Genomic DNA, 57,015 nt, shown 5'->3' on the forward strand with positions numbered 1-57,015 from the left:
CTGTTTCAGCTCAAATCCATTCCATGGCACCACCATCGACCAGGCTTCCACGCAGCGGAACCGGTAGATGCGTTCTTCGATGCTCACCTTGGCGAGAATGTCAGCAAGGTCGTAGTTGCCTGGCCGATCCACCATCCCGTCAATCTGCACGGACCAAGGATCCGTTGTCAGACGCTGTGCGTTGGCGACAGGATCACCTTTTCCGGTGCCGAATTCATAAAAGTTATTGTAGGTCGAGATTTCCTCGAACGTATTGGGCGTTGCATCGGTCGAGTATTTCCCCGCAGCCTCCGCCCATTTCGGAAGAACGCCTGCAGCAGACCCGATCGCCAATGCCCCGGCCCCTCCCATCAACTGGCGGCGATTCAGAAAATCTGCCTTGGGGGTGACATCTGAGTATTTCAGTTTGGATCTATAAGCCATCGGCGCACCTTTTGAATTCTCTTGCTACAGAGGTAATACATCATTGGATCAGCACCAAAGCACATCGCCTCACATCCGCGTTGGGGATTTGTAACAATCTGGACGCAGACATTGGGCGATACTTAGGAAAGCGAACCTCACACGCCAGCTAGGTCTGCGCATGTGCCTCGGTTTGGATCAGTAGCAAGTCTGCATATGACTTCACGGATTGCGCAGCGTGACCACTGGTCAGCACATTCCCGCCCGTGACCGGTTTCCGCTCTATTTGCGCGGGGGTTTGCCAAAACCATCGCTGCTCTTCGGTCAGGTTCCGCCACTTCCGATCCGAGCGATTTGCATCTGCGGTTTCTCGCCTGATGGTGGAGTGCTTTTTCGCAAAGCCATGCTCAAATTCGGCAATCCACAACAGAGAGGATGCAGCGCGGTTAACCGTTGGTCCAAATGTTCCCGTGTCCAGCACGGGCACACCAACTCACGGAATATCAAACGGAGAAATCCAATGAAGACCTTTACTCTTGCCACCTTAACCCTTGCCCTCGGCGCGAGCGTTGCTTTTGCCACGACCACGAATATCGATGCCAACGAAGACGGAGAAATCACCATGGACGAACTGGTTGTCGTTTATGACGACATCAGCACCGATACATTCTCGCAGGCAGACACGGACGACAATGGCACTTTGAGCGTGGAGGAATTTGCCGCCGCGCAAGAGGCGGGCCTGATCCCCTCCGAGATGTAAGCCACCTCGTCCCCAAACCTACCACTCGCCTGCCCCCGCCCTCGCCGGTCCCTGATCGGTGGGGGCATTTTCTTGCTTCCAATGCTGAAAAGCGAAAAGAGCCCGCCAGAAAGGCAGGCTCATATGTTATGTAGTGTTGATCAGTGGACCACTGCATCTTCTGGCGGTTGCCGATTGGTATTCCCCACCCGGTCGCCAATGATCAGCCCTTCAGTCCCAGCCGTGACTTCAATTGTATCACCATCCATCACGTCGCCAGCCAAGAGCATCTCGGCCAGTTGGTCCTGAAGCGCGCGCTGGATCACGCGTTTCAAAGGCCGCGCCCCAAAGACCGGATCATAGCCCTCATCGGCCAGCCATTTCATCGCGCCTTCATCCAGATCAAGCGAGATATTGCGCCGCGCCAGACGTTTACCGAGGCGATCCAGCTGGATCTCGACAATGCCATCCATGTCGGCCCGACCCAGGCGGTCGAAGATGATCGTCTCATCCAGACGGTTCAGGAATTCGGGGCGGAAATGGGCCCGCACCGCATCCATCACGTCACGCCGCGCGTCCGAGGCATCGGCTCCATCCGGCAGTTGGCTTAGAGCCTGAGCGCCGAGGTTCGACGTAAGAATGATCAGCGTCTGCTTGAAATCGACCGTGCGGCCCTGACCATCGGTCAGCACCCCATCATCCAAAACCTGCAACAGCACGTTGAACACATCCGGGTGGGCTTTCTCGACCTCGTCAAACAGCACCACTTGATAGGGGCGCCGACGTACAGCTTCGGTCAGCACGCCACCTTCGTCATAGCCGACATAGCCTGGAGGGGCACCGATCAGACGGGCAACCGAGTGTTTCTCCATAAACTCCGACATGTCGACGCGCACCATGGCGCTGTCGTCATCAAACAGGAACTCAGCCACAGCTTTGGTTAGCTCGGTTTTCCCGACACCGGTTGGCCCAAGGAATAGGAAACTGCCCAACGGGCGGTTTTCATCGTTCAGCCCAGCACGCGCACGACGTACGGCGTTGGACACAGCTTTCACCGCTGAATTTTGACCAATCACCCGCTTGTGCAGTTGATCTTCCATGCGCAGCAGCTTGTCGCGCTCGCCTTCCAGCATTTTCGAAGTCGGGATCCCGGTCCAGCGTTCGACCACGGAAGCGATTTGCTCCGGCCGCACTGCCTCTTCGACCATCATGTCGCTGTCGGCGTCTTCAGCGGTTTCAAGCTTTTTCTCGAGTTCCGGAATGATCCCATAAGACAGCTCACCAGCTTTAGCGAGGTTGCCATCACGCTTGGCAATATCCAGTTCAGCCCGCGCCCGATCAAGATGTTCTTTGATCTCACGCGCGCCTTCCAGCTTGTCACGTTCCGCCTGCCATTTTGCTGTCAGCGACGCGGATTTCTCCTGCAACTCGCTGAGTTCGCCTTCCAGCTTTTCAAGCCGATCTTTCGACGCCTTGTCATCTTCCAACTTCAACGCTTCCGCCTCGATCTGCATCTGCATGATCTGACGATCCAGAGCGTCGAGTTCTTCGGGCTTCGAGTCCACCTCCATGCGCAAACGCGAAGCGGCTTCATCCACAAGGTCAATTGCCTTGTCGGGCAGGAAACGGTCGGTGATGTAGCGATGGCTCAGGGTTGAGGCTGCCACCAGCGCCGAATCCGAGATCCGCACCCCGTGGTGCAGCTCGTATTTCTCCTTGATGCCCCGCAGGATCGAGATCGTGTCCTCGACTGTCGGCTCTTCAACCATCACTGGCTGAAAGCGCCGCGCAAGGGCTGCGTCTTTTTCCACGTATTTGCGGTATTCATCCAGCGTGGTGGCGCCCACACAATGCAATTCACCCCGCGCAAGCGCTGGCTTGATCAGGTTGGCCGCATCCATTGCGCCATCAGATTTCCCGGCGCCCACCAACGTGTGCATTTCGTCAATAAAGAGGAGAATTTCGCCAGCCGCCGAAGTCACCTCATTCAGCACAGCTTTCAGACGTTCCTCGAATTCACCGCGATATTTCGCACCGGCAATCAACGCACCCATATCCAGCGCGAGCAGGCGTTTGTTGCGCAGGCTTTCCGGCACATCGCCGTTAACGATGCGCAGCGCCAAACCTTCGGCAATAGCCGTTTTCCCCACGCCCGGCTCACCAATCAGAACTGGGTTGTTTTTAGTGCGGCGCGACAGAACCTGCATCGAGCGACGAATTTCCTCGTCGCGACCAATAATCGGGTCAATCTTGCCCTCACGGGCCGCTTCGGTCAGATCACGGGCATATTTGTTCAACGCCTCATAGCTGTCTTCGGCGCTGGCACTGTCTGCGGTACGCCCCTGACGCAGGTCGTTGATCGCGGCGTTGAGTTTCTTGGCATCCACACCCCCGGCTTCCAGAGCGTCCCGCGCTTTGGATTTCACAACAGCCAATGCGGTCAGCAAACGTTCGACCGGCACAAAGCTGTCGCCTGCCTGTTTGGCCAGCTTTCCAGCCTCATCCACCAGAACGGCAATCGAGTTGTCCATATAGACCTGCGCGCCTTCACCGGACACTTTCGGCAGCTTCTCCATCCGCTCATCCAGTACGGCCTGCACACGTTCGGGCGCCCCACCTGCCTTACGGATCAGGTTGGCGCTCATCCCCTCCTCATCATCCAGAAGGGCCTTTAAAACATGCTCAGGAACAAGACGCTGATGGTTTTCGCGCATGGCAATCGTCTGAGCGGCTTGAATGAACCCACGCGACCGCTCGGTGAATTTTGATACGTCCATATCAATCTCCTCTTCAAAGCGCCCGATATAATTTGGTGCCCACCATTGCAGCACACCTTTGTTCGGGCCTCCTAGGACATTTGGGCATCCTGCTGGTTGAATGCAAGGGTTTGGTTTTCGGGGGGAATAGCTGCGCGACTTTACCCTTATTTCCAGCGCCAAATTGGTCGAGCTTTCCCTCGTGAGAGGGACCAAAATGATTAAAACTGTAACCATTTCAAATGTGACTCACAGTGACCCCGACTTGCTGCACGCATCTGTTGTTATGCTCATGGAAGACGCGGAAAGAGGAAATCTCAAACGGGCCCAGTTTCTGTGTCGCATCAGGCAATCCTCTGATGCTCCAAACGATGACCTCATGCTCTTGCTGGCACGCGAAGCACTTCGTCAGGCCCGCCGCCTGCCAGATTGCGCAGGGCTGGTCGAAAATGAGGCCTTTCTGATCAAAAACATCAAGGTCGCAGCCTGAAGCAGCTTGTGTATTTGCCTTTGCCAGACAGTCGCATTAGGAGAGGCTGGAACAAAGGAGCCTGCCATGACCGCCAAACCCCTCGCCGATGACCGCCTGATCGTAGCTCTCGATGTGCCCAATGCACTTGATGGTTTGAAACTGGCCGGAGAACTTGGGGATGCGGTGAATTTCTACAAGATCGGTCTAGGCATGTTGACCGGGGGCGGGCTGGCCCTTGCCAATGAGCTCAAGGATGAGTTCGGTAAAAAGATCTTCCTCGACATGAAGCTTTTTGACATCGGCAACACGGTCGAAGCCGCCGTTCGCGGACTGGCACAGTTTGATCTCGACTTTCTGACGGTGCATGGGGACCCGCATGTGGTGCGTGCCGCACAAGAAGGCAAAGGCGCGAAGGATATGAAGATCCTCGCCGTGACCATCCTGACCTCGCTGGATCGCGCCGATCTGGATGCCTCGTGCTATAAAGCAGGTGATGTGCAGGATCTGGTGCTGGAACGCGCGGCCCGCGCGATGGAGGCAGGCGCAGATGGTGTCATCGCCTCCCCGCAAGAGGCCGCCCTGATCCGCGCCCTGCCCCAAGCCGAAGGCAAATTGATTGTCACTCCGGGTGTCCGCCCCGCAGGTGCCGCCCTTGGCGACCAGAAACGGATTGCAACCCCGGCACAGGCCATCGCTGACGGAGCAGATCACATTGTGGTCGGTCGCCCGATCCGCAACGCAGAGAATCCTCGCGCCGCGGCCGAAGCGATCCTTGCGGAACTTAGATCGTAACAAACCCGGCAAAACAATCTGCGCTGAGGAATAGTCGAAGCTGACTTCTTCCTCTTGCCAAAAACATCCTGGGGTGAATGACCACGACAAAGTCGGGGGCAGAGGGGCAAAGCCCCTTCCCTCTGGTTGATCGTGACCTTGTGATCATGGGGCTCTTGCCCTGTGATCTCCCTTTCAGGATCATGTCATTATCACACGCGCAATTAAGAAGGTTGCAACGTTCACCCGGCATGAATGCAGCCAGTTTCCCGGAGGTCCCATGCCCAGCCGACATCACCCAGACCTGGCTACCATGATACGACTACGCCGTGCCATCGGATCCATTGGCCTTGGTCTGCCAGTTGCCTTGCTGATCGGCACAATGCTTGTGGACATGCCAATGGAAAACTCGATCTCGGAGTTTTTCTTTTCGCCATTACGAGATGTGTTCATTGCGGCAGCTGCCGGTGTCGGGCTGTTTCTGCTTGCCTACGAAGGATATCCGGCGCGTGATCGTGAATGGCTCACCGACCGACGTGTGTCCGGCATTGCCGGTGCAAGCGTGCTGGTCATGGCCGCCATCCCCGCGCATTGCACGCGGGACACATGCTATCAGCCGCTAGCGATGTTCGACCAACTCATCACCAGTGCTGTACTGCAGTCTGCACTACACATGGGCGCTGCGGGGATCTTCCTGATAAGCCTTGGTGTCATGTCGCAAAACCTGTTCACTCGCTGCACAATGCCGCAAAAGACGCGACACAAGCAACGGCGCAACACCTGCTATCGTATGTTTGGCTGGATGATCTACGCAATGGTTGCCTTGATCGGCGTCATGAAGCTGGGGTTTTCCGAGATTGGCCGGGAATGGGACAACGCTTGGCATTTCACCTTCTGGGCTGAAAGCCTCGCCCTTTGGGCTTTTGGTCTTTCATGGCTGATGAAAGGTGAGGTGCTTCACGACACATTGCCGTATTTCTATGAGGCCGAAACGGAGTAATCCGCTCCGGCCAAAACGAGACTTCAAAGCTCGTTGATATCAGAGTCGAATTTCTTCGATTGTCCGGCACGCACCCCGAATACACGGCGCATGATCAGCCAGGCGGTCAGAGACACTGCGCCAAATATCACCAAGAGTACCGGCAGTCCGATAGAGGGTCCGATAAGGACCAATAGGGCTACCACAGCAGCACCGACGGCAAATCCCAGAAAGACGAATCCCGGGATAAAGGTTTCAAGGATCACAAGGGCGATGGCTCCAGCAGCCCAGACCCACCATTCATGCCATAACATTACGACCTTCCTTTCAGCAATTTGAAGGCATCCCCAAAGGCATCAAGCGCATGCGCGGGCAGAAGCACGGTCTGTTTGCCCTCTCCGCTGCCAACTGCGGTCAGTGCTTCAACCTGCTTCAGAGCAACCTGATATTGCGCCGCCTCAATGCCGTTTTCCTTGATCGCCTTCGCGACGACCCCAGTTGCATAGGCTTCGGCATCGGCGGTAATGCGACGCGCTTCCGCTTCTTTTTGGGCCGCGTAGAGTTGAGCATCTGCGGCCAGTTCAACGGCGCGGCGTTTACCTTCAGCTTCTGTTACCTGTGCCCGACGCGCACGTTCAGCATTCAACTGCTGCAGCATGGCTTCGCGGGTGGCAACATCAAGATTAACATCAAGGATTTCAGCGCGTGTCACCTCAATACCCCAGTCGTCAACCGCCTCTGCCACCTGCACCTTGATCTTCGCAATCAGCTGCTGGCGGTTCGATTGCACTTCATCAAGTTCCATCTCACCGATGCCTGCCCGCACGATGCCCGCAACGGTGGTGGCAATTGCCGCGTCGACGTCGCGAATCCGGTAAACGGTCTTTTCTGGTTCAAGGATCCGATAAAACACTGACGTATCCACCTGCACCAACACGTTATCCGAGGTGATGGCGTCTTGTGAATTCGTCGGCAGTTGGCGCTCAAGGATTGACACCTTATGGCGCACCACATCAAGGAACGGGACAATGAAGTTGATGCCCGGCCCAAGTACATTTTGCAGACGCCCAAAGCGTTCAACTACATATTTCTGACTTTGTGGAACAATTTTGACGCCTTTGAAGACCGTCAGAATTAGAAATGCGGCAAGTACAAGCAGCACAATGTTGCCGCCGCCAAGCCCGTTTATAAGATCGTTCATATTATCCCTCGCGCTTAAACCAATTGTGATTTTCCACAATATATGGGGTGAAAAGGGGGGGAATTCAACATGGGGTTGCAGCGAGCGCCGCAAGGCCTAAGCGGATTCGCGGCTTGAAATGGGGTATGGACCTGGCGTCTGCCAACCATGTTTCGGGCAAGACAAGATCCCACCCCTGCCCTTCATTTCCGAACCTCACATCATGCACTGCTTCACGAGGCAGTTGGGCAGCAAACCACCAAGATGGCAAACCTTGCCCCGTGTGAGATGGAAATTGTGACTTCCAGCACAAATCCTCTCGCGCCAAATGCAATCCAATCTCTTCATACGTCTCGCGCAGCACGCATTCTTCCGCACTTTCCCCATTCTCGCGCGCACCACCGGGGAGATCCCAGAAGCCGGGCCAAGGGATATCTTCGCGATCATCCCTGAGAAGGGTCACCAACCGATCCCCGATCAGCAAAACCAATTTGGCTCCGGTGAAATCGCCATTCTCTGGCTCCATCTTTAATGTTCTCCTTTCAGCCAAACTTGCACCACGGTAGAATTCCACCATGCCCAGCTTGTGCCGCTCTTGTCTGACCAGTTTTGAAACCGGCCTCCCCGACCGGGCCCGGTGCCCGTCCTGTCACGGTCCGCGCATTACCACGCATCCGGAACTGTTTGATCTTACCATCGCCCATATGGATTGCGACGCATTCTACGCGTCAGTGGAAAAACGAGACAATCCGGAACTGGCAGACAAGCCGGTCATTATTGGTGGTGGCAAACGTGGGGTGGTGTCCACTGCTTGCTATGTGGCGCGCATTCGCGGCGTGAAATCAGCGATGCCCATGTTTCAGGCCCTGAAGCTCTGCCCGGACGCCGTGGTCATCAAGCCCCGCGGCAGCCATTACGCCGCTGTTTCAAAACAGATCCGAGCAATGATGGATGAGCTAACGCCATCAATCGAACCCTTGTCCTTGGATGAAGCTTTTCTCGATATGACCGGCACGGCCAACCTGCACGGCGAACCTCCTGCGGTGATGCTCGCGGGATTGGTCAAGCGGATGAAGGACGAGCTCGGGTTAACCGGTTCCATTGGCCTGTCACACAATAAGTTCCTCGCCAAGGTGGCTTCAGATCTCGACAAACCGCGCGGTTTTTCAGTGATCGGAAAAGCCGAAACGATGGAGTTCCTTCATGACAAGCCCGTGCGAATGATCTGGGGGGTGGGGCCTGCAGGTCAGGCTCAGCTGGAGCGTGCCGGTATCCGTGGTTTCTCGGATCTTCTTCGCTGGGAGCAGGATGACCTCGTGTCCCGCTTTGGTTCCATGGGGCTGCGCCTCTACCATCTGGCGCGGGGCGAAGACCGGCGCCGCGTATCTGCGCATGCACCCATGAAATCCATCTCAAAAGAGACGACATTCTTTGAGGATACAGCCTCACTCGAACTTTTGGATGGCCATCTTTGGCGTTTGTCAGAACAGGTGTCCGACCGGGCGAAGGCTAAAGACAAGGCCGGGCGCGTGGTGACGCTAAAGCTGAAGCGCGCCAACCACGCAGCCTTGACCCGGCGCGTCAGCCTTGGGGACAGCACGCAGTCAGCCGACCGAATTTACCGCACTGCCCGACCTCTTCTGGACAAGGCGCTGAACGAAGGGCCGTTTCGTCTGATTGGTGTGGGTATCAGCGATCTTGTCAGCGCCGAGGGTGCCGATCTGACCGATGATCTGCTGGATCCAAATGCCGCCAAAAGGCGTGCTGCCGAGCGGGCCACCGACGAAATTCGTGCCCGGTTCGGCAAGGACCTGATTATGAAAGGGCGGGCTTTGCGCAAATAATTCCTACTCAGCCGCCAGACGATCACGCCCCTGATCGATCTGGCAAATCTGCTGCACCACCTGCGAAATCCGATCCCTGACGTCATGAAACTGATTGTTGGGGCGGATCTGCGCTTCGTTCATGTAGATCGAGCGGTCGATTTCGACCTGCACCACATGCTGATTCCGGATCGGGCGACCGTAGTGCTGCGTGATATACGCCCCGGCAAAAGGCGCATTGCGGGCCACGACAAAGCCCGCCTTCTCGAACACCTCTGCGATATGTTCAACAATTTCCTGCGAAGCCGAAGCCCCATGTCGGTCTCCCAAGACGATCTCGGGCCGCAACCCGTTACGTGTTACCCCACGCACCGCTTCGTGTGGCATCGAATGACAATCCACCAACACCGCACGACCAAACGTCTCACGGCTCTGGTTCAGAAGCGCTTGAAGCTGTTTGTGATAGGGAAACCAAATATTCGTCAAACGCTGTTCTGCTTCGGACAGGCTGATCTTGCCATTGTAGATGGCGCGCGCGCCCGCGACGACACGCGGGATGACCCCAAGCCCGGACGAGACACGCGCATTCAATGCTCCGCCACGTACTCCGTTGATCAGCGCTGGGTCCAGTTCTTCTGCACCGCGGTTGAGGTCCACATAGGCACGGGGCATCTGAGCAGCCAACAATGGGGCACCATGTAACGGTGCAGCATTAAAAAGTTGATCCACGAACGCATCTTCCGATGATCGGATCAGATGGGCATCCAGAATGCTCTTTTGCAAGAACGCTGGCTCATAACACCGGCCTGAATGTGGTGAAGCAAAGACGACGCTGGTCTGTCTTTCCTCTGGCATGTAAAGCATATATGGATCGTTTTGCATCGGCTCTCGCATACGGTGGTCTTGTCTTTCATATAAAGGCAAAAAAACTCTCGCCAAAAGCCCTTGCGTCCCGCGCCGACTCCTTTTATAGGGACGGGACCGACGCGGGGTTTCCCGCGTTGTGTTGTTTGAGATGGGGTGAAAACCTTGTTTCGGATAGGATTTCAGGGCGATTAGCTCAGCGGTAGAGCACTTCGTTGACATCGAAGGGGTCACTGGTTCGATCCCAGTATCGCCCACCATGAACCGCCGGAGAAGGGCTTTGGGGATGACCCCGCAGTCAGATCTGGTAAATTGAAGCTTAGGCGCAGTCCGCAGCGCCGCGTTGAAGGAGATAGGACATGAAAGTTCGTAACTCACTCCGCTCGCTGAAGAACCGCCACCGCGATTGCCGCGTGGTGCGTCGCAAAGGCCGCGTTTATGTGATCAATAAAACGCAGCGCCGCTTCAAGGCACGTCAGGGTTAATCCTGACGTTCTGGCATCAGCCAAGCGAATTTTGAAAGGCCGTCCTTTGGGGCGGCTTTTTCTTTTTGGTGTTGAGATGAACTGAGGGCGCGATAGCTACATCGTTGCCTGCTGTTGGTTGCTCACTTCGTGAGCCTGTAAAGGGGCTCTGCCCCTCGGGCTTCGCCCTCACCCCGGGATATTTCTGGCAAGAGGAATTCAACAACATTGGGTGCAAAAAAAGGGCCGAGGAACTCCTCGGCCCAGTTCATCAGGCGGAAGAAGCTACCTGACGGGGAAAGTCATGTGTCCTCAGTCGTAAACACGCTGATCGTCGATCACGAGGCCATCATTGGGGAGGCTGCCTTTTGCAACAATTTCAATCCTGCCCTTCAGTTTAAGCGTTTCGACCACGGATTTCACAAATGGCGCCGGGTCAGTTGCATCGGTTTCTACCTGCACGGTCATCGCATCCATCTCGCCTTCGCGGGTGGCGATCACACGAGCTTTAGCAACTTCGGAATGCTTGGCGACAAAGTCAGCAACCTGTTCGGGACGCACGAACATGCCTTTGATTTTCGCAGTTTGATCGGCCCGGCCCATCCAGCCCTTGATTCGCATATTGGTCCGGCCACAGGGGCTTTCGCCATTCATCACAGCGGACAGGTCGCCGGTCGCAAAGCGAATGAGCGGGTAGTCCGGGTTCAGGGAGGTGACAACAACTTCACCCACCTCACCCGGCGCCACAGGATCACCAGTGCCCGGACGTACGATTTCCACGATCACACCTTCATCGACGATCATGCCTTCCATCGCATCGGATTCGTAGGCCACATTGCCAAGGTCGGCAGTGGCATAGCTTTGCAGGCAGGTGATGCCGCGATCCGTATATTCCTGACGCAAGCTGGGGAAAAGCGCCCCGCCACCGACAGCCGCCTTGGTGATCTTCAGCTTGATCCCGTCCGCGTCAGCACGATCGAGGATGATCTTCAGATAATCCGGAGTGCCCGCGTAGGCGGTTGTGCCAATATCGGCCGCAGCTCGGACCTGTAGCTCGGTCTGACCGACGCCAGCCGGGACCACGGTGGCACCAACGGCACGCGCACCGTTCTCAAAAATCATACCAGCGGGTGTCAGGTGATACCCAAAGCAGTTCTGTACGATGTCGCCTTCGCCGATGCCGCAGGCATTGAGGAAGCGCCCCATACGCCACCAGTCGTGTCCCACTCCACCAGGTTCATAAATCGGACCCGGCGACTGAAAAATGTGGGCAAACTTGTGGGTCGCCAGGGCTGCATAACCGCCCAGCGGGCCATTGGCAGCTTGCGCCTTGCCAATCTCGGATTTGCGCAACACCGGCAAGGCGGCCAGATCGGCAACCGATGTGATGATCGCAGCATCCACCCCTTTGAGGCTGTCCCCATACCCCGCAAGGGTCTGAGCACGGGCGATTTGTTCCGGCAGTGCTACCGACAAGGCGGTGGCGCGTTCATCTGCGGAACGGGTCTCCAGAGCGTCAAAATACTTGGACATGAGTGAAACCTCTTGTCTGAGCCGACATCTGCCGGCAATTCGGAATAGTTCAGGTGGCGTCGGTGGCGGTTAGGCCAGCCAACGCTTACGGCGACGATAGGAACGCACATCGCGGAAGCTCTTGCGGCCTTCATCGGACATGCCGAGATAGAATTCCTTCACGTCCGGGTTCTCACGCAACTCGGCAGCGGGGCCGTCCATCACGATACGACCGTTTTCGAGGATGTATCCGTAATGGGCATATTTCAGCGCCACATTGGTGTTCTGTTCCGCCAGAAGGAACGTCACGCCCTGCTCTTCATTCAGGCGCTTCACGATCTCAAAGATCTGTTCCACAAGTTGCGGAGCCAAGCCCATCGAAGGTTCGTCAAGAAGGATCATCTCGGGGTTGGACATCAGAGCGCGACCCATGGCGACCATCTGCTGTTCCCCGCCCGAGGTATAACCCGCCTGCGACTTGCGGCGTTCGGCAAGGCGCGGGAAATACTCATAGACCATCTCAAGATCTTTCTGAACCGAAGCCCGACCATCGGTGCGGGTATAGGCGCCGGTCATCAGGTTTTCTTCAACGGTGAGGTGCTCAAAACAATGGCGGCCTTCCATCACCTGGATGACACCCCGCTTCACGAGCGCTGCCGGGTTCAGCTCGGCAATGTTTTCACCCATATGGTCAATCGTGCCCTTGGTCACCTCGCCACGTTCCGCCTGAAGCAGGTTGGAAATGGCCTTGAGCGTTGTGGTCTTGCCAGCCCCGTTACCGCCCAGAAGCGCGGTGATACCGCCCTTCGGAACCGAGAGGCTCACACCTTTCAGAACGAGGATCACGTGATTGTAGATCACCTCGATATTGTTGACCTCAAGCAGGTTCTCTTGGGTTTCTGCGGCGTCCAGCATGGTTGGTCGTCCTTAACCTAGTCGTTCGTTTGATGGTCCGGGCCACGAGGGCCCGAACCTGTCTCGTGCAGAGGCTTAGTTGCAGCGCTCGGCGATGTTGTTTTCGGCGGCGTAGGCCATCGAGTCAGCATCGATCAGCGGTTGGATCACTTCCATGTCCGACGGACCGAAGTCCGAGATCAGCGACCAAGTGCCTTTGCCAGCATCCCACTGCGAGATTGCAGCGGTGCCGGGGCCACCGTGGTTTTCGCACGACACTTTAAAGGCCGGGCCAAACCCTTCCATACCCAGCTCTGTCATGCGGGCATCGGTGATTTCGAGCTGCTCCAGACCGTCACGCATCTGACCAGAAGTGATGTCTGCAACGCCGTGGATTTCCTGGGCCTTCTTGGCGGCTTCAGCCAGCATCATCGCCGCGTACACACCGCGGTTGTAGATAACCGTACCAACGTTGTCGCCGTTACCGGCAGCTTTGCCAGCATCCACAACGTATTTCTGGATGTCGCCAAATACCGGATAGTCCGAACCAACACCGTGGAACGCCACAGCCTTATAGCCGGTTGCTGCGTCGCCAGCTGGCTTCACGTCATGTTCGGCACCCGACCACCAGACACCAATCATGTTTTCCAGCGGAAAACGGATGTTGCCGGCTTCCTGAATGGCAACCTGGTTCATCACGCCCCAGCCCCAGAACAGGACATAGTCCGGACGCTCGCGGCGAATTTGCAGCCACTGCGATTTCTGTTCCTGACCGGGATAGTCAACCGGGATGGCTGAGAAATCAAAGCCGTGCTTTTCACCCAGGGCGGTCAGGGTCGGAATCGGTTCTTTACCGTAAGCACCGTTGAAGTGCAGCAGGATAACTTTCTTACCGCTCAGGTCAGCACCGTTGATGTCCAGCAGGTGGTTCACAGCAGCCGAAGCACCATTCCAGTAGTTGGCCGGGAAGTTGAACACGTGACTGAACACTTTGCCGTTGGCAGCCGAGGTACGACCATAACCGGGGGTGTAAAGCGGGATGTCATCTGCGGTCGCTTTGGGTATCAGCTGATAGGTGATACCGGTCGACAGCGGGTTGTAGACCAGAGCGCCTTCGCCTTTGGTGGCTTCGTAGCATTCCACACCTTTTTCGGTGTTATAGGCGGTTTCACATTCCGGAACGGAGATCTTGACGCCACCCACACCACCGTCACGCTCGTTGAGCAGGGTCATGTAGTCGGCAAAACCGTCAGCGTAAGGAATGCCTCCAGCAGCAAAGGGGCCGGTCCGATAGCTCAGCGATGGAAAAACCAGTTCGGCCATCGCCGGTGCGCCTACCATCAGTGCGGCAACAGACGCCGCAGCAACTCTTGAGAATTTCATTTGCTTCCTCCCTAGATTAGCAAATTGTCGTGCCCTCTACGGGTCACTTTGGTGAGAGCCTCCCGATCCGCTCCTCATGAACCGGAAGACCAAATTTTGTTTCCCGTCTGGGCATTTCCGCTTCGTGCGGCCCCCTTAGTGGGGGAATGGCCACAGACGCAGTTTCTCTTTCGTCAGGCGCCACAGTTGCGCCAGACCATGCGGTTCCACGATCAAGAAGAATACGATCAGCCCGCCCACGATCATGAATTCGAAATGGGCGGCCAAATCGGTCGGCCATCCCATGCCGCCTACCAGCACGTTTTTCAGAAACACCGGCATCAACACCATGAAGGCTGCCCCGGCAAACGATCCGAAAATCGAGCCCAGACCACCGATGATGATCATGAAGAGGATCAGGAACGATTTGGAGATCCCGAAGCTTTCGCCTGCTTCTGCAGCACCGAGGTAGACTGCAAAGAACAATGCGCCTGCAACACCGACAAAGAACGAACTCACGGCGAAGGCAGTCATCTTGGCCATCAACGGGTTCACCCCGATGATTTCAGCCGCAATATCCATGTCCCGGATGCCCATCCATTTGCGGCCAGTCATGCCGCGGGTCAGGTTACGCGCCATCCAGGCCACCCCCACCAGAAACACCAGACAGATCAGGTATTTCGCCCAAGCTTCCGTATTGGGGCCGGTCACGATGATCCCGAATACGGAACGTTCCGGCGCGTTGATCTGACCCGAGGCTGAGTAGTTGTAGAACCACGGCACCTTGTTAAAGAGCCAAATCAGGAAGAACTGCGAGGCAAGCGTGGCCACCGCAAGATAGAACCCCTTGATGCGCAGCGACGGCAGGCCGAACAGAACCCCAACCACAGCGGTGATGCCACCGGCCATCAGCACGTGGAAGATGATGTTGATCTCGGGAAAGGCCACCATCAGCTTGTAGACGGCATATGCCCCCACCGCCATGAACCCCCCGGTGCCGAGCGACACCTGACCAGCATAACCGGTCAGAATATTCAGCCCCAGAGCTGCAATCGCGTAGATAAAGAACGGGGCAAAGATCGCGTTGACCCAATAATCGTTCACAAAGAAGGGAACGATCCCGAAGGCGACCGCAATTGCGACCCAGTAGCCAGCCCGATCCAGACGGATCGGAAAGGTCTGGTTGTCGTCACGGTAGGACGTTTTGAAATCACCAGCTTCGCGGTAAAACATTGATCAGACCCTTTCGATGATTTTTTCGCCGAACAGGCCTTGCGGCCGGAAGATGAGGAAGACGAGCGCAAGAACGTAGGCGAACCAGTTCTGCGTCGCGCCACCGATCAGCGGACCAATGGCAAATTCGAAAAGCTGCTCACCCACACCGATGATCAGACCACCGATGATGGCGCCCGGGATCGAGGTAAAGCCGCCCAGCATCAGAACCGGCAGGGCTTTCAGTGCGATCAGCGACAGTGAGAACTGCACACCCGATTTGGCACCCCACATGATACCCGCGACCAAGGCCACGAAGCCCGCGATCGACCAGACCAGAACCCAGATGAAGCGCAGCGAGATACCGACAGACAGAGCTGCCGAGTGGTCATCCGCCACGGCGCGTAGCGCCCGGCCCTGTTTCGAGTATTGCGAGAAGATGGTCAGCGCAGCCACCAACAGGGCGGCGATCACAGCGGCAACGATATCAAGATTATCGATGAAGAAACCGTAGCCGAACCAGTTGTAGGTCACTGTGTCGATGGTCTCGTTCAGACCCGAGGGCAGACCCACGTCCAGCGTCTTGATCTCGGACCCCCACATGATGTCCCCGAAACCTTCCATGAAATAGGCCAGACCGATGGTCGCCATAAAGAGGATGATGTCAGGTTGACCAACAAGGTGCTTCAGGATGTAACGCTCGACCAGCCAGGCAAAGCCAACCATCACACCTGCAGCGAGAATGATCGCGATGATCGACGGCACTTGCCACGGGAAGTGGTGAATGTTGGTCCCGAAAATCGCATTGATCAGATGGCTGAAAGGCACCTGACCTTGTTGAATACCCACAAGTGTCAGCGCGGCGAACAGCGCCATCACACCCTGGGCGTAGTTAAAGATACCGGACGCCTTGAAGATCAAGACGAAACCCAGCGCGACGAGAGCGTAAAGAACCCCGGCCATCAGGCCGTTGAGGGTGACTTCCGCTGCAAAGAGCAATTGTTCAGACATGTCTCCCCCCTTAATCGTGTGACACGCCGAGATAGGCGTCGATCACATCCTGGTTGTTGCGCACTTCGTCCGGTGTGCCGTCCCCAATTTTCTTGCCGTAATCCATCACGACCACGCGGTCGGACAGGTCCATCACAACGCCCATGTCGTGCTCGATGAGGGCGATGGTGGTGCCAAATTCGTCATTCATGTCGAGAATGAAGCGAGACATGTCTTCCTTCTCCTCAACGTTCATGCCGGCCATCGGCTCGTCGAGCAGCAGAAGCGAAGGTTCGGCGGCCAGCGCACGGGCCAACTCAACCCGCTTTTTCAGGCCGTAAGGCAGGCGCCCAACCGGCGTCTTCCGGATGTGCTGGATCTCCAGAAAGTCGATAACCTTTTCACAGACTTCACGGTTGGCCAGCTCTTCCTTTTCGGCTTTGCCCCACCACATGGCCTGCTGAAGCAGATTGGTTTTCATGTGGTTCAGACGGCCGGTCATGATGTTGTCCAGCACGGTCATGCCGTCAAACAAAGCGATGTTCTGGAAGGTCCGGGCCAGCCCCTGTTGGGCCACCTGATAAGGTCTCATGGGCGGGCGCTTTGCGCCGCGGAACCAAACCTCACCTTCCTGCGGTTTGTAGAAACCCGAGATCACATTCAGCATCGAGGATTTACCAGCACCGTTCGGACCGATGATCGCGCGGATCTCGCCTTCGCGGATGTTAAAGCTGATATCCTTGATCGCAACCACACCACCAAATCGCAGCGTGATGTTTTTCAGGTCCATTACCACCGGGCCAATTGTGCGCCCGTCTTCGGTGACGTAGCTGTTGGCGTTCATATCTAAGCTCATTCTGCCGCCATCCCCTGTGTGTTGCCATTGCCCACAACAGCCGCATCGCGGATTTCGAGGGTGGCGTTGATCGAACCCTTGCGGCCGTCCTCATAGGTGACCTCGGTTTCGATATATTGCTCGGATTTGCCGCTATAGAATGCGTCGATCAGCGGAGCGTATTTCTCCTCGACGACCTTGCGGCGCACCTTTCGGGTGCGGGTCATCTCGCCGTCATCCGCATCAAGTTCCTTGTGAAGGATCAGGAAACGATGGATCTGACAGCCCGAAAGCATCTCGTCTTCAGCGACCGATTTGTTGACCGTTTCAACATGTTCCTGGATGGTTGACACAACGTCTGGGTGGCCGGCCAGTTCCTGATAGGAAGCGTAAGCCACGTTGTTGCGCTCGGCCCAGTTGCCCACGGCGGTCAGGTCGATATTGATGAAGGCCGTGCACATGTCGCGGTCATTGCCGAAGACAACAGCCTCCAGAATGTCCGGATAGAACTTGAGTTTGTTCTCGACATATTTTGGGGCAAACATCTTGCCATCGGCCATTTTACCAACGTCTTTGGCGCGGTCGATTATCCGCAGGTGACCGTTCTTCTTGTCGAAGAAACCAGCGTCACCCGTCGCTACCCAACCTTCCGGATCTTTGGTATCGGCGGTGCTTTCCGGGTTGTTGTAGTATTCCACAAAGGTCCCCGGCGAGCGGTAGAAGATCTCGCCGTTATCAGCCAGTTTGATCTCAACACCCGGAGCAGGCACACCCACGGTGTCATTACGCACTTCACCATCAGGCTGCACGGTGATGAACACGGTGGCTTCGGTCTGACCGTAAAGCTGTTTGAGATTGATCCCCATCGAACGATAAAACTCGAAAATTTCCGGACCAATTGCTTCACCGGCGGTGTAACCCACACGGATGCGACCAAAACCAAGGGTATCTTTCAGAGGCCCGTAAACCAGCACATCGCCACAGCGATACTTGAAATATTCCTGCAAACTGCCGTTATAAAGCTTCAGACCCATCGGGTCTTTGGCCTTGAAGTGCTTGCGGACATCTTTGCCATAACGAAGTTTGGCAACGCCTAGGCGAATGGCATTTTCCACCAGAGCTTCCGCAGCAAAACCAACGCCCATCGCATAACGGAACCCGTGGCGCATTTTTTGCTCAAAGGTACGTTTTTGCGTGGTGACCTTGCGCTTTGGCATGCCGTATTTTTCACCGGCGCCGGCTTTGGCAAAATCCATGAAATGGTGGAACAGGGCGTATTTCAGATCGCCACTGTCTTCCATCCGGATCATCACATTGGTCAGCTGGGTTTCGAACACACGTGGCGGCGCAAAGTAATAGGTTGGCCCAATTTCGCGCAGATCCGACATCAGCGTGTCGGCGCTTTCGGGACAGTTCACGCAGAAGCCGGTCCACATCGCCTGACCGAGCGAGAAGATGAAATCCCCCACCCACGCCATCGGCAGATAGGCCAGAATGTCTTCGTTGCCGCCCAGATTGTCGAACTCGGACGAGTTCTTGGCGCTTTCAATGATATTGCGGTTCGACAGAACCACGCCCTTCGGACGACCGGTGGTGCCTGATGTGTAAAGCATCACGCATTTGCTGTCATACGTCAGCTCAGCTTCGCGTTTGGCCATCTCGTCTTCGAAACGAGCATGCGCCACGCGGCCTTCTTCCTGAATGTCGTGATACCAGTGCAGGTGGCTGTGGTCATATTTCCGCAGGCCCCGCTTGTCGAAATAAATCACGTGTTCGATGTGATGGATTTTCTCCTGCACCTCGATCACTTTGTCGACCTGTTCCTGATCGCCGCAAATGACAAAACGCGCGCCGCAATTTTCGAGCACGTATTCCATTTCTTCTGCAACAGCATCCTGATAGAGCGGCACCGGAACGGCGCCCACTTTCTGTGCGGCTACCATGCCCCAGTAGTGGGCCGGGCGGTTGCGACCGATAATGGCAACATGGTCGCCACGCTCGATCCCCAGCGCCAACAGGCCCAGGGCCAGATTTTGAATTTCCTCGGCGGCTTGCGCCCAGGTCCAGCTCTGCCAGATTCCAAATTCTTTTTCCCGATAGGCCGGGCGATTTCCAAATTCCTTCACATTCCGGTCGAGTAGCGCCGGAATAGAAGCAAATGCGCCAGCTTTGGCTAAGTCTTGTCCCAAATTGTCCTCCCACCGTCGGCCTGTCCGACGTTCCCGAATTGCCTGGCGATTCTTGCCCGGCAGCCCTGACGAAAAAAATGGTCGGTGTTAAAGGTTTCGCCATTTTTTCTGGATCCTTACGAATTGTTACATGTGAAATATTCCGCCCTCCCTTCTTCATCCCCCTTTTCCACATGAGGCTTCGGTGATAGCGAAAAGGGCGGAGGGGATGATTTTCATGCCAAACAGCAAAGAAGCCACCGCACTCACTCAGGCCGGTCTGAACCTTATTCAGCAGGCACTTTCCATCTATGATCGAGAGCTACGTTTGGTGATTGGCAATCAGCAATTTCAGGACATGTTCGATCTGCCGGACAGATTCGTCCGGCCCGGCGCCGATTTTGCCGAGACCATTCGCGCTTTGGCCGAGCGCGGCGAATATGGCGCGGTTGGTGACATTGATGCCTTTGTGAAATCACGCGTCGATCAGGCCAAAGATTTTGTTCCGCACTACCTTGAGCGCACCCGCGCAAACGGTCATGTCATCTCGGTCGAAGGCAATCCTTTGCCACAGGGTGGATGGGTCACGGTTTACACCGATATCACCCATATCAAGCGCCAAGAAAGATTGCTGCGCGCGCGGTCCGAAGAGCTTTCCGATCAAGTACTTAGCCATACCGAAGAGCTCGCCCAAACCAACCGGGCGCTGGCCTCGACCAACAAGGCGCTGGAAGAGACCAAGCGCGAGCTGACCGAGATGGAAAGCCGCACCCGCCTGACCGCGGAAATGATGCCCGCCCATATCGCTCGGATCGACCGGGATCTGACCTATACGTTTTCAAACCGACGCCTGAGCCGGGTCATTCCCGGTCGCCCCACCGATCTCTTTGGCCTGCATGCAAGCGAAGCTCTTGGCGACGAGGCATATGCACGCATTTCCCCGTATTTTCAGAAGGCGTTCAAGGGTGAGGCGAATGTCTTCGAATTCAGCCACGAGACATCCGGCCGCCGTATCCGTGTCGCGCTGACGCCCGATCGTGACGACGAAACAAATGAGATCACCGGGGTCTACATCCTGTCGATGGACATCACCGAAGAAGCTCAGGCCCGCGCGGCCCTTGCACAAACACGCAAGCGAGAGCTGGCGGCCCAGCTCACCTCTGGTGTCGCGCATGATTTCTCAAATCTGCTCACCATCATTCTTGGCCTACAAAGCCGGTTGGGTCAGATGAATATCAACGACACCGCGCAGGAACTGGTGCAGGCCACCACCGCCGCTGTGCGCCGTGGAGGCACATTGCTTGAACGGATCGCTTCAATCTCTGGAAAACGAGAGGCCCACTTCGAAACGACCGATGTGCCAGAGCTGCTCAGAGGGTTGGAAACATTGGCAAAACCAACCCTGCCCGAAGGGGTTGGATTGGATATTCTGACCTGTAACCTGAACGATCCGGTGGTACTGGATGCAGGTGCGGTACAGGATGGGCTTTTGAACCTGATCATCAATGCCACCCACGCGATTGGAAATGGGCCGGGCCGGATCACACTTTCGGCCCGACCGATCCGGGAAACCTGGGTCGAGTTTCGCGTCAGTGATAGCGGGCCAGGCTTTTCGGACGAGGCCTTGGAACGCGCGCTTGATCCGTTTTTCACCACCAAAGGGGGGGACGGGTCCGGGCTGGGCCTGTCCATGGTTTATGACCAGACCAAGGTGGCTGGCGGGCATATTAAGATCGCGAACGACCCGGACAGTGGCGCCATTGTTTCGATCCGCCTGCCATTGCGCAAACCCGCCCGCCCAATTGCACCGCGCCTTGTTTTGCTGATTGAAGACAATCCCGACATCCGCACCTCGGTTCGCGAAATGCTGATCGACATGGGGCATCAGGTGATCGAAGCGGCCTCGGCGGAAGAGGCGCTGGGATTGATGTCATTGGAAGGGATTGGGTTGATCCTTTCGGATGTGATTTTAGAGGGCGCGCAAACAGGCCCAGAATTTTTACTCGGGCTTAAAGCCGCAGGCGTCGAAACACCAAAGCTTTTGATGACCTCCTTGCCTGCGGAAGACCCACGCCGGGCAAAAGCAGGCTTTCCTGTTTTGCATAAGCCCTTTACCAAAGGGGAGCTTGCCACATTCCTGTCCCAAGAGGTCCGAACATGACACAGCCGCAAAGCAGCCGTCCAATGATCGCCATTCTCGATGATGAACCGGAAATTCGCCGGATGCTGTCGGACGCGCTAGAGGATGCCGGTTTTCGGACCGCATGTTTTTCACGGGCAACCGAGTTCGAAGCCGCCCTCAACACGATGGCGCCTGATGTGTGTCTGGTGGATCTGGGTCTGCCGGATCGTGACGGGCTGACGCTGGTTCACCGGCTGGCCCTCGAAAGTGGGGCTTCGATCATCATCATCTCGGGGCGTGTGCAGGTTCAGGATAAAATTACCGGTCTGGAACTGGGTGCCGATGACTATATCATCAAACCGTTTGAACCCGCCGAAGTGGTTGCTCGCGTGCGCGCCCGCCTGCGCAGCCAGAAATCCGGCGCACCAATTTCGCAAACAGCGCGTTTCAGCGGCTGGACCGCGCATTTTGATCGCTATGTGCTGGAAGATGACAACGGAGAAGAGACCACATTTTCACATGCGGAAGGCGAGGTGCTGCGCCTGTTCCTTGACGCTCCAAACCGCCTGATTTCTCGCGCCCAGATGCAGGAAAGTTTGGGTGGCGTGGCCGGGGAAAGTTTTGACCGGGCGATGGATGTTCGCATCTCGCGACTGCGCACCAAACTCAAGGAAGACCCAAAAAACCCGCGCCTGATCAAGACGATCTACGGGGCCGGATATATCTTTTTGGGCGATGTGAACTGGGGCTAATCCCTCGCCAATTATGGATTTTCCTCCTTATATGGTAAAATGCCAGCAGGAGGATTTTCTCATGAGCTACCTCGAATTCTACACAACCCTGACAGCACTTTGGGTGGCCGTGTCCTGGTTGCCCTATATTCTGGACCGGATAGCAACCAGGGGGCTGATGGGGGCTTTGGCCAATTACGACCCCAATGCCATCCCTCAATCAAACTGGGCGCAGCGGGCTATGCGCGCGCACAAAGTCAATGTGCAGGCTTTTGTGGCTTTTGCACCGCTGGCGATCATCGCAATGATACGCATCCCTGATGATTCATATCCCGGCACGCTTGCCATGACGTTCTTTTTCGGCATCGTCGCCCATTACCTGATTTATTGTTCCGGTGTGATTGTGCTTCGCACGCTTGCCTTCGCGGTCGCTTCGCTTTCAACCGTGGCATTGGCATTACGTTTGCTCGACATAATCTGATGGATCCGTTTGCCCTCGCGTTTTATGCCGTCATCTGTGCAGCACTCAGTATGCTGGCCCCGTCCCTTCCGCGTCCGCTTCACAGGCTGGGCTTGGGGGCAGCGGTCGGTGTTGCGGCAGCCGCAACGCTTCCCAGCATCAAGGTTGCTCTGGGGATCTAGAATCCGGTGACGCAGGTGAGAGCAATGGCCATCGCGTCACCAGCACATTTAGCGTCGAAAACAAAAACGCCCCGCTGACGATCTGCGGGGCGTTTTGATTCGAAATCAATTGCGCACGGGGTTTACTCTGCCGCGATCCCTTCTTCGATCTTCTCAACCCGCACGGCCGAGAATTTCATCTCGGCAATTTTTCCATACGGATCAAGAGCCGGGTTGGTGAGCATGTTGGCGGCGGCTTCGACATAGGCGAAGGGCAGGAATACCATGTTCTCGGCAATGGCATAATCCGCCCGCACCATGACGTCGATAGACCCACGACGAGTGCTCAAGCGCACCATTCCGCCCGGCTCAACACCCATCTCACGCATGGTCTTTGGGTTCATCGAGCAGTTCGCTTCGGGTTCAATCGCATCCAGCACCGTGGCGCGGCGGGTCATCGACCCAGTGTGCCAATGCTCCAGCTGACGGCCGGTGGTGAGCACCATCGGATAGTCTTCATCCGGGGTTTCAGCGGGCGGCAGGATAGTGGCTGGTGCAAAGCGGGCGCGGCCATTTTCGCGCGGGAAACCGTCACCGAACACAACCGCCTGACCGGGATCTTCCGGCGACAGCGACGGGTAGGTCACGGCGTTTTCATTTTCCAGACGATCCCATGTAATATTATCAAGCGACGGCATGACTTGGGTCATTTCGTCAAAGATCTGGCTCGGGTGATCAAAGGTCCAGCCCATGCCCATGCGTTTGGCCAGCTCTACAGTGATCCACCAATCCTCCTGCGCTTCACCTGTGGGCGGCACGGCGGGGCGACACATTTGCACCTGACGGTTGGTATTTGAGGTGGTGCCAGTTTTTTCCGCCAGCGCAGCGGCGGGCAAAACCACATCCGCGTAAGAGGCGGTCTCGGTCAGGAAGATGTCCTGAGAAACAAGGAATTCCATCCGCTCCAGCGCTTCGCGCACATGGGTCACATCCGGGTCAGACATGGCCGGGTTTTCACCAAGGATATACATGCCCTTGATCTTGCGATCATAAACAGCGTCCATGATTTCAACCACGGTCAGACCTTTCTGATCAGACAGGCCATCCACATTCCACAGCGCTTGATATTGGTCACGAACCGCCGGGTCGGCGACCGATTTGTAATCCGGATAGAACATCGGGATCAGACCCGCATCCGACGCGCCCTGCACGTTGTTCTGACCGCGAAGCGGGTGCAGCCCGGTGCCCGGACGACCCACATTACCGGTCATCAGCGCCAGCGCGATCAGACAGCGCGAATTGTCGGTGCCGTGAGTATGCTGGCTTACGCCCATACCCCAGAAAATCATCCCCGCCCTACCGTTGGCAAAGGTCCGGGCGGCCGCACGCAGTTCTTCGGCGTCAATGCCACAGATCGGGGCCATTTCCTCGGGGCTGAACGCCTTGATATGCTCGCGCATCGCTTCCCAGTTTTCGGTGTGCTTGGCGATGTAATCGTCGTCTTGCAGACCCTCTTCGGCAATCACATGCATGATCGCATTGAGCATCGACACGTCGGCGCTTGGCTTGAACTGAAGACGATGGGTGGCGAACCGGCCCATGCCCACGCCACGCGGATCCATGACGATCAGCTTACCACCACGTTTGGTAAACTGCTTGAAATAGGTGGCCGCAACCGGGTGGTTTTCGATCGGGTTCGAGCCGATCACAATCGCCACATCGGCGTTTTCAATCTCGTTGAAGGTCGCGGTCACAGCGCCCGAGCCCACGTTTTCCAACAGCGCCGACACCGAAGAGGCATGGCACAGACGGGTGCAGTGGTCGACATTGTTGTGACGGAAACCTTCGCGGATGAACCGCTGGAAGAGGTAGGCCTCTTCGTTGGTGCACTTCGCAGAACCAAAGCCCGCAACCGCTTCGCCACCATGCTCATCACGCAGTTTCATCAGCCCCTTGGCAGCCACGTCCAGAGCCTCGTCCCATGTCGCTTCGCGGAAATGGGTCAGCGGGTTGGCTGGATCAACGTTCAGACCCTTTTCAGCGCCTTCCTTGCGGATCAGCGGTTTGGTCAGGCGGTGCGGGTGGTTGATATAGTCAAAGCCAAAGCGGCCTTTCACACAAAGGCGGCCTTCGTTGGCGGGGCCATTGATCCCCTCGGCATAAACCACCTTGTCGTCTTTGACCTTCAGGCTGACCTGACAACCAACACCACAGAACGGGCAGATGCTTTCGACCTCTTTGTCGAAATCGGACGTGTCCTGCACCTTGGCAGGCATCAGAGCACCGGTCGGGCAGGCCTGCACACATTCGCCACAAGCAACACAAGTCGAGGCGCCCATCGGGTCATCGATGTCAAAGACCGGATAGGCGTCATGGCCACGGCCCGCCATACCAATGACGTCGTTCACCTGCACTTCACGGCAAGCACGAACGCAAAGGTTACACGAGATACAGGCGTCGAGGTTGACCGACATGGCAACGTGGCTGTCATCCAGCAGCGGCACACGACCTTCTTCCAATTTCGGGAAGCGGCTTTGGGTCACGCCATTCAGATCAGCCATATCCCAGAAGTGGGCATTGGCATCGTGGCGCTCTTCCGGTTGGTCGGCCACCAGAAGCTCGACCACCATTTTGCGGGCGTTGGTGGCGCGGGCATTGTCGGTGATGACCACCATGCCTTCGCTGGGCGCGCGGATACAGGAGGCCGCCAGGGTGCGCTCGCCTTCGATCTCGACCACACAGGCGCGACAGTTGCCATCAGACCGTAAATTCGGAACGTCCTTGTGGCACAGGTGCGGGATCAGCGTGCCCTCACGATTTGCCACATCCCAAATGCTTTCGCCTTCATATGCGACAACTTCGCGCCCATCCAAGGTGAAGGTAATTCCCGACATATTCTGCCCATCAGCCATAGTAAATTCTCCGTCTCACGGTGCAGTATATCGCATTTGAGCCCCGCTTTCAGTTCGTCATTCACGACATAAGCTGTGGATTTTGCGCCAGCCCCCTTTCAAGATTGGATCCAAACGACTAGCAATGTGATGAACACTTATTGAGTTTGCTGCGCAAAGGAACACCCATGGCACAGATTACCCTCATCCGTCACGGTCAGGCCAACACCACCGCCACTGACGAAATTGGGTATGACAATCTTTCGGACCTTGGGCGTCAGCAAGCCCGCTGGCTGGGGGACTACATGAAGGCGCACAACGAAGAGTTTGATGTGATCTATTCAGGGTCGCTCAATCGACAGCAACAAACTGCACAGGAATTCGGGGCTGCGGAAATCACCATAGATGAGCGTCTGAATGAATTCTCCTACTACGACATTTCCGCCGCGATGCACGCTCAGTTTGACCTGCAAAAGCCTAGATCACGCGACGAATTCATTGCTCATATGCCATTGGTTTTTTCGGCCTGGCAGGATGGGCATCTGACTGGAAACTTCGAGACTTTTCATGACTTTCAAAGCCGGGTGGACGATGCGTTGCAAGAATATGCAGCCCAAGGAAAACGGGTTGGTGTTTTTACATCCGGCGGCGTAATTGGCATGGCCATACGCATAACAATGGGGTTGGATACCGGCACATTTACCCGATTGATGCTATCGATCCACAACAGCTCGATCCATCGGTTGTTGCCGGTTGGAACCAGCCTATCCATGACCGGGTTTAACGCCATTCCGCATTTGGCTGCACCGGACCGTCAATATGCCCAGACCTATATCTGAAATCCCCATGGAGCTTTTCCACGCACCAAATACGATCTCGGTTGCCACGGCCATTGCACTGGAAGAGGCAGGAATGTCCTACACCCCGCATCAGGTAGACTTCACAAGCGGCGCACAGCGCAGCCAGGACTATCTGCGGATCAACCCCAAAGGGCGGGTCCCCGCATTGGTGATTGGGAACGACATTCTGACCGAAACCGGCGCATTGCTGGAATATATCGCCACCCTGTCCCCCGAAACTGGATTGGTCCCCAAAGACCCCATGACCGCATTTCGCATGCGTGAAGTGATGTATTACCTCGCCACAACAATGCATGTCGCCCATGCGCATAAGCTGCGCGGTGGGCGATGGGCCGACCGGCCTGAAAGCCACGCGGACATGACGGCAAAAGTACCAGAGACCATGGCAACCTGCTGTGCTTATCTGGAAGATAATTGTGACTTTGCGCCCTACGTGGTCGGAAACCAGCGGACACTGGCGGACATCTATCTTTATGTGATTGCAACATGGCTGCCCGGCGACGGGGTCACGGTTGCAAACTATCCCAAACTGAACCAATTCATCCAAGCGATGGAAGAGCGGGCTTCGGTCAAAGCGGTGCGCACCGCTGGAATGTTGTGAGGAGAGCAAATGACACATCTTTGGATTCGGGCTGAACAGCGACCAAACGAAGACCGGGTTGGATTGACCCCTGAAGGGGCCAAAGCATTGATTGACGCAGGCATTCGCGTAACCATCGAAGAAAGCCGGGTGCGTTGTATCGGCATTGAGGGTTACCGGGAGGCAGGGTGTGATATCGCTGCGGAAAACAGCTGGCCGGATGCGCCGCTTGATGCGATCATTTTTGGCCTCAAGGAATTGCCCGAAGATGGCACGCCCCTTCCCCACAAACACATCATGTTCGGCCATGCCTTCAAAGGGCAATTTTCGGGCCGCGCATTGCTGGAACGTTTCAAGGCTGGGGGCGGAACGCTTTATGATCTTGAGTATCTGGTGAATGAAAACGGGCGGCGCGTGGCTGCCTTTGGCTATTGGGCAGGCTTTGCAGGGGCTGCGGTCACGCTGAAAAGCTGGGCGGCCCAGCAACGTGGCGAGATCTGTCCAGAGGTTGGTGCCTATCCGGGAAAGGACGCGCTGCTATCGGAGTTGAAGGACGAGTTGGATGCGACCGGCGCGGACCGCCCAACCGCAATTGTGATCGGCGCACTTGGCCGCGTGGGCACCGGGGCATCTGACTTGATGGAAGCAATGGGTGTCACGGTGACCAAATGGGACATGGCCGAAACCGCCCATGGCGGGCCGTTTTCTGAAATCCTCGACCATAACCTTTTCATCAACTGCATTCTCGCCGGTCCGCAAACTCCGGTGTTTGTGCCAAGCGCCGCCAAGAGCGCTGACCGTAAGCTGACCGCAATTGGCGACGTCGCCTGCGACCCGGACAGTGATTACAACCCGGTGCCGGTCTACAACAAAGCGACCAGCTGGGTCGCACCAGCCCTGCGTGTGGCCGAAGACCCTGTGCTTGATGTAATGGCCATCGACAACCTGCCCTCGATGCTGCCGGTGGAAAGCTCAATCGACTACGCGGGACAACTTTTGCCCAGCCTTTTGACCCTTACCGATTTGAATTCAGGCGTCTGGGGTCGGGCCGAGACGACTTTCCGCACTCACATGAAAGACATCTGAGATGGAAACCCTAATCGGAAGCCTCGCCGGTATCGTCAGCACGATTTGCTGGATGCCACAGACCCTGCGCACATGGCGCACGCGGCAAACGAAGGATTTATCGCTCTCGACCAATCTGCTGGTGCTTCTGTCGGTCACGCTCTGGCTTATCTATGGCGTAATGCTGGATGCTTGGCCCATGGTTGCCGCGAATGCCATCGCCATCGCATTGGTCGGATCGATCATTATCGCAAAACTGAAATTTGGCTGAGAGGGAGTGCCAGATATGACAATTCATTGGTGTGGAACAGGTCTGTCCGCCATTCCCGGCCTGCGCCGGTTGATCGAAGATGGTCATGACGTCGTGGTGTGGAACCGAACCATCGGGAAAGCTGAAGAAGCCGTTGGTGATATTACCAAGGACATCCGTGCCTTTGACATGGATGCACTTGATGCGGCGCTGCAACCCGGTGATGTCGCTGTATCGATGCTGCCTGGTGACCTGCATGTCCCGGTCGCGGAGCTGTGCTTACAAAACGGTGCCAATTTCGTCTCGTCGAGCTATACCGCCCCGGAAATGCGGGCACTGGACCAAAAGTTCAAAGACGCTGGCCTCTGTTCAGTGAATGAGGTGGGTCTGGATCCCGGCATTGACCACCTGATGGCTCATTGGCTGGTGGCCGATTACCGTGCCAGTCAGGATGAAAGTAAGGGGCAAAAGCTCTCGTTTCTCTCTTATTGCGGTGGGGTTCCCAAGATCGCCAACCCGTTCCGCTATAAATTCAGCTGGTCACCACTTGGCGTGCTGAAGGCCCTGCGATCTCCGTCAAAATCCATCAAACACGGGCAAGATTATGACGTAGCACGCCCATGGGACGCGATCACCTCCTATGACGCCCCGCTGGCAAAAGCGGAAAGTTTTGAAGTTTATCCCAACCGCGACTCGCTCCCGTTCATGGAGGAATACGGGTTTGATCCGGAGTGGGATGTCGACCTGTTTGTCCGCGGCACCCTGCGCCTGAACGGCTGGGCCGAGGCGTGGAAAGACGTGTTTGCCGAAGTGGAAACGCTGGAAGGGTCCGAAGGCGACGCGCGCCTGAAAGGGATGTCTGACCAATTCTGGGACGAAAATGCCTATGACGAGGGTGAGCCGGATCGCGTGATCATGTGCGTGGCGCTGAAGGCTGAAAACGATGGCGCGACCACCTATCACAAGACCTATGTGATGGATGCGTGGGGAGATGAACGCGGCACTGCCATGGCGCGGCTTGTCTCAATCCCGGTCTCGCTGGCCGTTGAAGCGGTTCTGGATGGCAAGATCGCCCCCGGCGTGACAGCTGCCCCGTCCGATCCGGCCCTGATCGACAACTGGATGGACATGGTGCGCAAACTGGCCCAGCACGTCGCTGTGGTGGACCACACCACCTAAAGCGACACCACTCTGTCGCAAACAACACGGCATGGCGTCACCTCGGCGCTACGCTCTTCCCAAAGGGAGGACGCCATGCCAGACACTGCACAAACCAAATGGGCAAAACCCACTTGGACCAGTTTCGAAAACGCCACGAAAGAAGATTTCCTCGCGGTCATGGAATATGACGAGGCCTATGCGAATGCGGTGGTGGATCGGCTTTTGGTCGCGCTGAAAGAGTTGGACGAGGAAGACACCCCCTACCCGATCAATCGCTATCAGCACTCGTTGCAATCGGCCACGCGAGCGCGTGAGGCGGGTGAACCGGAAGATTTGGTGGTGGCCGCACTGATCCATGATCTCGGCGACACGCTCTCACCTTTCAATCACGGCGAACTCGCCGCCGCCATCGTGAAACCCTATGTCAGCGAACGCACCCATTGGATCCTGAAACACCACTGCGTCTTTCAGGGCTATTACTACAACCACCACCTCGGCGGTGATCGCCATGCCCGCGAGAAATACAAAGACAGCCCGCATTACGACGCCTGCGTGAAGTTCTGCCACGAGTATGATCAGGCAAGCTTTGACCCGGACTATCCGACCAAACCGCTGGCGTTCTTTGAACCGATGCTCCGCCGCGTGTTCAGCCAGACCGATGGGCATATGGAGTTGAATGAGACGCGGGAGGGGTGATCCCTGCGAAGTGGCAAGAAAACTAATCTTCGCCCCTCTTCCCTATTTCGACCCAGTTTGCTGGCCCAGGTATGCGAACTGGTAGGCCAGAGCGACACCGCCGCCGCCGCCCAGAATATTGCCGATGGTCACACTGATCATGTTCGACAAGGCACCGCCCATATTCATATCGGCACCTGCTGCCCAGCCCTGCGGAAAGAAGAACATATTGGCGACGGAGTGCTCTAGCCCCAGCAAGACAAAGCCGGAAATGGGCCAAAGGATCGCGAGAACTTTTCCCGCCACCGTGCGCGCAGCAAAGGTGAGCCATACCGCCAGACACACAAGCGCATTACAAAGCGCACCACGCACGATGCCTTGGAAGAACGGCAATTCCGCCTTGGCATTCGCCAGTGTCACAGCCGTGCCCCCCATTGGCGTGTCAAGCAAACCTGAAAAACCGAAAGCAATCGCCAAACCCACGGCCCCGATCAAGTTGCCAATGTAAACGACACCCCAATTTCGAAGAAGATCACGAACCGAGATTTTCCGGTCTACCGTCGCCATGATCATCAGGGCATTTCCGGTAAACAATTCGGCCCCTCCGACAACCACCAGTATCAGCCCCAAAGAAAATACGACCCCGCCAAGAAACCGAGCCGGCCCATAGGTCGGATCCACCCCGGTCATGACCATCGTGTAAGCGGCGGCACCAAATCCAATGAACGCCCCGGCCAGCATGCCCAGAACCAGCATTTGCTTCACCGGCAGGTGGGCTTTCGCCACGCCTGCGCTTTCGATCAACTCGGCGATGACAGCGGGTTTGTGGGCGTCGAGAGGGGATGGGTCAGTCATGATGGTCAGGTACCCTATACATTAATCTTCAGACCAACATTAGTTCGGTGTTCAGTCAAGCTTTGGGACGCACGCCACAAAATGTGTCGTGATCAATTGAACCTCGTGACACCGAACCCTGATCTTTCCCGCTCCTGGACGATCACAATACGGGGATGCCCCGCAGTGCTCTGGACAAGAGCTTTTTCACCGGGCAGCCTGTGGGAATGCGACTTCTGATGGCATTGGCTTTCGTATTTGTGCTCCCGCCCTCACTGGCCCACGCCAGTGACACCTGTATCAACGCGCCCTTTCTCATGGTCGAAAGCGATGAACAGAAAGAATTGCAAAGCCTTGTAGATGGGCTATCTCCCGCTCGAAAGCAGTTCCCGTATCTGGACAAAGCCCTCTCGACCAATCGACTGAGCCTGTGTTTTTCAAGCAAGATGAACAACGCGCTCGGCTATCTGGATGCTGAAGAATTCCAGATCGTTATTGATCGCTCTCTATCGACGGAGTTCCAGCTTGGCATTTTGCTGCATGAACTACGCCACCTCTGGCAGCTTTCCACAGGAGCCTGTCCTTCCGACAATCTTTCCATGAAAGAATATGCTCGCGCCGTCTTCGCGCTTGAGGCGGATGCCAGCGCGATTTCCTTGTTGCTTGCATGGGAAATGAGAGAGCCAGACAACAACGGCATTTGGGATGCGCTGTCCAGCTGGCCCTCACAATCAGACATTGCAACGCGCTTTGCCGAAACCATGCATCAAACTGGGGATGAAAGCCTGGCCGTGACCGCGGCCTTCTATCAATGGTACGGATCAACGGAACGGCGCGAGACCTATTATGCAGAAGCCTGCAGCGGCTATCTGGACCGGCAGGACGCAACCCACCTGATCCCGCGTTACCAATTGATCGACGCAGGTTTTTACAAGAGCTTGTGCCGGCTCCCGGATGGATCATCATATCGCTGTTCAGATCCGGATCGGGCACCCGCGCAGCAATAACCGTGCCTTGGGGGTGCAAGTATGGATTCGAGCGTCAGGTCAGTTCGGCGAACAAGCCAAATCACTTACCCTTTCCCGATCGGCACTACATTTTGGTCGTCCGTCTCGACCTCTTCAAAATCGAAGTTATCCAGCCGCTTTGCGCGGGTACCTGCTTTCTCGGCGGAGATCTTGATTTCGGTAATATCCTTTGACGCTTGATGGAAATGGCGGTCCAGATTGGCGACTCGATCGCCCAAGCGCCCCACGTCGGCAGACAAGAGGTGCAACTCCTTCCGGATCGCGCCTGCCTGTTCGCGCATCCTTGCGTCTTTCAAAATCGCCCGCATCGTGTTCAGCGTCGCCATGCAGGTGGTGGGCGAGACGATCCAGACCCGCGCCTCGAACCCTTCACGAACCACGTCAGAGAAATTGGCGTGCAACTCGGCGTAAACCGCCTCGGACGGCAGGAACATCAGAGCGCCATCGGCGGTTTCGCCTTCGATGATGTATTTCTCGGAAATCGCTTTGATATGCGCGCGCACGGCGGTCTTCATTGCGCGTGCCGCAACGGTCAATTCATCCTGCGTTTCAGCCCGGCGCAGCGCCTCATAGGCTTCCAGCGGGAATTTCGAGTCGATCACAATCGGCCCCGGCGGGTTGGGCAGGTGGATCAGGCAATCCGCGCGTTTGTTATTCGACAGCGTGGCCTGCAAAGAATAGCTGTCGGCAGGAAGTGCCTTTGACACAATATCGGTTAGCTGGATTTCCCCGAACGCCCCGCGGGTCTGTTTGTTTGACAGGATATCCTGCAAGGACAGAACGTCGCCCGACAGCCGGGTGATGTTGTCTTGCGCCTTGTCAATCACCTTGAGACGCTCCTGCAACTGCGTCAGGCTTTCAGTTGTTTTCACGGCAGAGCCTTGCAGGCTTTCCTTCATCCGCTCCTGCATTTCTCCCATGGCACGGGCGGACTTCATTGCGTTGTCATGCAGCCGGTCGTTCATCTGTTGTTGCACAGCGCCAAGACGCGCTTCCATCGCTTGCAACACCTGCGCCTGCCCCGTGGCCTGCGCATCCGACACGGTGCGAAGCCCGCCGGAAAGCTGATCCTGTCCTGCGCCCAGAACCTGCACGGCCTGACCAAGCCCACCCATTTGACGGGCCAGTTCCTCGGCCATGCGCGCGGATTGACCGGCGCGGCGCACCGACAGGATAAGCAGGATCACCACAAGGGCCACCGCCCCGCCGATGATCAGCACCAGCGGATGGGTTAGAGGAAGGGACAGTTCGCCAAGCTCAATCATGTGCGTCCAAACAGCCTTTCGATATCAGAGAGTTTCAGTTCCACATAGGTCGGTCGACCGTGGTTGCATTGACCGGAATGGGGCGTCGCCTCCATTTCACGCAGCAGCGCGTTCATTTCCTCGCCCCGCATCCAACGACCGGAACGGATCGAGCCGTGGCAAGCCACCCGAGACAGCACCGCTTCGATCCGCGCTTGAACCGTGTTGCTGTCGCCCATATCCGCCAGTTCATCCAACACGTCACGGATCATAGCGCTTGCGTTCACCTCGCCCAGAATGGCTGGGGTTTCACGCACGGCCACGGCCGTCCCGCCAAATGGTTCGATCACCAAACCGACCCGTTTCAGATCCTCGGCCACCTCCATAAGGCGGGCGATATCACCTGCGGACAGTTCGATGATTTCGGGGATCAAGAGCGCCTGCGAAGCCACACCGTTTTCGGCCATCTGCGCCTTGAGCTTTTCATAAACCAATCGTTCATGCGCGGCATGCTGATCGACGATTACAATGCCGGTTTCTGTCTGCGCGATGATGTAATTCTCATGCACCTGCGCCCGCGCTGCCCCCAAGGGCAGGCTGGTGGTCGGCTGCTCGGCGTCTGGAGCCGGTGATTGTTCAACCACATCACTTGTCTCAAATCGGGCTGATGGCGCAGACATTTCCGCAAAGCCCGGTGTCTGCGGCATTGGGGCCTGCCCTTGATAAGACGATCGCATCGCCCCTATGGAAGGCCGGTCCATCTGGTAGACACGCGGCGCTTCAACTGTCGAGCCTTCGGGCCGCATAGCCCCAAGCGTGGCCCCGGCCACGGTGGTTGAGGCACGGTGTCCGGCCTCTGCCAGCGCATGACGCAGGCCAGATACGATCAGCCCTCGCGCCAGTCCCGGATCGCGAAACCTCACCTCGGATTTCGCCGGGTGCACGTTCACATCCACAAGCTGTGGGTCACAGGTGATGAACAGCGCCGCCGCCGGGTGGCGGTCCCGTGAAAGGAAGTCGAAGTAAGCGGCGCGAAGGGCGCCCGTTAGCAGCTTGTCCTTCACCGGGCGGCCATTCACAAAAAGAAACTGCGCTACAGCAGCCCCCCGCGAGTAAGTGGGCAGGGCCGCATATCCGGTCAGCCGCAAGCCTTCCCGCGTGGCATCAATCGCCAGTGCGTTTTCGGTGAACTCACGCCCGAGGATCTGACCAAGGCGACCATGAAGCGCGTCAAACAGATCTCCGGTCTGAGCATCCGCGCGGAAGGTTACGCGACCTTCGCCGCCGCCAGACACATCCCGCAGGGTGAACCCCACATGCGGTTCCGCCATAGCGAGCCGCTTGATCACGTCACCAATCGCCTGCGCTTCGGCCCGGTCGGTGCGCATGAATTTAAGTCGCGCTGGTGTGGCAAAAAAGAGGTCACGCAGTTCCACCACCGTGCCCTCGGACAGGGCAGCGGGTTTTACCGGCCCCATCTCGCCGCCGGAGACGCGGATCGTGGCTGCTTCAAACCCCGAAGCACGAGAGGTTATGGAAAGACGGCCAACCGCCCCGAGACTGGGCAAGGCCTCGCCCCGGAACCCAAATGTGTGAATGTCCAGCAGGTCAGACCCGTCAATCTTTGAGGTGGCATGACGTGAAAGCGCCAACGGCAGATCATCTGGTGCAATACCACATCCATTATCCGCGACACGGATCAGAGTTTTACCTCCATCTGCGTGGCTGACGTCAATTCGCGTGGCCCCCGCATCAATTGCGTTTTCGACAAGTTCCTTCACCGCCGAAGCAGGGCGTTCTACCACTTCTCCCGCAGCAATCCGATTGATTGCGGCGTCGTCCAGTTGACGAATGACGGGGCGATTTTCGGCGTTATCGCGGCTCATATGGGGGTTGGCGTCGGGCATACCACAAAATTTAGCATGTATACGCCCGATTCGACCATGGTGAAACTTTGCTCACATCAGATGATCAAAGTTAATTCGCGATGTCAGCATCCGATAGGCCATCCGGCTTGCCAATTACCATGAAAGTAAGTTCGTCCGGTTGGAAAATCCGTGCTGCCACGCGGTTCGCGTCATCAAGCGTAACCGCATTCACTTTGTCATTCCGCGTGGCGATATAGTCGATTGGCAATCCTTCCATCTGCATCCCCACCAGAATATTTGCGATATTGGAGTTGCCGTCGAACCGCAGGGGATACGATCCGGTCAGGTAGGTTTTCGCGGCGTTCAACTCTTCAGGTGTAATACCCTCTTCTGCCATACGAGCCCATTCCCTGCGCACCACATCAAGTGCTTCTGCCATATTGTCATTCTGACTTGAGAACTGACCATAGAATCCTTCGGCGTAGTCGAGTTCAAACAGATAGGCGCCGATTCCATAAGTCAGCCCGCGCTTTTCACGCACTTCCTGCATCAGCCGCCCGTCAGAGCCGAGCCCCCCCATGACCTGACTGACCAGATAGGCTGGGAAAAAGTCCTGATCGTCCCGACGCAAGCCCCCATGCCCGAAACGGGCGATCGATTGCGGCGTTTCAAAATGTATCAGGGTCTGGCCACCATCAAAATTCTGCTCTGCACGGTCGGGAAGAGAACCGCCTTTTTCGGGCAGATCTGACAACAGATTGTCCAAAAGCACGGCGAGTTCATCCGCAGTGATGTCACCAACTGCCCCCACATACATCAAATCCAGCGCCATCGTGTCCTTGTAGGCAGTGATTAGATCGTCGCGTGTCAGGCTTTGCACACTGGCCTCGGTGCCACCATCATATGTGCCATAGGGGTGGTCGCCAAAAATCGCGCTGTCCCAGGCTTCCGACAGAATGTCGCCCGGATTGGTTTGGCGCGACCTCAGGCTGGACAAGAGTTGTCCGCGCACCCGCACTACTGCATCGTCATCAAATCGAGGGCTGGCAAGTGCCGAGCGCAATAGCGCAACAGATGCGTCGCGGTTCTCTGTCAGAAACTGAGCCGATATATTCAGACTATCGCGACTGGCCCGAAATCCGAAAGAGGTCGCCAAGGCTTCATTTGCTTCGGCGAAGCCACGTGCATCCAGTTCCCCTGCTCCTTCTTCGAGGAGCGAAACCATCAGCTCAACCGATCCCCGTTTTCCGGGTCGATCCAGCGAGGTCCCCCCACGAAAACTGATCTCCAGCGCAACAAAAGGCAAGGAATGCTCTTCAACAAGCCACGCCTTATGTCCACCCTTGGAAGTAACCGACTGGATCTCAACGTCCGCACGGGCGGGAAGTGCCAAGAGCGCAAGAGCAATAAGAATAAACCGCATCATCACATTTCCTCTCCGCCTTCGGGCACCAGCCAGCCGGTCACGGACCTGCGTTTATCAAGCACCTTGCGAGCTACAGTCATGACAATATCAGGGGTAACAGACTGCAAGACTTCCGGCCACGCGGCGACATCGCCGAGTGCCAAGCCCGAACTCAGTGCGCGCCCATAGCGATCTGCGCGGGAATAGGTGTCGTCCTGCGCATAGATCTCGGATGCCCTGATCTGGAATTTGATCCGCTCAAATTGCGCGGAATCAATACCGTTTTCAAGAAAGTCGGAGAGTGTCTTGTCCAGAAGCTCTTCGGCGTCCCTCAGAGTAGTGTCGGCATTGGGCACCACAACGAAGTTGAGACTGGTGTCGTCCAATGCCACCGATCCATAGCTGGCCCCCGCATAGACCGCGATTGGATTGTCAAACTGCAAGGCCCGGCCAAGAACCGAGGTTGCACCGGATCCGCCAAGAATTTCTGCCAAATAAACCAACGCCGCTGCCTCTTCCTGATGACCGGGATCCCGTTCCGGGGCCAGGTAACTGCGGCGCAGATAGGGTTGTGAAACACGCGGGTCAGACAGCCGCAGTCGACGTTCCGCGATTTGAGGCGGTTCGGCGACGCGATTGCGTTCTTCCAGATCCACAGTTGGTTCGAGCGGGCCATAATGCGTTTCGGCCAGTTTTCGAACCTGTTCCGGTTTAACATCTCCGGCAATCACCAATATGGCGTTGTTGGGCGCGTAGAAGCGACGATAATAGGCAAAGGCTGCGTCGCGCGACAGGTTTTCCATCTCGTGCCGCCAACCAATCACCGGAACGGCATAGGGGTGATTAAGAAACATCGCAGCGCGGAACTGTTCGTAAAACAAGGCTCCGGGATCGCTATCCGTGCGTTGCGCGCGCTCTTCCAAGATCACCTCACGCTCGGTTTCGATGTCCTCTTCGGTCAGGCGCAAATTACGCATCCGGTCTGCTTCCATCCTCATCACGAGGTCAAGACGGTCCGCAGAAATTCGTTGATAATAGGCGGTGTAATCTTGTGCGGTGAACGCATTGTCGGAACCCCCATTTTCGGTGACCACGCGAGACAGCTCTCCCGCCTCCATCGTGTCAGTGGCCTTGAACAGGAGGTGTTCGAGAAAATGCGCCACACCCGATACACCGGGCTTCTCGTCGGCTGCGCCAGCACGATACCAAAGCATCTGAACCACCACGGGTGCGCGGTGGTCTTCGATCACCACGACCTGCAACCCATTATCGAGTTTGAACTCCGTCACCCCTTCAGACGTCGTCTCCGAGAATGCAGGGAAAGCAAAACACACCGCTAAGGCGGCCATCAATCGTCGCATGGGATACTCCCGTTCTATTGCGACCAAGTTAGGCAAGCGGTCGCCCGCTGCAAGCCTGGGCCACGTAAAGTTGATCACAGGTTAACACCGCAGTCGCACCTGATCCGCCATGGATTGACACGGGGGCGACCATGGGCGGCCTGAATCATTTGGTAATTTCGGGTGGGGCAGATGGGGTCCAGACCCCCAAGAGGCGCAGTCGTTCCAGCTCGCGATGCTGGTCCAGCTCTTGCAGCTCATAGGCGCTGAAATAGGTGTTCACGTTGAACAACCGCTCCAACAGACGGCCGTTATTGTCGGTGCGGAATTGCAGGTCTTCGGCGGCCAGAACCTGACGAATGTTGCCGGAGACCCCCTTGCGTGTGGCATAGGACACAAGACCGCTTTCACCGCGCCGAATACCCGTGTCGTCCAGAAGGCTGGGTTTGCCGCCCAACACGGCAACCGCGTCTTTCAGTGGGGTCGGGTCAGTGACGTTGCTTCCGCCCGGGGTTGGGGCCGGCAGTGCAGAGTAGCTCTCTGGCTCTTGCAACGGTTTGGTTGGCAGAATGGCAAACTCATCCGGCGTCGTTGTGGACGCCTTGAAATTCATCAGACGCGGCTCTCCCTCGCTACAGGCCGAAAGGCCCAACGCCGCAAAGCAGAGGATCAAAACGCTTTTCATGGTTTTACGCATCAGACAAACCTCAAATTTATTCTGTTCTTAGCCGATCTAAATGCGCGCGTCACGGGGTCTTATGACTGTCAGCAAAAAGCACCAATCCAATGGCTCCGGCAAAAACAAAAACATCTGCAACGTTAAAGGAATACGGGTTCTGTATGCCACAGCAGGACATATTGAGGAAATCCACAACCGCCCCATGGATCACGCGATCCACCACATTGCCCAGCGCACCGCCCACCAGAAGCCCCGCGCCGATCATGGCAAGAGGCCCGCTTTGCGCCTTGCGCACCCAGATTACAACCCAGACTGAAATCACCACTGCAAGAGCGATCAGGATCCAACGGGTCGCATTCCCGTCGCCGCCAAAGAGACCAAAATTGATCCCCCGGTTCCAGGCCATCTGGAAATTTAGATAAGGAGGAAAGACCTCGACCCAGCCACGAGTGGCCAGATCAAGCGCCTTTAAAACATAGAATTTGCTGCCCTGATCCAAGATCAGAGCGAGGGCAGCAAAGAGGGTCAACAGACGCATGGGCGATCAGTGCCGGAAGTGGCGCATGCCAGTGAAGACCATGGCAAGGCCTGCCTCATTGGCCGCCTTGATCACCTCTTCGTCACGCATCGAGCCACCGGGCTGGATCACGCAGGTGCCACCAGCGGCGGCTGCTTCGAGCAACCCATCGGGGAAGGGGAAAAACGCGTCTGAGGCCACGGCGCTGCCTTTGGCGAGGCTTTCGTCCAGACCCAGCTCTGTCGCCATGCGACCCGCTTTCGACGCCGCGACATTGGCGCTGTCCAAACGTGACATCTGACCAGCACCCACACCCACGGTGGCGCTGTCTTTGACATAGACAATCGCGTTGGATTTCACGTGTTTCGCGACTTTCCACGCAAAGAGAAGGTCTTGCATCTGCTCTTCAGTCGGGGCTTTTTCGGTGACAACCTTCAGGTCGTCCATGCCGACATAACCTACATCCTTGTCCTGAACGAGCATCCCACCAGCAACCTGTTTGTAAGCCACAATCGACTCGCGAGTGTTAGGCAGACCATCGGTCAACAGCAAACGCAGGTTTTTCTTCGCCGCAAAAATTTCTTTCGCTTCGTCAGACGCACCCGGAGCAATCACAACCTCGGTGAAGATCTCAACGATCTTGCTGGCGGTTTCGGCGTCCAGTGATTTGTTCAGTGCGACGATGCCACCAAAAGCCGAGGTACGGTCGCAGTCAAATGCCTTTTGGTAGGCTTCAACCAAGGTTGCACCCTTCGCCACGCCACAGGGGTTGGCGTGTTTGATGATGGCAACGGCAGCGCTTTCTGCCGGGTCAAACTCGGCGACCAGCTCATAGGCGGCATCGGTATCGTTGATGTTGTTATAGCTCAGTTCCTTGCCCTGAAGCTGAACAGCGGTCGCCACGCCGGGACGGTTCGAGCCATCGGTATAGAAGGCCGCTTTCTGGTGGCTATTTTCGCCGTAACGCAGGGTCTGTTTCAGCTCACCTGCAAAGGCACGACGCTTGGGCGCGTCGAGCTCCAGCGCCTTGGCCATCCAGTTCGACACAGCCGAATCGTAAGCCGCGGTGCGGGCATAGGCCTTCTGCGCCAGTTTCTTGCGGAACTTGGGGCAGGTCTTGCCGCCGTGCTGGTCCATGTCTCCCAGCAGTTTTTCGTAATCTTCCACATCCACAACCACGTTCACAAAGGCGTGGTTCTTGGCCGCGGCGCGGATCATGGCAGGGCCACCAATGTCGATGTTTTCGATGCACGTGTCATAATCGGCACCCTTCGCAACGGTGGCCTCAAACGGGTAGAGGTTCACGACTAGAAGGTCGATGGCACCAATGCCATGCTCGGTCATGGCGGCAACATGTTCGTCATTGTCACGCAGGGCCAGAAGCCCCCCATGCACACGCGGATGCAGGGTTTTCACCCGGCCGTCCATCATCTCGGGGAACTCTGTCACCTCAGAGACGTCCTTTACCGCCACCCCAGCATCGCGCAATGCCTTGGCTGAACCACCAGTCGACAGGATCTCGACCCCGCGGGCCTCCAACGCTTGGCCCAGCTCAATGAGCCCAGTCTTGTCGGATACGGAAATAAGCGCGCGTTGCACGGGATGAAGGTCGGTCATATCGGTCTGGCCCCTTAGGCAGCGAAGTTACATAGGCAGCTCGCGGTCGCTGACTTCAAGGTCGCGGATGACCGAAGGGGTCTCGTGCGCTTTTGCCAATGACCAACGAATGCGTGTCGCATAATCCATTGCGACCGTCCTGAGAACCACCTGTTTCGTCGCACGGGGCTTTAATCGCGTTTTTTCCATATAAACGCTGCTTTCGAGCTTCAAATCCACCTGTCCTTGATGCCGGAAAATCCAGATTTCCCCGGATTTCAGCGCCATCGACACGGCTGTGCCCCCAAGATCAAGCTGCGCGTCTACATCTGGGTGCAGATGGAAGCGGATTGAAAATGGAATGCCTTGCAAGGTTCGGGCATCCATCACCGCATCGAATCTTCTCTGATTGTCCGCTCCAAGTGCTGCCAGCGTTTCTTCACCCTGGACCTCACGCCCATCCATGCTCAGTTCCAGTTTGCGCATATGCAATAGCCCATGGCTGGGCATATACCCATCATGATCTGCAAATATCCCAGTGCTGCCATTCTCGAACATTGGCTGGACCTGAACTGAATTCGGGATCTGTTTCAGGTAAGCAAGTTGCCCCCTGCGCGCCCGCCCCAGTCGTGAGGAAGAGACACCTTTCAGGCTCAACGTGGAGTGAGATGGTGTTGCTCGCCCGGCCTTGCGCCATTCCTCACCGAACTGTGCCCCGGACCCGCAGCTTACAATCAACGGGCGGCGCCCTGAGGTCAGCTCAAACGCCAGCGTCGAAGCATGCGCATTGGCCGAGGCCCAGCCCTGTGGAGGTCGCGCAGCATCCATCACAATTGATGTGCGCCCCCCGGTGAGACGCGCAAATCCCATTGATAGCCCGGCATGTGCTGGACCACGTATACCCGAGCTTGCAAGAGCATGATCCAATCGCCCCTCAATGCCGCGCCCCCCGCCATGAAACCGCGCCAATGCTCCATCTGCATGGCGCAAGGCGCGCAACGTGGGTGCAATACGTTCGATCGCAGCAAGATGTTCATGCGCCGCCATATTGCCGCTTTCCGAAAGTGCCGATGCCGCCCAGTTCAAAAGAGTGAAGACCTCCAAAAGCTCTTCAGGGTTTCGCGTCGGTATCCCCCCTTCTGCATCAACCTGTTCGCGGCATTCCCGTGCCAGCGCCCTCACAGCAGGTGCAACATGACTTTCCATGCCGGTCAGGCTGAGACCGGCATAAATCAGGCCAGTCAAAGCCTCGAACCGAGGCAACCCCGGGCTGGCCCCTTGCCAGCGGCGCGACAGAAAAATGGTTTGCTGTCCCAGTGACGAAAAGAATTTCCGCGTATCATCCGATGGCATACCCGCCAAAAGAAACAGCGCGTGGTTGATCCAGCGGATCAACCTGCGCCCGGTCAGATCCGGACTCCACCCCGGCCCCTTTCCAGGGCCAAACTGGTCAATCCAGCCCAAAATCCATTCCTGCGCGAGTTGCCTTGCTTCGAAATCTCCAAAAGACGCGAGATCGTCAAGCCATACAAACCCTTGCAATTCCTTTGAGAACTCGATGCTTGGCGGCGGCACATCCCAAAGCGATACTCCCGGTGCATTCACAAGATGACCGGCAAACAGACAATTCCCGGCCACAAGCTGCTTGCCCCGCGCGAAAGACCCAATCGTCCGCGGTTCCGGTTGTGAAACAAAACCTGTGGCCGCAGCCGCACGCGTCGCCCGCCAGGCGTGCCAACGGTTTGCGATGTTGGTTCGAAAATCGGAAGGGTGCTTCTTTTGCGCCACCTGGATCACCTGAGCCTCGCCTCAATCTGCTGTTATAGCCCCTCTTTTCGGAGGCGTTGAGGCGAGCTTACTCTTCGACAGGCACCCTGTCATCCGGCGATTTCAACCCTTGCGAAAAGCCGTGATGAAAAAGCCATCCATCCCGCCCAGATCCGCCAGATAGTGCGGAAACAGGCGCAGCCCTTCAGGACCGATCCACGCTGGATCGACCCCGGGCAGGCGCAAAGCGTCCAGGTCCAGCTTCAGATCCGGGTGACGCGCCAGCGCATCGCGCACCTGCTCTTCGCCTTCGTCAATCAACAGAGAACAGGTACAGAAGACCAACCGCCCTCCGGGTTTCAACAGACCCAGCGCCCGGTCGATCATATATTCCTGCAACTCAAACAGAGACGGAAAGTCGCTGCCATCCTTTGCATAGGGCAAGTCGGGGTGACGACGGATGGTGCCTGTGGCGGTACAAGGTGCGTCGAGCAAGATGGCATCAAACGGTCCGCCTTCAAACTCCAGCGCATCTCCGACAACACAATCTGCAGACAGACCGGTCCGGGCGAGGTTTTCTTTGACCCGCTTCATCCGCCCTTCGGACACGTCCAAAGACGTGACATTCGCCCCGGCGGCCGCCAGTTGCATCGTCTTCCCACCGGGAGCGGCACACATGTCCAGAACCGTCTCGCTCGGCTGGGCGGCCAGAACCTTGGCAGGAAGCGCTGCAGACACGTCCTGCACCCACCAATCACCTGCCTCATACCCCGCTAGCGCCGTGACTTGTCCGGCGTCCTTGAGGCGCACGGACCCACTGGCCAGCAGCACGCCACCAACCGCCTCAGAGATTGCTGCGGCATCGGTCTTGGCTGTCAAATCCAGTGGAGGCGCGGCAAATTGCGCCAGTTCCATCGCCTCGACAGCGCCTTTTCCATAGTCACTGAGCAAGGGTTTGCGCAGCCATTTTGGCAAGCGCGGCACCGGCAGTTTGTCCCATTTCTCAGTCTCATCTGCGATCTTGCGCAAAATCGCGTTCACCAGCCCTGACATCTTTTCGGTGGTGCGATCTGCGCGCGCGGCGGAGACGCAGGAATTCACCACCCCGTGCGCAGCCCCACCAGAACAGATCTCGACCACACCCAGCCGCAAGATATTCAGAACACGCAGCGGCGGGCGCTTTTTCAAATGCGGCCCGAGCATCCGGTCGGCCCGATCCATACCGCGTAGCGTTTCCAGCACCAGGCGTTGAACCCGGGCACGGTCTTCGACGGGCAAGGATTTCAACCGCTTGGGCAAGACTTCCGACAGAAGATGTTTGTCTTCCAGCACATCCCCAAGAAGCGTCACAACCACATGGCGCGGATCCCTAGGGCGATCCTCACGCCGCTGCCCCTGCGCATTCGCCTTGCGCGATTTGTGACCCGCCATATCCGTTCCTTTGCCTTTTGCTGCCATGCGCCCTATATCATCCCGAGGATAGCGACAAGGATATCGATATGTCCGACGAAAAACGAGAGCTCACCCCGGCGGCGCAACGCGCATTGGCCGAGGCAGAGGAACGCCGCAAAAAAGCGGAGGCCGAAGAGAAGGCACGCCCGAAAGAATATGGCGGGCGCGACGGACCGGAGCCAGTGCGTTACGGCGACTGGGAGAAAAAAGGCATCGCCATCGATTTCTGATTGCTTGGATTAAGGGGCGCTGCCCCTCGCCTCTTCAAGGCTCACCCCGAGGTATTTGAAGCAAGAAAAAAGGACGCGCGCGGTGATGCGAGCGTCCAAATTTAGTTGATCAGCAAGCACTCTGATCAGAGGCCCAGTACATCCAGCATCGTGTACTCTCCGGGCTTTTTGCCCTGTCCCCACAGCGCCGCTTTCAGGGCGCCGCGGGCAAACACCGTGCGGTCGCTGGCAACGTGGCGCAGGGTGATCCGTTCACCATTGGCCGCAAACAGCACATCATGTTCACCGACGATGTCACCGCCTCGGATTGCATGGAATCCAATGTCACCCCGTTTGCGCGCACCGGTAATGCCATCCCGTCCACGGTCGGACACTTCGGTCAGATCCACGCCTCGCCCCTCGGCGGCGGCCTCGCCCAGCATCAATGCTGTGCCCGAAGGGGCATCCACCTTGTGGTGGTGGTGGCTTTCGATGATCTCGATATCATAGTCTTCGTCCAACGCTGCCGCGACTTTCTTGGTCAGCTGGGTCAGCAGGTTGACCCCGAGGCTCATGTTTCCCGCTCGGATGATGGTTGCATGGCGTCCAGCCAGAGAAAGCTTTTCGATGTCTTCTTCGGTCAACCCTGTCGTACCAATGACATGAACCGCGCGGGCCTGCGCCGCAATCTCGGCCATATCCACGGTTGCGGCAGGAGCCGTAAAATCTATAACGGCCTGAGCTTTGGCCATGGTCTCAAGCGCATCATCACTGACCATCACACCAACGGGTTGACCACCCATGCATTCACCTACGTCACGACCAACCCAGTCATGACCCGGACGATCCAAAACGCCCACAAGCCGCGCTTTATCTGAGGCCAGAACCTCTTTGATCAGCATTTGACCCATGCGGCCCGATGCGCCCATCACCACGATGCCCGGCAATTCGCTCATGTTCTGTCTCCTCTACTTGTCGACTTCCTAACCTGCATTCTGCCGCTTGGCAAAGCCCTGCTTGCATATACGCGCATTCCGCCCTATGTGGTCGCCATGGCAAAGAACCGATTTCACGACCATGATGGCCCCTCGCAGCGACAGCTCCGTGTGGCTGAACTTATCCGCCGCACATTGTCTGATGTGCTGGCGCGCGGCGACGTGCATGATCCGGAACTGAACCGGATGTCGATCACGGTGGGCGAAGTTCGCACTTCTCCTGACCTGAAAATCGCCACGGCTTATGTGCTGCCACTTGGTGGGCAGGGCAAAGATGAGGCGATCCAGGCGCTGGCCCGCAATAAGGGCGAGTTGCGCCGGGCATTGGGCAAAACGACCAACCTGAAGTTCACCCCTGATCTGAGATTCCAGATCGACGAAACCTTCGACCAGATGGACGAGACCCGTCGTCTGTTTGCACAAGAGCAGGTGCAAAGAGATCTGGACGAAGACGAATTGGGCGACGAAGAATAGCTCATCCCTTTCAGGGTAGATGAAACCGCCGGCACCACCCGGCCTTCGAACTATTGGACACAAGACATGGCGCGCAAACGCAAGGGACGTGACATTCACGGTTGGCTGATCGTCGACAAACCCGCAGGCATCAGTTCAAACGCTGTGGTGAACAAAGTACGATGGGCAATGGATGCGAAAAAAGCGGGCCATGCCGGCACTCTGGATCCCGAAGCCACAGGCGTCTTGGCGGTGGCATTGGGTGAGGCGACCAAAACCGTGCCCTACGTGACCGATACGCTGAAAGCCTATCGTTTCACCGTACGGCTGGGGCAAGCAACCAATACAGATGATGCCGAAGGTGAAGTTATTGCCGAGAACTCTGCCCGACCGACCGATGATGAGATCGAAGCAGCGCTAAGCCAGTTCTCCGGACAGATCATGCAGGTGCCGCCAAAATTCTCGGCGGTGAAAATCGACGGCGAGCGCGCCTACAAACTCGCTCGTGATGACGAAGAGTTCGAAATCGCGGCACGTCCCCTTTGGGTCGAAGAGCTTGTGATGGTCGGACGTGAAGACGCAAATCACGTGACGCTGGAAATGACCTGCGGCAAAGGTGGGTATGTGCGTTCCATTGCGCGCGATCTTGGAGAAGCACTTGGCTGTCTTGGCCATGTGCGTGAGTTGCGTAGGATCTGGTCGGGACCGTTTGACGCCGAAAACGGCGTGTCAATCGAATTGATCGAAGAACTCGCCAAAACCGGAGAGCTGGATCAATACCTGCTTCCACTGGAGGAAGGGTTGTTTGAGCTGCCTGAATTACGCTGCACCGCCGAAGGTGCGACCCGGTTGAAACACGGCAATCCCGGCATGGTGTTGAACTCTGACGCAGAATATGGCGATGAGGCCTGGGCGTCGTTTGAGGGTAAGGCGGTGGCGGTGGGCATTTTCCGCTCAGGCGAATTGCATCCCAGCCGCGTGTTCAATCAATAGCAAGGCATTCTGGACTAGGCGGGGCGAAGCGTAGCCCTTATCCCTCAATGATATTACGCAGAACTGGCGTTGATTTCGGAACATCGCCGATCTCGTATGCGCTTAGGATCTGCTGTTTTGCGGCCTCGGCGCTTGCCGCATCATCAGCATGAACAAGCGCAATCGGGTCACCCTTTTCAACTGACACGCCCAGGTCCAAAAGACCGGTCAAACCAACCGCCGGGTTTACCAGATCCGATGCGACACGGCGCCCACCCCCCAGTTCAACTACGGCAAGCCCGACCTCTCGTGTGTTGATTACACTGATGGCACCCGCAGCTGGGGCAGGCACGGGAATCACCATTTTGGGCTTTGGCAAATGGGTTTCGTAATTCTCCACGATATCCGATGGGCCGCCCAGCGCGTGCACCATCTTGGAAAACACCTCCGCGGCCTTTCCATTGGTCAATGCCTTTGTCACCGCGCTCATTGCCGCGCTTCGGTCCGATTGCAGACCAGATGTCAGGAGCATCTCAGCACACAGGGCCAAGGTGACATCTTCCAAACGAGGGTCGCGATGCGCGCCAGTCAGAAATTCAATCGCGTTGACCACCTCAATCGCATTACCCGCCGCACTGGCCAACGGTTGGTTCATATCGGTCAGCAGCGCGTGACAGGGCAGGTCCGCAGAACGCGCAACGCGGGTTATGGAGAGGGCCAGATTCTCGGCCTCTTCATAGCTGCCCATAAAGGCGCCGTTGCCGAATTTCACATCCATCACCAGCGATTCCAGCCCGGCTGACAGCTTCTTCGACAGGATCGACGCGGTGATCAATGGAATGCTTTCGACGGTCGCAGTCACGTCACGAATGCCGTAAAACCGCTTGTCTGCTGGCGCGAGGTTCGCGGTCTGCCCAATCACCGCACAACCGACCTCTTTCACCACTTTCGCAAATTTTTCATTGTCAGGCGTAACCGAATAGCCCGGCACCGCCTCCATCTTGTCAAGCGTCCCGCCTGTATGCCCCAGACCGCGGCCCGAAATCATCGGCACATATCCACCGCACGCGGCAACAATTGGGGCCAGCATCAGACTGACATTGTCACCCACTCCACCGGTCGAGTGTTTGTCCACGACCGGACCGGGCAGATCCTGCCATTTGAACACATCCCCGCTGTCTCGCATCGACAGGGTCAATTGCGCTGCCTCCTTAGGCTGCATACCCTGAAAAAACACCGCCATGGCAAAGGCCGCGACCTGCCCTTCGCTGGCGCTTCCATCCTGAATCCCGTTCACCATGGCCGAGATCTCCTCGGTCGAAAGTGTTGCGCCATCTCGTTTCTTACGGATGATTTCAGCGATCAGCATGGCATATCCTTTCATCAAGCGACCACTTTTGACCAATTGGACAAAAAATGCAAGGGGTTGCATTTCCCCTTTCAGCATCGTCAAACCACAGTATGATCTTACGCGAATTTCAAAAAGATGATGCAGCCAGTTCCGCTGTGTACTCGGATTGCGAGCTGTACCGCTATGCGCTGACGCGGACTTGGGATGACGGCAAGGACAAAGTCCTGTTTGTCATGCTCAACCCATCAAAAGCGACTGAAATGCAAAATGACCCTACGGTCGAGCGGTGCGAACGGCGCGCGAGAACCTTGGGATTTGGCGGATTTCGAGTGGTGAACATCTTTGCCTGGCGCGAAACGCATCCCAAATTGATGCGTCAGGCGAAAGATCCCATTGGCCCCGAAAACGATCTCCAGTTGTTGGAAGGGTGCCGCTGGGCTGATCAGATCATCTGCGGATGGGGAACCCACGCCGAGCATCAGAACCGCGGCCCCGTCGTGTCTGACATGCTACGGCAAAACGGACATACACTGCACCATCTTGGGTTAACCAAAGACGGACATCCAAAACATCCGCTCTACATTGCTTATGCAACTCAGCCGATGCGGTGGCTCTGAATTTATAGAGTTCATGCGAAGGCTTCGGTCATGATCTCAACCCTGATATCGGTAAGTGTGGCATTGGGGGCGCCCTGAAGCACCGCAACCACTTCGCCGTCAACAGTCACCACAGCATCTTCGCCATTTGCAGATGTTGATACATCAAGATCAATCGCACCGGGGTCTGTATCCGGGTTCAATGTAACGCGCAGAAAATCTTCACCCGAAACGAAATCTGTCACATTTGCGTGCCCCTCTCCTGTGTCATGATCGAAATACATATGGAATGTATCAGCCCCAGCCCCACCCGTCGCGACGTCTGCACGGTCGAAGATCAGGGTGTCGTTGCCTTCACCACCATCCAGCGTGTCTGAATCATTGTCGATATGCCAATCGAAGTTGCTACGCTCTGCACCGCTGTCTTCCATCGCATGCCCCAGATGATCGAGTACATCATTCCCGGCGTCACCATCCAGAAGGTCAGATCCATAGCCACCTGAAATCTGGTCGGCACCCCCACCACCGGACAGAACGTCATCATCTTTGCCAGTGCCCATACCATCATGTTCACCCCCAAATATCAGATCAACACCATCCCCGCCGACGATGGTGTCATTGCCATCACCGCCATCCAGATATCCAGAGAGCTCATCATGATCTGCGGTATAAGCCCCAATAATCTTGTCGTCGCCATCACCGCCAAACACCGCGGCAGGCGCAGCGCCGACAGTGATCTGGTCATCCCCATTACCGCCGAAGGCAAAACTTGCATCATCACCTGTCGCGATCGTGTCATTTCCGCCCTGGCCATCAATCACACCAACAAGACCCTCTTCTTCAAGCTGGATCAGCGGCGTGCCATAGAAAAGATCAAGTGCGCCCTCGGAGGGTTCCCCATCGCTGGACCCGGTGAATTCGTCATCACCATCCCCCAGCAGCATTGGATCGGCGTCACGCGAGACATTCTCATACTCGCTCAATCCGTAGATTGCGTCGGATTGTTCTGACAGCAAATTGTCCAGCAAGGTTGCATCAGGTCCAGATGGAAGACCTTCGCTGGGCTGATCAACCGGATTGAGGATATCACCGACCACATCTTCGTCTTCGGCCACATCGTCGATATCGGGATCGTCATTACTGTTAGCCTTGTCAGCACTTTCAGCCTTGTCAGTCCCGCTGTCTGCCTCGACCGATCCGCTGATGAAATCGCCAACGTCCTGCAGCGTGCTTTCATCCGGATCCTGATAGGCCTCATCCGGCTCAACTTCCTCAGGTCCTTCAAAAAACCCATCAGCAAGAAACGCCGCCGGAACCAAACCGAGAAACAACAAACCTAATATCATCTTGGCACCTGTAACCTGCAGCCCACACAATATACTAAAACCTTGGCGAGAATCGCTAAGGGACACACAGCCGCTCAGAGACATCCTATCAAGCCGAGTGCAATTCAATAGAAATTATTAGCGACAATTTGAACAAAAACCCTTTAAAAATAGGGAAATGGTTAACGGAGACACCATGCAGGACCAAGAGCAAAGCAGCGACAGATCCGACCGCGCCACACTGAGCACGGAAGTGCGCGCCCTTCGTGAAGAGGTACGGCGGCTGAACAACCACCGCTTCATCCTGTTGCATGACAGCCTGTGGAAGTTGGGCCTGTTTCAGCTCTATCGCGGGCTGGCTTTTGGGTTGGGGTCGGTGCTGGGCGCGACGATCCTTGTGGCGATTGTCGTCAAGATGCTGTCATCCATCGACTTCATCCCGGTCATCGGCGATTGGGCCGGTCAGGTGATCGAACATCTGAACACGGTCGGAGATCCCTGATCCGCAATTTCCTTTGCGTTTTGGGAAGAATCCCCCTATACGCGCGCATCGGCTTTGGAAACGGGGCCGGTATCTCCATGGGCCTTGCTGGACGACATCCCGGCACGCGCCATCCACTCTAACCTTGTAAAGGAGACCCCGATGTCGATTACTGTTGAAGAAAAAGCCCGCCTGATCAAAGAGTTCGGCACCAAAGAAGGCGACACTGGTTCGCCCGAAGTTCAGGTTGCCATCCTCTCGTCGCGCATCGCGACCCTGACCGAGCACTTCAAAACCCACAAGAAGGACAACCACGGTCGCCGTGGCCTTCTGAAAATGGTTGCTCAGCGTCGTAAGCTGCTGGATTACACCCGCGCGAAAGATGAAGCCCGTTATCAGGACCTCATCAAACGCCTCGGCCTGCGCCGCTAATCGCTCCGATATTCGGAATGATGCGCCCGTCTCGAAAGAGGCGGGCGTTTTTTGTTGCGCCCGCACTCAGTTGAGTCGAACTTGAGCACAATTTCTATTTCAATGAGTGACTTGAGGAGATGCCAGTATGAACACAAAAGAATACGCTGCGATGTCTGAGCTGTTCGAGCATGGCAAACTTGAAGAACTGGATACACGCCTGAAGCCCTACATTGAGCAAGATGATCCCGATGCATTGTTTCTGGCTGCGCATTTTGAGCTGGATGAAGCAGTAAGTGGTGAAGCATTCGACGCGCGGCGTGTTCAAACCCTGGTTAACTTATCTTCGCGAGGGCATGCACGATCCCAATATATACTGGCTTGGATGTTTCGCATTGGTGATGAAGGGCTTGAACAATGCAATGAGAAATTTCTGCTCTTGCTCGGCCAAGCGGCGCTATCAGGGGACGATGCGGCGATCAATGATTTCAAAGCTCAATTCCGCATTGAATTTAATGAGTAACCAGCCACCCAAATCGCAATGGTGGTGCGAACAGTCGGATCACCTTTAGCGCCGATTTGAGCGCAGCAGTGCGGTCTTCTTCCTGCCCTAGATAAAACGCACCACATCCCGCAACAAACCTGCACCCAAACCGCACCCTCTTCCCAAAGCACTTGAATTCCTGTATGGCGCAAACATCTGAGACGTTGTGCCCGACCCCGGCACTCGAAAAGATAGAAGGGGTCGGCGGCAATGGGGCCGCCATTGAAACGGGAGACCCGGAGGGCCGGGAGTGCTCCCAACTAGGAAAACATGATGTTTGACGTAACTAAAAAATCGATGGAGTGGGGCGAAGAGACCCTCACTCTGGAAACGGGCAAGGTTGCCCGTCAGGCCGACGGTACCGTGATCGCCACTCTGGGCGAAACTTCCGTTATGGCCAACGTGACCTTCGCGAAGGCACAGAAGCCCGGTCAGGACTTCTTCCCGCTGACGGTTCACTATAACGAAAAATACTATGCCGCTGGTAAGATCCCCGGTGGCTTCTTCAAACGCGAAGCGCGTCCGACCGAAAAAGAGACGCTGACCTCGCGTCTGATCGACCGTCCGATCCGCCCGCTGTTCGTCCCCGGCTTCAAAAACGAAGTTCTGGTGATCTGCACGGTGCTGAGCCACGACCTTGTCAACGATCCCGACATCGTTGCGATGATCGCTGCTTCGGCTGCGCTGACCATTTCGGGCGCACCCTTCATGGGTCCGATCGCCGCTGCACGCGTTGGTTTTGAAGACGGTGAATACGTTCTGAACCCGACTTGCGACGACATGCACCAGCTGCGCAACAACCCGGACCAGCGTCTGGACCTTGTTGTGGCCGGCACCAAAGACGCCGTGATGATGGTGGAATCGGAAGCCTACGAGCTGACCGAAGCCGAAATGCTGGGCGCTGTGAACTTCGCACACCAGGAAATCCAGCCGGTTATCGACCTGATCATTGATCTGGCCGAAGACGCCGCGAAAGAGCCGTTTGACTATCAGCCCGCTGATTACTCGGACCTCTACGCTGCTGTGAAAGCCGCTGGCGAAGACAAAATCCGCGCCGCTTACGGCAACACCGACAAACAGGAACGCGTTGCGGCCCTGTCGGTTGCCAAAGAGGAAATCGTTGCCGCTCTGACCGAAGAGCAGCAGGAAGACGAAAACCTTGGTTCGGCCCTGAAGAAGCTGGAAAGCTCGGTTGTTCGCGGCGACGTCGTGAAAACCGGCAAGCGCATCGACGGTCGTGCTCTGGACACCGTCCGCCCGATCGTTTCGGAAGCAGGTATCCTGCCCCGTACGCACGGTTCGGCCCTGTTCACCCGTGGCGAGACCCAAGGTCTGGTTGTGACCACTCTGGGCACCGGCGACGACGAACAGATGATCGACGCGCTGACCGGCACCTACAAATCGAACTTCATGCTGCACTATAACTTCCCGCCCTACTCGGTCGGCGAAGTGGGCCGCTTTGGTTTCACCGGTCGTCGTGAAATCGGTCACGGCAAGCTGGCATGGCGTGCGCTGCAGGCAGTTCTGCCATCGGCCACCGACTTCCCCTACACCATCCGCGTTGTGTCCGAGATCACCGAGTCGAACGGCTCGTCCTCGATGGCATCGGTTTGTGGTGGCTCGCTGTCCATGATGGACGCGGCTGTTCCGCTGAAAGCTCCGGTTGCTGGTGTGGCCATGGGTCTGATCCTAGAAGATGACGGTTCGTACGCTGTTCTGACCGACATTCTGGGTGACGAAGATCACCTGGGCGACATGGACTTCAAAGTGGCTGGTACCGAAGACGGCATCACGTCCTTGCAGATGGACATCAAGGTCGCAGGCATCACGCCCGAGATCATGGAGAAAGCTCTGGAACAGGCGAAAGCCGGTCGTTTGCACATCCTTGAAGAGATGGGTCAGGCGCTGACCGAAGGTCGCCAGGAATTCTCGGCCCACGCCCCGCGCATCGAAACCATGAACATCCCCACCGACAAGATCCGTGAAGTGATCGGTTCGGGCGGTAAGGTGATCCGTGAGATCGTTGAAGTGTCGGGCGCCAAGGTCGACATCAACGACGACGGTGTGATCAAGATCGCCTCGCCGAACGGTGATGCCATCAACAAGGCTTACGAGATGATCCACGCGATCGTCGCAGAGCCGGAAGAAGGCGCGATCTATAACGGTAAGGTCGTGAAGATCGTCGATTTCGGCGCCTTCGTAAACTTCTTCGGTAAGCGTGACGGCCTCGTGCACGTGTCGCAGATCGAAAACCGTCGCCTGAACCACCCGTCGGACGTTCTGAAAGAAGGTCAGGAAGTGAAAGTCAAACTTCTGGGCTTTGACGACCGCGGCAAGGTGCGCCTGTCGATGAAAGTTGTCGATCAGGAAACCGGCGAAGAGGTTGCTCCGGAGCCGAAGAAGAAAAAAGACGAAGACGCGTAAACCGCACTTCGTTCTCTAACGGAAAGCCCCGGTGGAAACACCGGGGCTTTTCATTTAAGCGTTCTGACCTGACTTCGAATTGTTTTAGCAACCCGTTGCGCTGCCAACCTTATAAAACTGCGGCTTGGACGAGAAGAGCTTGGTCAGGAATGCCAGCCGGTTGGGCACGGCGTCTTTCACCCCTGATTCAACAGCTGCTGGCAGGCGTCCGGGCGTGCGCGTCATGGCATAAGCAAACAAGGCCGTTTCCGCCATGTCTTCTCCGTTCGGGTTGTTCTGAGCATATTCCGTCAGAAATCCTCCATCCCGACGTTGCGCTTTTTCCCAGGCAGAGCTGCGCGCATATTCCGCATCCAGCGTTGCATGAACGCTTTCATGAAACACTGTTTCCTCAAGATCATGGGTCGAGATACGCTTATTCATATTCTCGGAATAGAGCACAAAGAAATGGCCCATATCTTCGGAAAAGGCACTTTCGTCCCCTTTCAGGATCACCACGTGATCAAGCTTGCTGCGCATAAAGCTGGGCAATTTCCCAATCGCCTCGGCGGCATGGGTCGCATAAGTCGTTGCGCTGCTTCCCAGCGACGGGTGGACCCAGATGTCAACCGAGGCACCATCGCTATAGATCGCATCAAATTGGATCGTGTTGTCCACCATCAGCGGACCGCCGCGCTTGTCCGGCATTTCCGCCTGTGCTCGCCCTTTGGGGCGCAGGCATTCATAGACCGAAGGGTCCGAGGTTTTGATGAACTCCAAATCATTGGACACAACTGAATTGGGGTAAAGTGTTTCCGCGTAAAGTGGCGCACAAAGCGTGACTGCGAACAGCCCGACCGGAAGAGAAAACTTCATGGCAATACTCCAATATAAATGAACTACTGCGATAATACCGGCGCACGCCCCTGATCTGTCAACAACCAAGCCTCTGGCAACAGGTAGACTGATCATGAAACAAACAGTCGTGGGGTTTAACAACGCCCGGTATTGGGTCACACCGCCGCCTGAGCTCAGTCCAATTCGGGCCTTCCGGTTCCCAAAGCCAGGTGAGCCACAAAAAAAAGCCCCGGACCAATGCCGGGGCCTTTTCGATAATTTACATAGGCTTACACGTCAAACGCCAGCGGCGTGATCGAGTTGAACATACCGGTGTCATGCAGGGCTTCGCGCACCTCTTCCGGCACCGGAGCATCCACATAGAGAAGCGCAATCGCGTCTCCGCCGGCCTCTTTCCGGCCCAAGGTGAAGTTGGCGATGTTCACGCCACGCTCGCCCATGGTCTGACCCAGGGTGCCGATAATGCCGGGGATGTCATTATTGGTGGTGTAGAGCATGTGGTTGCCGATCTCGGCGTCGATATTGATGCCTTTGATCTGGATAAAGCGCGGTTTGCCATCCGAGAACACGGTACCCGCAATCGAGCGTTCGCGATGTTCCGTCACCACGGTCACCTTGATGTAACCATCAAACGAGCCACCTTTTGCCTGCGTGGTGGTCGAGGTTTTGATGCCGCGATCTGCTGCGACAACCGGGGCCGAAACCATATTCACATCAGGGGTTTGCGGCTTCATCAGGCCTGCGATCACAGCGCAGTCGAGCGCCTTGAGGTTCATCTCACTCGCGACACCATCATACAGGATGTTCACCGCTTTGATCGGCTCATCGGTCATTTGACCCACAAATGCACCAAGATGTTCAGCCAGTTTGATCCATGGGCCCATGACCTTGGCCTCTTCGGCAGTCACCGACGGCATGTTCAGCGCGTTTTGCACGGCACCGGTCAGCAGGTAATCCGACATCTGTTCTGCCACTTGCAGGGCAACGTTTTCCTGCGCCTCGGTGGTAGCGGCGCCAAGGTGCGGGGTGCAGACCACGTTGGGCAGGTTGAACAGTGGGTTTTCCTTGGCGGGTTCTTCGGCAAACACGTCGAAGGCCGCACCAGCCACATGGCCCGACTTGAGCAGATCAGCCAGCGCCTCTTCATCCACCAGACCGCCACGGGCGCAGTTGATGATGCGAACACCTTTCTTAGTCTTTTCAAGAGCTTCTCGCGACAGGATGTTCTTGGTCGCATCCAAAAGCGGCACGTGAAGAGTGATGAAATCGGCGCGCGGGAGCAGCTCTTCCAGCTCGACTTTTTCAACGCCCATGCTGTCAGCTTTTTCCTGGCTGAGGAAGGGGTCGTAGGCGACCACTTTCATCTTCAGACCCAGCGCGCGGTCGCAGACGATGCCGCCAATGTTGCCCGCACCGATCACGCCGAGCGTCTTGTTGGTGAGCTCAACACCCATGAATTTCGACTTTTCCCATTTCCCTGCATGGGTTGAAGCGCTGGCCTCGGGGATTTGACGCGCTACGGAGAACATCATCGCAATTGCGTGCTCGGCAGTGGTGATCATGTTGCCAAACGGCGTGTTCATCACGATCACGCCTTTCTTGGAAGCGGCTGTTTTGTCTACGTTATCCGTCCCGATCCCGGCGCGGCCAACCACTTTCAGGTTGGTGGCAGCTTCCAGAATGGTTGGGGTCACCTTGGTGGCCGAACGGATTGCAAGACCATCATATTGACCAACCAGCTCGGCCAGTTTTTCTTTGTCCTTGCCAAGCTCCGGCATGAAATCCACATCAATTCCACGGTCGCGGAAAATTTGCACGGCGGTTTCCGAGAGCTTGTCGGAGACGAGAACTTTGGGGGCCATGACGCGGCTCCTTTTCTTTAAAGTTTTTAAAGGCCGCGGACCCGGAACTTTAAACTTTTTATGGCCTGAAAGGCGAAAGTTTAAAGTCTTTAGAGGGTCCTGCGTTTCATCTTCAGAAGGATCCTTAGCGGATCAGGGTGTCAGATCAGAGTGCAGCGATTTCCGCTTCAAACGCCCAGTCGAGCCATGGCATCAGCGCTTCGACATCCGAGGTCTCAACGGTGCCACCGCACCAGATCCGCAGACCGGCAGGCGCGTCACGATAAGCACCAACATCCAGCGCCACACCTTCGGCTTCCAACCGCTTGGCAACCGCCTTGGCGAAAGTCGCACCGTCAGTAATCCGATCATCGGTGAACTTCAGGCAGACCGAGGTGTTCGACAGGGTGGCCGGGTCATGAGCGAGGAAGTCGACCCAATCGCGCATCTCGACAAAATCCGCCACC

Annotated in this window: 55 protein-coding genes and 1 tRNA gene (2 of these 56 only partly in view); 26 read left to right on the forward strand and 30 right to left on the reverse strand. The window is 56.6% G+C overall.

Translation table 11 applies throughout. The annotated features are described in order from the left end of the window. Positions 1–423 carry the 5' end (the start) of a protein-methionine-sulfoxide reductase catalytic subunit MsrP gene (gene msrP / locus O2N63_RS01125; RefSeq protein ID WP_271052196.1) on the reverse strand. It extends 498 nt beyond the left edge of the window, so only the first 423 of its 921 coding nucleotides appear in the window; the start codon lies at positions 421–423; the stop codon falls past the left edge of the window. 499 nt (positions 424–922) lie between these two features. On the opposite strand from msrP, the gene O2N63_RS01130 reads away from it, so the two are divergent. After that, positions 923–1,162 (forward strand): EF-hand domain-containing protein, encoded by a 240-nt coding sequence (locus O2N63_RS01130; RefSeq protein WP_271052197.1) that lies wholly within the window; start codon positions 923–925, stop codon positions 1,160–1,162. A gap of 140 nt (positions 1,163–1,302) precedes the next feature. On the opposite strand, the gene clpB is transcribed toward O2N63_RS01130, so the two are convergent. After that, entirely contained in the window at positions 1,303–3,918 is a 2,616-nt protein-coding gene (clpB, locus tag O2N63_RS01135) for an ATP-dependent chaperone ClpB (protein WP_271052198.1), read from the reverse strand. 196 nt (positions 3,919–4,114) lie between these two features. On the opposite strand from clpB, the gene O2N63_RS01140 reads away from it, so the two are divergent. The 3 genes from O2N63_RS01140 (at position 4,115) to O2N63_RS01150 (ending at position 6,140) form a co-directional block, all read left to right on the forward strand. Beyond that, positions 4,115–4,387 carry a hypothetical protein gene (locus O2N63_RS01140; protein WP_271052199.1) on the forward strand — a complete coding sequence of 91 codons (273 nt, stop codon included), beginning with the start codon at positions 4,115–4,117 and terminating at the stop codon, positions 4,385–4,387. Between the two features lie 66 nt (positions 4,388–4,453). Beyond that, positions 4,454–5,161, forward strand: coding sequence for an orotidine-5'-phosphate decarboxylase (pyrF, locus tag O2N63_RS01145; protein ID WP_271052200.1), 708 nt, complete (start codon positions 4,454–4,456; stop codon positions 5,159–5,161). Positions 5,162–5,420: 259 nt separating this feature from the next. Then, positions 5,421–6,140 carry a hypothetical protein gene (locus tag O2N63_RS01150; protein ID WP_271052201.1) on the forward strand — a complete coding sequence of 240 codons (720 nt, stop codon included), beginning with the start codon at positions 5,421–5,423 and terminating at the stop codon, positions 6,138–6,140. A gap of 23 nt (positions 6,141–6,163) precedes the next feature. On the opposite strand, the gene O2N63_RS01155 is transcribed toward O2N63_RS01150, so the two are convergent. The 3 genes from O2N63_RS01155 to O2N63_RS01165 all read right to left on the reverse strand — a co-directional run bounded on the left by O2N63_RS01155 (position 6,164) and on the right by O2N63_RS01165 (position 7,825). Continuing rightward, positions 6,164–6,433, reverse strand: a complete 270-nt coding sequence (locus O2N63_RS01155) for an NfeD family protein (protein ID WP_271052202.1) — start codon at positions 6,431–6,433, stop codon at positions 6,164–6,166. Further along, a complete protein-coding gene (locus O2N63_RS01160) occupies positions 6,433–7,320 on the reverse strand; it encodes an SPFH domain-containing protein (RefSeq protein ID WP_271052203.1) in 888 nt (295 codons plus the stop codon). Before O2N63_RS01160 ends, O2N63_RS01155 begins: the two co-directional genes overlap by 1 nt. A 64-nt stretch (positions 7,321–7,384) precedes the next feature. After that, the gene (locus tag O2N63_RS01165; protein ID WP_271052204.1) at positions 7,385–7,825 is read right to left on the reverse strand and encodes an NUDIX hydrolase; all 441 of its coding nucleotides are present in this window, start codon (positions 7,823–7,825) and stop codon (positions 7,385–7,387) included. A gap of 49 nt (positions 7,826–7,874) precedes the next feature. On the opposite strand from O2N63_RS01165, the gene O2N63_RS01170 reads away from it, so the two are divergent. Next, the gene (locus tag O2N63_RS01170) at positions 7,875–9,143 is read left to right on the forward strand and encodes a DNA polymerase IV (protein WP_271052205.1); all 1,269 of its coding nucleotides are present in this window, start codon (positions 7,875–7,877) and stop codon (positions 9,141–9,143) included. Positions 9,144–9,146: 3 nt separating this feature from the next. Here O2N63_RS01170 and O2N63_RS01175 read toward each other — a convergent pair whose 3' ends face one another. Continuing rightward, the gene (locus O2N63_RS01175) at positions 9,147–10,004 is read right to left on the reverse strand and encodes an N-formylglutamate amidohydrolase (protein ID WP_408629771.1); all 858 of its coding nucleotides are present in this window, start codon (positions 10,002–10,004) and stop codon (positions 9,147–9,149) included. A 167-nt stretch (positions 10,005–10,171) separates the two neighbouring features. Between O2N63_RS01175 and O2N63_RS01180 the strand changes: the two genes are divergently transcribed. Continuing rightward, positions 10,172–10,246: transfer RNA gene (locus O2N63_RS01180), tRNA-Val, on the forward strand. Between the two features lie 99 nt (positions 10,247–10,345). After that, complete coding sequence (gene ykgO, locus O2N63_RS01185) at positions 10,346–10,471, forward strand: type B 50S ribosomal protein L36 (RefSeq protein WP_005850168.1); 126 nt, start codon at positions 10,346–10,348, stop codon at positions 10,469–10,471. 291 nt (positions 10,472–10,762) lie between these two features. On the opposite strand, the gene O2N63_RS01190 is transcribed toward ykgO, so the two are convergent. The 7 genes from O2N63_RS01190 to O2N63_RS01220 all read right to left on the reverse strand — a co-directional run bounded on the left by O2N63_RS01190 (position 10,763) and on the right by O2N63_RS01220 (position 19,444). After that, on the reverse strand, positions 10,763–11,983 hold the full coding sequence (locus tag O2N63_RS01190) for a phenylacetate--CoA ligase family protein (protein ID WP_271052231.1): 1,221 nt from the start codon (positions 11,981–11,983) through the stop codon (positions 10,763–10,765). Between the two features lie 69 nt (positions 11,984–12,052). Continuing rightward, positions 12,053–12,877 (reverse strand): ABC transporter ATP-binding protein, encoded by an 825-nt coding sequence (locus tag O2N63_RS01195; protein ID WP_271052232.1) that lies wholly within the window; start codon positions 12,875–12,877, stop codon positions 12,053–12,055. 75 nt (positions 12,878–12,952) lie between these two features. Further along, positions 12,953–14,239 (reverse strand): ABC transporter substrate-binding protein, encoded by a 1,287-nt coding sequence (locus O2N63_RS01200; protein ID WP_271052233.1) that lies wholly within the window; start codon positions 14,237–14,239, stop codon positions 12,953–12,955. A 135-nt stretch (positions 14,240–14,374) separates the two neighbouring features. Further along, a complete protein-coding gene (locus O2N63_RS01205; protein ID WP_271052235.1) occupies positions 14,375–15,451 on the reverse strand; it encodes a branched-chain amino acid ABC transporter permease in 1,077 nt (358 codons plus the stop codon). 3 nt (positions 15,452–15,454) lie between these two features. Beyond that, positions 15,455–16,441, reverse strand: a complete 987-nt coding sequence (locus O2N63_RS01210; RefSeq protein WP_271052236.1) for a branched-chain amino acid ABC transporter permease — start codon at positions 16,439–16,441, stop codon at positions 15,455–15,457. A 10-nt stretch (positions 16,442–16,451) separates the two neighbouring features. Next, a complete protein-coding gene (locus O2N63_RS01215) occupies positions 16,452–17,276 on the reverse strand; it encodes an ABC transporter ATP-binding protein (protein ID WP_271052237.1) in 825 nt (274 codons plus the stop codon). Further along, positions 17,273–19,444, reverse strand: coding sequence for an AMP-binding protein (locus O2N63_RS01220; protein ID WP_271052238.1), 2,172 nt, complete (start codon positions 19,442–19,444; stop codon positions 17,273–17,275). Before O2N63_RS01220 ends, O2N63_RS01215 begins: the two co-directional genes overlap by 4 nt. 217 nt (positions 19,445–19,661) lie before the next feature. On the opposite strand from O2N63_RS01220, the gene O2N63_RS01225 reads away from it, so the two are divergent. The 4 genes from O2N63_RS01225 to O2N63_RS01240 all read left to right on the forward strand — a co-directional run bounded on the left by O2N63_RS01225 (position 19,662) and on the right by O2N63_RS01240 (position 22,918). Beyond that, positions 19,662–21,584 (forward strand): hybrid sensor histidine kinase/response regulator, encoded by a 1,923-nt coding sequence (locus tag O2N63_RS01225; RefSeq protein WP_271052239.1) that lies wholly within the window; start codon positions 19,662–19,664, stop codon positions 21,582–21,584. Beyond that, positions 21,581–22,297 (forward strand): response regulator transcription factor, encoded by a 717-nt coding sequence (locus O2N63_RS01230; protein ID WP_271052240.1) that lies wholly within the window; start codon positions 21,581–21,583, stop codon positions 22,295–22,297. Before O2N63_RS01225 ends, O2N63_RS01230 begins: the two co-directional genes overlap by 4 nt. 61 nt (positions 22,298–22,358) lie before the next feature. After that, positions 22,359–22,757 carry an MAPEG family protein gene (locus O2N63_RS01235; protein ID WP_271052241.1) on the forward strand — a complete coding sequence of 133 codons (399 nt, stop codon included), beginning with the start codon at positions 22,359–22,361 and terminating at the stop codon, positions 22,755–22,757. Then, the gene (locus tag O2N63_RS01240) at positions 22,757–22,918 is read left to right on the forward strand and encodes a hypothetical protein (RefSeq protein WP_271052243.1); all 162 of its coding nucleotides are present in this window, start codon (positions 22,757–22,759) and stop codon (positions 22,916–22,918) included. Before O2N63_RS01235 ends, O2N63_RS01240 begins: the two co-directional genes overlap by 1 nt. A 122-nt stretch (positions 22,919–23,040) precedes the next feature. On the opposite strand, the gene fdhF is transcribed toward O2N63_RS01240, so the two are convergent. Continuing rightward, complete coding sequence (gene fdhF / locus O2N63_RS01245) at positions 23,041–25,809, reverse strand: formate dehydrogenase subunit alpha (RefSeq protein WP_408629772.1); 2,769 nt, start codon at positions 25,807–25,809, stop codon at positions 23,041–23,043. 167 nt (positions 25,810–25,976) lie between these two features. On the opposite strand from fdhF, the gene O2N63_RS01250 reads away from it, so the two are divergent. The 6 genes from O2N63_RS01250 (at position 25,977) to O2N63_RS01275 (ending at position 30,400) form a co-directional block, all read left to right on the forward strand. Then, positions 25,977–26,627 (forward strand): histidine phosphatase family protein, encoded by a 651-nt coding sequence (locus tag O2N63_RS01250; RefSeq protein ID WP_271052245.1) that lies wholly within the window; start codon positions 25,977–25,979, stop codon positions 26,625–26,627. A 7-nt stretch (positions 26,628–26,634) separates the two neighbouring features. Beyond that, positions 26,635–27,249 (forward strand): glutathione S-transferase family protein, encoded by a 615-nt coding sequence (locus tag O2N63_RS01255; RefSeq protein WP_271052246.1) that lies wholly within the window; start codon positions 26,635–26,637, stop codon positions 27,247–27,249. A gap of 9 nt (positions 27,250–27,258) precedes the next feature. Beyond that, entirely contained in the window at positions 27,259–28,314 is a 1,056-nt protein-coding gene (locus O2N63_RS01260; RefSeq protein WP_271052248.1) for a saccharopine dehydrogenase, read from the forward strand. A 1-nt stretch (position 28,315) separates the two neighbouring features. Further along, positions 28,316–28,564 (forward strand): SemiSWEET family sugar transporter, encoded by a 249-nt coding sequence (locus O2N63_RS01265; RefSeq protein ID WP_271052249.1) that lies wholly within the window; start codon positions 28,316–28,318, stop codon positions 28,562–28,564. Positions 28,565–28,579: 15 nt separating this feature from the next. Next, positions 28,580–29,722 (forward strand): saccharopine dehydrogenase family protein, encoded by a 1,143-nt coding sequence (locus O2N63_RS01270; protein WP_271052250.1) that lies wholly within the window; start codon positions 28,580–28,582, stop codon positions 29,720–29,722. 75 nt (positions 29,723–29,797) lie between these two features. Next, positions 29,798–30,400, forward strand: coding sequence for an HD domain-containing protein (locus tag O2N63_RS01275; RefSeq protein WP_271052251.1), 603 nt, complete (start codon positions 29,798–29,800; stop codon positions 30,398–30,400). A 42-nt stretch (positions 30,401–30,442) separates the two neighbouring features. On the opposite strand, the gene O2N63_RS01280 is transcribed toward O2N63_RS01275, so the two are convergent. Further along, positions 30,443–31,234, reverse strand: a complete 792-nt coding sequence (locus tag O2N63_RS01280) for a formate/nitrite transporter family protein (protein ID WP_271052252.1) — start codon at positions 31,232–31,234, stop codon at positions 30,443–30,445. A gap of 155 nt (positions 31,235–31,389) precedes the next feature. On the opposite strand from O2N63_RS01280, the gene O2N63_RS01285 reads away from it, so the two are divergent. Beyond that, entirely contained in the window at positions 31,390–32,220 is an 831-nt protein-coding gene (locus O2N63_RS01285) for a DUF6782 family putative metallopeptidase (RefSeq protein ID WP_271052253.1), read from the forward strand. Positions 32,221–32,285: 65 nt separating this feature from the next. Here O2N63_RS01285 and O2N63_RS01290 read toward each other — a convergent pair whose 3' ends face one another. The 9 genes from O2N63_RS01290 to O2N63_RS01330 form a co-directional block, all read right to left on the reverse strand. After that, a complete protein-coding gene (locus O2N63_RS01290; RefSeq protein WP_271052255.1) occupies positions 32,286–33,506 on the reverse strand; it encodes a DNA recombination protein RmuC in 1,221 nt (406 codons plus the stop codon). Next, positions 33,503–35,392, reverse strand: a complete 1,890-nt coding sequence (mutL, locus tag O2N63_RS01295; RefSeq protein WP_271052256.1) for a DNA mismatch repair endonuclease MutL — start codon at positions 35,390–35,392, stop codon at positions 33,503–33,505. Before mutL ends, O2N63_RS01290 begins: the two co-directional genes overlap by 4 nt. A gap of 70 nt (positions 35,393–35,462) precedes the next feature. Next, positions 35,463–36,779: a M16 family metallopeptidase gene (locus O2N63_RS01300; RefSeq protein ID WP_271052257.1), complete on the reverse strand. Its 1,317-nt coding sequence runs from the start codon at positions 36,777–36,779 to the stop codon at positions 35,463–35,465. Beyond that, positions 36,779–38,119, reverse strand: coding sequence for a M16 family metallopeptidase (locus O2N63_RS01305; protein ID WP_271052259.1), 1,341 nt, complete (start codon positions 38,117–38,119; stop codon positions 36,779–36,781). Before O2N63_RS01305 ends, O2N63_RS01300 begins: the two co-directional genes overlap by 1 nt. A 145-nt stretch (positions 38,120–38,264) precedes the next feature. Then, positions 38,265–38,783 (reverse strand): DUF3035 domain-containing protein, encoded by a 519-nt coding sequence (locus O2N63_RS01310; RefSeq protein ID WP_271052260.1) that lies wholly within the window; start codon positions 38,781–38,783, stop codon positions 38,265–38,267. Between the two features lie 61 nt (positions 38,784–38,844). Next, the gene (gene lspA, locus O2N63_RS01315; RefSeq protein ID WP_271052261.1) at positions 38,845–39,315 is read right to left on the reverse strand and encodes a signal peptidase II; all 471 of its coding nucleotides are present in this window, start codon (positions 39,313–39,315) and stop codon (positions 38,845–38,847) included. 6 nt (positions 39,316–39,321) lie between these two features. Further along, the gene (gene purH, locus O2N63_RS01320) at positions 39,322–40,911 is read right to left on the reverse strand and encodes a bifunctional phosphoribosylaminoimidazolecarboxamide formyltransferase/IMP cyclohydrolase (RefSeq protein WP_271052264.1); all 1,590 of its coding nucleotides are present in this window, start codon (positions 40,909–40,911) and stop codon (positions 39,322–39,324) included. A 27-nt stretch (positions 40,912–40,938) separates the two neighbouring features. Next, a complete protein-coding gene (locus O2N63_RS01325) occupies positions 40,939–42,678 on the reverse strand; it encodes a heparinase II/III family protein (protein ID WP_271052265.1) in 1,740 nt (579 codons plus the stop codon). A 102-nt stretch (positions 42,679–42,780) separates the two neighbouring features. Then, a complete protein-coding gene (locus tag O2N63_RS01330; RefSeq protein ID WP_271052266.1) occupies positions 42,781–44,115 on the reverse strand; it encodes an RsmB/NOP family class I SAM-dependent RNA methyltransferase in 1,335 nt (444 codons plus the stop codon). Between the two features lie 41 nt (positions 44,116–44,156). Here O2N63_RS01330 and O2N63_RS01335 point away from each other — a divergent pair, with 41 nt between their 5' ends. Beyond that, a complete protein-coding gene (locus tag O2N63_RS01335) occupies positions 44,157–44,339 on the forward strand; it encodes a DUF1674 domain-containing protein (RefSeq protein WP_271052267.1) in 183 nt (60 codons plus the stop codon). A 125-nt stretch (positions 44,340–44,464) separates the two neighbouring features. Here the strand turns inward: O2N63_RS01335 and dapB are convergent, their stop codons facing one another. After that, a complete protein-coding gene (gene dapB / locus O2N63_RS01340) occupies positions 44,465–45,274 on the reverse strand; it encodes a 4-hydroxy-tetrahydrodipicolinate reductase (RefSeq protein WP_271052268.1) in 810 nt (269 codons plus the stop codon). Positions 45,275–45,370: 96 nt separating this feature from the next. Between dapB and rbfA the strand changes: the two genes are divergently transcribed. Beyond that, positions 45,371–45,787, forward strand: coding sequence for a 30S ribosome-binding factor RbfA (rbfA, locus tag O2N63_RS01345; protein ID WP_271052270.1), 417 nt, complete (start codon positions 45,371–45,373; stop codon positions 45,785–45,787). Positions 45,788–45,853: 66 nt separating this feature from the next. Then, positions 45,854–46,759 (forward strand): tRNA pseudouridine(55) synthase TruB, encoded by a 906-nt coding sequence (gene truB, locus O2N63_RS01350; RefSeq protein ID WP_271052272.1) that lies wholly within the window; start codon positions 45,854–45,856, stop codon positions 46,757–46,759. Between the two features lie 37 nt (positions 46,760–46,796). Here truB and deoA read toward each other — a convergent pair whose 3' ends face one another. Further along, positions 46,797–48,107 carry a thymidine phosphorylase gene (deoA, locus tag O2N63_RS01355; protein WP_271052273.1) on the reverse strand — a complete coding sequence of 437 codons (1,311 nt, stop codon included), beginning with the start codon at positions 48,105–48,107 and terminating at the stop codon, positions 46,797–46,799. A gap of 92 nt (positions 48,108–48,199) precedes the next feature. Between deoA and O2N63_RS01360 the strand changes: the two genes are divergently transcribed. Continuing rightward, positions 48,200–48,706: a DUF1643 domain-containing protein gene (locus tag O2N63_RS01360; RefSeq protein WP_271052274.1), complete on the forward strand. Its 507-nt coding sequence runs from the start codon at positions 48,200–48,202 to the stop codon at positions 48,704–48,706. Positions 48,707–48,717: 11 nt separating this feature from the next. On the opposite strand, the gene O2N63_RS01365 is transcribed toward O2N63_RS01360, so the two are convergent. Then, positions 48,718–50,031, reverse strand: coding sequence for a calcium-binding protein (locus O2N63_RS01365; protein WP_271052275.1), 1,314 nt, complete (start codon positions 50,029–50,031; stop codon positions 48,718–48,720). A gap of 175 nt (positions 50,032–50,206) precedes the next feature. Between O2N63_RS01365 and O2N63_RS01370 the strand changes: the two genes are divergently transcribed. From O2N63_RS01370 to pnp, 4 genes are all read left to right on the forward strand, one after another. Further along, on the forward strand, positions 50,207–50,512 hold the full coding sequence (locus O2N63_RS01370; RefSeq protein WP_271052276.1) for a DUF5665 domain-containing protein: 306 nt from the start codon (positions 50,207–50,209) through the stop codon (positions 50,510–50,512). A 141-nt stretch (positions 50,513–50,653) separates the two neighbouring features. Next, the gene (gene rpsO, locus O2N63_RS01375; protein WP_271052277.1) at positions 50,654–50,923 is read left to right on the forward strand and encodes a 30S ribosomal protein S15; all 270 of its coding nucleotides are present in this window, start codon (positions 50,654–50,656) and stop codon (positions 50,921–50,923) included. A 127-nt stretch (positions 50,924–51,050) separates the two neighbouring features. Beyond that, positions 51,051–51,425, forward strand: a complete 375-nt coding sequence (locus O2N63_RS01380; RefSeq protein ID WP_271052278.1) for a hypothetical protein — start codon at positions 51,051–51,053, stop codon at positions 51,423–51,425. 294 nt (positions 51,426–51,719) lie between these two features. Further along, entirely contained in the window at positions 51,720–53,870 is a 2,151-nt protein-coding gene (pnp, locus tag O2N63_RS01385) for a polyribonucleotide nucleotidyltransferase (protein ID WP_271052279.1), read from the forward strand. Between the two features lie 84 nt (positions 53,871–53,954). On the opposite strand, the gene O2N63_RS01390 is transcribed toward pnp, so the two are convergent. The 3 genes from O2N63_RS01390 to O2N63_RS01400 form a co-directional block, all read right to left on the reverse strand. Further along, positions 53,955–54,725: a hypothetical protein gene (locus O2N63_RS01390; protein WP_271052280.1), complete on the reverse strand. Its 771-nt coding sequence runs from the start codon at positions 54,723–54,725 to the stop codon at positions 53,955–53,957. Between the two features lie 251 nt (positions 54,726–54,976). Then, entirely contained in the window at positions 54,977–56,569 is a 1,593-nt protein-coding gene (gene serA, locus O2N63_RS01395) for a phosphoglycerate dehydrogenase (RefSeq protein WP_271052282.1), read from the reverse strand. A 145-nt stretch (positions 56,570–56,714) separates the two neighbouring features. Continuing rightward, positions 56,715–57,015: the 3' end of a phosphoserine transaminase gene (locus tag O2N63_RS01400; RefSeq protein ID WP_271052283.1), read on the reverse strand. Its footprint extends 842 nt past the window's final position; only the last 301 of its 1,143 coding nucleotides appear in the window; its start codon lies beyond the right edge, outside the window; its stop codon occupies positions 56,715–56,717.

Origin of the sequence: Aliiroseovarius salicola, assembly GCF_027891095.1 — a bacterium.
GTDB classification, from domain to species: Bacteria; Pseudomonadota; Alphaproteobacteria; order Rhodobacterales; family Rhodobacteraceae; genus Aliiroseovarius; species Aliiroseovarius salicola.

Excerpts from the sequence above, each read along its gene's own strand:
- O2N63_RS01225 (WP_271052239.1), top strand. The coding sequence starts at position 19,662 with ATGCCAAACAGCAAAGAAGCCACCGCACTCACTCAGGCCGGTCTGAAC.
- pnp (WP_271052279.1), top strand. The coding sequence starts at position 51,720 with ATGTTTGACGTAACTAAAAAATCGATGGAGTGGGGCGAAGAGACCCTC.
- purH (WP_271052264.1), bottom strand. The coding sequence starts at position 40,911 with ATGACCGACCTTCATCCCGTGCAACGCGCGCTTATTTCCGTATCCGAC.
- serA (WP_271052282.1), bottom strand. The coding sequence starts at position 56,569 with ATGGCCCCCAAAGTTCTCGTCTCCGACAAGCTCTCGGAAACCGCCGTG.
- rbfA (WP_271052270.1), top strand. The coding sequence starts at position 45,371 with ATGGCAAAGAACCGATTTCACGACCATGATGGCCCCTCGCAGCGACAG.
- O2N63_RS01370 (WP_271052276.1), top strand. The coding sequence starts at position 50,207 with ATGCAGGACCAAGAGCAAAGCAGCGACAGATCCGACCGCGCCACACTG.
- O2N63_RS01130 (WP_271052197.1), top strand. The coding sequence starts at position 923 with ATGAAGACCTTTACTCTTGCCACCTTAACCCTTGCCCTCGGCGCGAGC.
- O2N63_RS01190 (WP_271052231.1), bottom strand. The coding sequence starts at position 11,983 with ATGTCCAAGTATTTTGACGCTCTGGAGACCCGTTCCGCAGATGAACGC.
- O2N63_RS01310 (WP_271052260.1), bottom strand. The coding sequence starts at position 38,783 with ATGAAAAGCGTTTTGATCCTCTGCTTTGCGGCGTTGGGCCTTTCGGCC.
- O2N63_RS01165 (WP_271052204.1), bottom strand. The coding sequence starts at position 7,825 with ATGGAGCCAGAGAATGGCGATTTCACCGGAGCCAAATTGGTTTTGCTG.
- O2N63_RS01330 (WP_271052266.1), bottom strand. The coding sequence starts at position 44,115 with ATGGCAGCAAAAGGCAAAGGAACGGATATGGCGGGTCACAAATCGCGC.
- fdhF (WP_408629772.1), bottom strand. The coding sequence starts at position 25,809 with ATGGCTGATGGGCAGAATATGTCGGGAATTACCTTCACCTTGGATGGG.
- O2N63_RS01380 (WP_271052278.1), top strand. The coding sequence starts at position 51,051 with ATGAACACAAAAGAATACGCTGCGATGTCTGAGCTGTTCGAGCATGGC.
- O2N63_RS01210 (WP_271052236.1), bottom strand. The coding sequence starts at position 16,441 with ATGTCTGAACAATTGCTCTTTGCAGCGGAAGTCACCCTCAACGGCCTG.
- O2N63_RS01240 (WP_271052243.1), top strand. The coding sequence starts at position 22,757 with ATGGATCCGTTTGCCCTCGCGTTTTATGCCGTCATCTGTGCAGCACTC.
- O2N63_RS01195 (WP_271052232.1), bottom strand. The coding sequence starts at position 12,877 with ATGCTGGACGCCGCAGAAACCCAAGAGAACCTGCTTGAGGTCAACAAT.
- O2N63_RS01215 (WP_271052237.1), bottom strand. The coding sequence starts at position 17,276 with ATGAGCTTAGATATGAACGCCAACAGCTACGTCACCGAAGACGGGCGC.
- ykgO (WP_005850168.1), top strand. The coding sequence starts at position 10,346 with ATGAAAGTTCGTAACTCACTCCGCTCGCTGAAGAACCGCCACCGCGAT.
- O2N63_RS01390 (WP_271052280.1), bottom strand. The coding sequence starts at position 54,725 with ATGAAGTTTTCTCTTCCGGTCGGGCTGTTCGCAGTCACGCTTTGTGCG.
- O2N63_RS01290 (WP_271052255.1), bottom strand. The coding sequence starts at position 33,506 with ATGATTGAGCTTGGCGAACTGTCCCTTCCTCTAACCCATCCGCTGGTG.
- O2N63_RS01265 (WP_271052249.1), top strand. The coding sequence starts at position 28,316 with ATGGAAACCCTAATCGGAAGCCTCGCCGGTATCGTCAGCACGATTTGC.
- O2N63_RS01155 (WP_271052202.1), bottom strand. The coding sequence starts at position 6,433 with ATGTTATGGCATGAATGGTGGGTCTGGGCTGCTGGAGCCATCGCCCTT.
- deoA (WP_271052273.1), bottom strand. The coding sequence starts at position 48,107 with ATGCTGATCGCTGAAATCATCCGTAAGAAACGAGATGGCGCAACACTT.
- O2N63_RS01235 (WP_271052241.1), top strand. The coding sequence starts at position 22,359 with ATGAGCTACCTCGAATTCTACACAACCCTGACAGCACTTTGGGTGGCC.
- O2N63_RS01205 (WP_271052235.1), bottom strand. The coding sequence starts at position 15,451 with ATGTTTTACCGCGAAGCTGGTGATTTCAAAACGTCCTACCGTGACGAC.
- O2N63_RS01140 (WP_271052199.1), top strand. The coding sequence starts at position 4,115 with ATGATTAAAACTGTAACCATTTCAAATGTGACTCACAGTGACCCCGAC.
- rpsO (WP_271052277.1), top strand. The coding sequence starts at position 50,654 with ATGTCGATTACTGTTGAAGAAAAAGCCCGCCTGATCAAAGAGTTCGGC.
- O2N63_RS01230 (WP_271052240.1), top strand. The coding sequence starts at position 21,581 with ATGACACAGCCGCAAAGCAGCCGTCCAATGATCGCCATTCTCGATGAT.
- O2N63_RS01150 (WP_271052201.1), top strand. The coding sequence starts at position 5,421 with ATGCCCAGCCGACATCACCCAGACCTGGCTACCATGATACGACTACGC.
- mutL (WP_271052256.1), bottom strand. The coding sequence starts at position 35,392 with ATGCCCGACGCCAACCCCCATATGAGCCGCGATAACGCCGAAAATCGC.
- truB (WP_271052272.1), top strand. The coding sequence starts at position 45,854 with ATGGCGCGCAAACGCAAGGGACGTGACATTCACGGTTGGCTGATCGTC.
- O2N63_RS01360 (WP_271052274.1), top strand. The coding sequence starts at position 48,200 with ATGATCTTACGCGAATTTCAAAAAGATGATGCAGCCAGTTCCGCTGTG.
- O2N63_RS01285 (WP_271052253.1), top strand. The coding sequence starts at position 31,390 with ATGCCCCGCAGTGCTCTGGACAAGAGCTTTTTCACCGGGCAGCCTGTG.
- O2N63_RS01255 (WP_271052246.1), top strand. The coding sequence starts at position 26,635 with ATGGAGCTTTTCCACGCACCAAATACGATCTCGGTTGCCACGGCCATT.
- pyrF (WP_271052200.1), top strand. The coding sequence starts at position 4,454 with ATGACCGCCAAACCCCTCGCCGATGACCGCCTGATCGTAGCTCTCGAT.
- O2N63_RS01280 (WP_271052252.1), bottom strand. The coding sequence starts at position 31,234 with ATGACTGACCCATCCCCTCTCGACGCCCACAAACCCGCTGTCATCGCC.
- dapB (WP_271052268.1), bottom strand. The coding sequence starts at position 45,274 with ATGAGCGAATTGCCGGGCATCGTGGTGATGGGCGCATCGGGCCGCATG.
- lspA (WP_271052261.1), bottom strand. The coding sequence starts at position 39,315 with ATGCGTCTGTTGACCCTCTTTGCTGCCCTCGCTCTGATCTTGGATCAG.
- O2N63_RS01365 (WP_271052275.1), bottom strand. The coding sequence starts at position 50,031 with ATGATATTAGGTTTGTTGTTTCTCGGTTTGGTTCCGGCGGCGTTTCTT.
- O2N63_RS01260 (WP_271052248.1), top strand. The coding sequence starts at position 27,259 with ATGACACATCTTTGGATTCGGGCTGAACAGCGACCAAACGAAGACCGG.
- O2N63_RS01175 (WP_408629771.1), bottom strand. The coding sequence starts at position 10,004 with ATGCAAAACGATCCATATATGCTTTACATGCCAGAGGAAAGACAGACC.
- O2N63_RS01275 (WP_271052251.1), top strand. The coding sequence starts at position 29,798 with ATGCCAGACACTGCACAAACCAAATGGGCAAAACCCACTTGGACCAGT.
- O2N63_RS01270 (WP_271052250.1), top strand. The coding sequence starts at position 28,580 with ATGACAATTCATTGGTGTGGAACAGGTCTGTCCGCCATTCCCGGCCTG.
- O2N63_RS01200 (WP_271052233.1), bottom strand. The coding sequence starts at position 14,239 with ATGAAATTCTCAAGAGTTGCTGCGGCGTCTGTTGCCGCACTGATGGTA.
- O2N63_RS01305 (WP_271052259.1), bottom strand. The coding sequence starts at position 38,119 with ATGCGACGATTGATGGCCGCCTTAGCGGTGTGTTTTGCTTTCCCTGCA.
- O2N63_RS01335 (WP_271052267.1), top strand. The coding sequence starts at position 44,157 with ATGTCCGACGAAAAACGAGAGCTCACCCCGGCGGCGCAACGCGCATTG.
- O2N63_RS01170 (WP_271052205.1), top strand. The coding sequence starts at position 7,875 with ATGCCCAGCTTGTGCCGCTCTTGTCTGACCAGTTTTGAAACCGGCCTC.
- O2N63_RS01300 (WP_271052257.1), bottom strand. The coding sequence starts at position 36,779 with ATGATGCGGTTTATTCTTATTGCTCTTGCGCTCTTGGCACTTCCCGCC.
- O2N63_RS01250 (WP_271052245.1), top strand. The coding sequence starts at position 25,977 with ATGGCACAGATTACCCTCATCCGTCACGGTCAGGCCAACACCACCGCC.
- O2N63_RS01160 (WP_271052203.1), bottom strand. The coding sequence starts at position 7,320 with ATGAACGATCTTATAAACGGGCTTGGCGGCGGCAACATTGTGCTGCTT.
- clpB (WP_271052198.1), bottom strand. The coding sequence starts at position 3,918 with ATGGACGTATCAAAATTCACCGAGCGGTCGCGTGGGTTCATTCAAGCC.